The 55,455-nt window shown below is 70.8% G+C and carries 54 protein-coding genes and 2 pseudogenes (2 of these 56 cut by a window edge); 38 read left to right on the forward strand and 18 right to left on the reverse strand.

The features are described 5' to 3' along the window. From FHX80_RS16750 to FHX80_RS16775, 6 genes are all read left to right on the forward strand, one after another. Positions 1–885, forward strand: the 3' portion of a protein-coding gene (locus FHX80_RS16750; RefSeq protein ID WP_145767341.1) for an acetyl/propionyl/methylcrotonyl-CoA carboxylase subunit alpha. 1,080 nt of this gene lie to the left of the window's left edge; the window shows 885 of its 1,965 coding nt (coding positions 1,081–1,965); its start codon lies off the left edge, out of view; the stop codon is at positions 883–885. Beyond that, positions 882–2,042 carry an acyl-CoA dehydrogenase family protein gene (locus FHX80_RS16755; protein ID WP_145764917.1) on the forward strand — a complete coding sequence of 387 codons (1,161 nt, stop codon included), beginning with the start codon at positions 882–884 and terminating at the stop codon, positions 2,040–2,042. The genes FHX80_RS16750 and FHX80_RS16755 overlap by 4 nt, the downstream gene beginning before the upstream one ends. 161 nt (positions 2,043–2,203) lie before the next feature. Further along, positions 2,204–3,829 carry a 4-coumarate--CoA ligase family protein gene (locus FHX80_RS16760; protein WP_145764918.1) on the forward strand — a complete coding sequence of 542 codons (1,626 nt, stop codon included), beginning with the start codon at positions 2,204–2,206 and terminating at the stop codon, positions 3,827–3,829. Then, positions 3,826–4,560 (forward strand): enoyl-CoA hydratase family protein, encoded by a 735-nt coding sequence (locus tag FHX80_RS16765; protein WP_145764919.1) that lies wholly within the window; start codon positions 3,826–3,828, stop codon positions 4,558–4,560. Before FHX80_RS16760 ends, FHX80_RS16765 begins: the two co-directional genes overlap by 4 nt. Beyond that, positions 4,548–5,141, forward strand: a complete 594-nt coding sequence (locus tag FHX80_RS16770; RefSeq protein WP_145764920.1) for a TetR/AcrR family transcriptional regulator — start codon at positions 4,548–4,550, stop codon at positions 5,139–5,141. The genes FHX80_RS16765 and FHX80_RS16770 overlap by 13 nt, the downstream gene beginning before the upstream one ends. A 190-nt stretch (positions 5,142–5,331) precedes the next feature. Then, entirely contained in the window at positions 5,332–5,874 is a 543-nt protein-coding gene (locus tag FHX80_RS16775) for a GNAT family N-acetyltransferase (RefSeq protein ID WP_145764921.1), read from the forward strand. 208 nt (positions 5,875–6,082) lie between these two features. Here the strand turns inward: FHX80_RS16775 and FHX80_RS16780 are convergent, their stop codons facing one another. Both FHX80_RS16780 and FHX80_RS16785 read right to left on the reverse strand, forming a co-directional pair. After that, the gene (locus FHX80_RS16780) at positions 6,083–6,613 is read right to left on the reverse strand and encodes a hypothetical protein (protein WP_244318305.1); all 531 of its coding nucleotides are present in this window, start codon (positions 6,611–6,613) and stop codon (positions 6,083–6,085) included. Positions 6,614–6,952: 339 nt separating this feature from the next. Next, positions 6,953–7,981: a MarR family transcriptional regulator gene (locus FHX80_RS16785; protein WP_208764673.1), complete on the reverse strand. Its 1,029-nt coding sequence runs from the start codon at positions 7,979–7,981 to the stop codon at positions 6,953–6,955. A 597-nt stretch (positions 7,982–8,578) separates the two neighbouring features. Between FHX80_RS16785 and FHX80_RS16790 the strand changes: the two genes are divergently transcribed. The 8 genes and pseudogenes from FHX80_RS16790 to FHX80_RS16825 all read left to right on the forward strand — a co-directional run bounded on the left by FHX80_RS16790 (position 8,579) and on the right by FHX80_RS16825 (position 16,275). Next, a complete protein-coding gene (locus FHX80_RS16790) occupies positions 8,579–9,634 on the forward strand; it encodes an aldo/keto reductase (protein ID WP_145764922.1) in 1,056 nt (351 codons plus the stop codon). Positions 9,635–10,228: 594 nt separating this feature from the next. Continuing rightward, positions 10,229–10,468: a DUF397 domain-containing protein gene (locus FHX80_RS16795; protein WP_145767344.1), complete on the forward strand. Its 240-nt coding sequence runs from the start codon at positions 10,229–10,231 to the stop codon at positions 10,466–10,468. A gap of 15 nt (positions 10,469–10,483) precedes the next feature. Continuing rightward, a complete protein-coding gene (locus FHX80_RS16800) occupies positions 10,484–11,065 on the forward strand; it encodes a hypothetical protein (RefSeq protein ID WP_145764923.1) in 582 nt (193 codons plus the stop codon). Between the two features lie 103 nt (positions 11,066–11,168). Beyond that, positions 11,169–11,921 (forward strand): TnsA-like heteromeric transposase endonuclease subunit, encoded by a 753-nt coding sequence (locus FHX80_RS16805; RefSeq protein ID WP_244318306.1) that lies wholly within the window; start codon positions 11,169–11,171, stop codon positions 11,919–11,921. Then, positions 11,918–14,010 (forward strand): annotated as a pseudogene (locus FHX80_RS36780) (Mu transposase C-terminal domain-containing protein). The gene FHX80_RS16805 and the pseudogene FHX80_RS36780 overlap by 4 nt, the downstream one beginning before the upstream one ends. A gap of 2 nt (positions 14,011–14,012) precedes the next feature. After that, entirely contained in the window at positions 14,013–15,026 is a 1,014-nt protein-coding gene (locus tag FHX80_RS16815; RefSeq protein ID WP_145767346.1) for a TniB family NTP-binding protein, read from the forward strand. Next, positions 15,023–15,715, forward strand: coding sequence for a TniQ family protein (locus FHX80_RS16820; protein ID WP_145764924.1), 693 nt, complete (start codon positions 15,023–15,025; stop codon positions 15,713–15,715). The genes FHX80_RS16815 and FHX80_RS16820 overlap by 4 nt, the downstream gene beginning before the upstream one ends. Continuing rightward, positions 15,712–16,275, forward strand: a complete 564-nt coding sequence (locus FHX80_RS16825) for a TniQ family protein (RefSeq protein ID WP_145764925.1) — start codon at positions 15,712–15,714, stop codon at positions 16,273–16,275. Before FHX80_RS16820 ends, FHX80_RS16825 begins: the two co-directional genes overlap by 4 nt. Positions 16,276–16,300: 25 nt before the next feature. Here the strand turns inward: FHX80_RS16825 and FHX80_RS16830 are convergent, their stop codons facing one another. Then, a complete protein-coding gene (locus FHX80_RS16830) occupies positions 16,301–16,924 on the reverse strand; it encodes an HAD family hydrolase (RefSeq protein WP_145764926.1) in 624 nt (207 codons plus the stop codon). Positions 16,925–17,350: 426 nt separating this feature from the next. Here FHX80_RS16830 and FHX80_RS16835 point away from each other — a divergent pair, with 426 nt between their 5' ends. The 3 genes from FHX80_RS16835 to FHX80_RS16845 all read left to right on the forward strand — a co-directional run bounded on the left by FHX80_RS16835 (position 17,351) and on the right by FHX80_RS16845 (position 18,996). Then, positions 17,351–17,551 carry a hypothetical protein gene (locus FHX80_RS16835; RefSeq protein WP_145764927.1) on the forward strand — a complete coding sequence of 67 codons (201 nt, stop codon included), beginning with the start codon at positions 17,351–17,353 and terminating at the stop codon, positions 17,549–17,551. A gap of 255 nt (positions 17,552–17,806) precedes the next feature. After that, entirely contained in the window at positions 17,807–18,217 is a 411-nt protein-coding gene (locus FHX80_RS16840) for a VOC family protein (RefSeq protein ID WP_145764928.1), read from the forward strand. 425 nt (positions 18,218–18,642) lie between these two features. Then, entirely contained in the window at positions 18,643–18,996 is a 354-nt protein-coding gene (locus tag FHX80_RS16845; protein WP_145764929.1) for a beta/gamma crystallin domain-containing protein, read from the forward strand. Between the two features lie 210 nt (positions 18,997–19,206). On the opposite strand, the gene FHX80_RS16850 is transcribed toward FHX80_RS16845, so the two are convergent. From FHX80_RS16850 to FHX80_RS16865, 4 genes are all read right to left on the reverse strand, one after another. Beyond that, positions 19,207–19,866: an MSMEG_1061 family FMN-dependent PPOX-type flavoprotein gene (locus FHX80_RS16850; RefSeq protein WP_145764930.1), complete on the reverse strand. Its 660-nt coding sequence runs from the start codon at positions 19,864–19,866 to the stop codon at positions 19,207–19,209. Beyond that, complete coding sequence (locus tag FHX80_RS16855; protein WP_145764931.1) at positions 19,863–20,117, reverse strand: hypothetical protein; 255 nt, start codon at positions 20,115–20,117, stop codon at positions 19,863–19,865. Before FHX80_RS16855 ends, FHX80_RS16850 begins: the two co-directional genes overlap by 4 nt. Positions 20,118–20,206: 89 nt before the next feature. Then, positions 20,207–20,668: a GNAT family N-acetyltransferase gene (locus FHX80_RS16860; protein ID WP_145764932.1), complete on the reverse strand. Its 462-nt coding sequence runs from the start codon at positions 20,666–20,668 to the stop codon at positions 20,207–20,209. Between the two features lie 135 nt (positions 20,669–20,803). Then, positions 20,804–21,913 (reverse strand): citrate synthase 2, encoded by a 1,110-nt coding sequence (locus FHX80_RS16865; RefSeq protein WP_145764933.1) that lies wholly within the window; start codon positions 21,911–21,913, stop codon positions 20,804–20,806. A 225-nt stretch (positions 21,914–22,138) separates the two neighbouring features. Between FHX80_RS16865 and pdxH the strand changes: the two genes are divergently transcribed. Continuing rightward, positions 22,139–22,789, forward strand: a complete 651-nt coding sequence (gene pdxH, locus FHX80_RS16870) for a pyridoxamine 5'-phosphate oxidase (protein ID WP_145767347.1) — start codon at positions 22,139–22,141, stop codon at positions 22,787–22,789. 446 nt (positions 22,790–23,235) lie between these two features. Next, on the forward strand, positions 23,236–24,690 hold the full coding sequence (locus FHX80_RS16875) for a PAS domain-containing protein (protein ID WP_145764934.1): 1,455 nt from the start codon (positions 23,236–23,238) through the stop codon (positions 24,688–24,690). Between the two features lie 127 nt (positions 24,691–24,817). On the opposite strand, the gene FHX80_RS16880 is transcribed toward FHX80_RS16875, so the two are convergent. After that, positions 24,818–25,573: an SIS domain-containing protein gene (locus FHX80_RS16880; RefSeq protein ID WP_145764935.1), complete on the reverse strand. Its 756-nt coding sequence runs from the start codon at positions 25,571–25,573 to the stop codon at positions 24,818–24,820. Between the two features lie 208 nt (positions 25,574–25,781). On the opposite strand from FHX80_RS16880, the gene FHX80_RS16885 reads away from it, so the two are divergent. Continuing rightward, positions 25,782–26,474 carry an iron-dependent transcriptional repressor DtxR gene (locus tag FHX80_RS16885; protein WP_145764936.1) on the forward strand — a complete coding sequence of 231 codons (693 nt, stop codon included), beginning with the start codon at positions 25,782–25,784 and terminating at the stop codon, positions 26,472–26,474. Between the two features lie 698 nt (positions 26,475–27,172). After that, positions 27,173–28,066 carry an alpha/beta fold hydrolase gene (locus FHX80_RS16890; protein WP_145764937.1) on the forward strand — a complete coding sequence of 298 codons (894 nt, stop codon included), beginning with the start codon at positions 27,173–27,175 and terminating at the stop codon, positions 28,064–28,066. Positions 28,067–28,120: 54 nt separating this feature from the next. On the opposite strand, the gene FHX80_RS16895 is transcribed toward FHX80_RS16890, so the two are convergent. The 3 genes from FHX80_RS16895 to FHX80_RS16905 are packed head-to-tail and all read right to left on the reverse strand — an operon-like array spanning position 28,121 to position 31,293. After that, positions 28,121–29,770 carry a transporter gene (locus FHX80_RS16895; protein WP_145764938.1) on the reverse strand — a complete coding sequence of 550 codons (1,650 nt, stop codon included), beginning with the start codon at positions 29,768–29,770 and terminating at the stop codon, positions 28,121–28,123. Further along, complete coding sequence (locus tag FHX80_RS16900) at positions 29,767–30,597, reverse strand: ABC transporter ATP-binding protein (RefSeq protein WP_425281687.1); 831 nt, start codon at positions 30,595–30,597, stop codon at positions 29,767–29,769. The genes FHX80_RS16895 and FHX80_RS16900 overlap by 4 nt, the downstream gene beginning before the upstream one ends. Positions 30,598–30,636: 39 nt before the next feature. After that, complete coding sequence (locus FHX80_RS16905) at positions 30,637–31,293, reverse strand: bifunctional DNA primase/polymerase (RefSeq protein WP_145764939.1); 657 nt, start codon at positions 31,291–31,293, stop codon at positions 30,637–30,639. Between the two features lie 321 nt (positions 31,294–31,614). Here FHX80_RS16905 and FHX80_RS16910 point away from each other — a divergent pair, with 321 nt between their 5' ends. Next, complete coding sequence (locus FHX80_RS16910) at positions 31,615–32,997, forward strand: NsdA family TPR-like regulatory protein (RefSeq protein ID WP_145764940.1); 1,383 nt, start codon at positions 31,615–31,617, stop codon at positions 32,995–32,997. Between the two features lie 199 nt (positions 32,998–33,196). After that, positions 33,197–34,747, forward strand: coding sequence for a mediator complex subunit 15 domain-containing protein (locus FHX80_RS16915; protein ID WP_208764674.1), 1,551 nt, complete (start codon positions 33,197–33,199; stop codon positions 34,745–34,747). A 66-nt stretch (positions 34,748–34,813) separates the two neighbouring features. Here the strand turns inward: FHX80_RS16915 and FHX80_RS16920 are convergent, their stop codons facing one another. Beyond that, positions 34,814–36,094, reverse strand: a complete 1,281-nt coding sequence (locus tag FHX80_RS16920) for an ABC transporter substrate-binding protein (RefSeq protein ID WP_145764941.1) — start codon at positions 36,092–36,094, stop codon at positions 34,814–34,816. 174 nt (positions 36,095–36,268) lie between these two features. Between FHX80_RS16920 and FHX80_RS16925 the strand changes: the two genes are divergently transcribed. Together FHX80_RS16925 and purU are read left to right on the forward strand one after the other, a co-directional pair. After that, positions 36,269–36,715 carry an SCO4402 family protein gene (locus FHX80_RS16925; RefSeq protein ID WP_145764942.1) on the forward strand — a complete coding sequence of 149 codons (447 nt, stop codon included), beginning with the start codon at positions 36,269–36,271 and terminating at the stop codon, positions 36,713–36,715. A 28-nt stretch (positions 36,716–36,743) separates the two neighbouring features. After that, positions 36,744–37,646: a formyltetrahydrofolate deformylase gene (gene purU, locus FHX80_RS16930; protein WP_145764943.1), complete on the forward strand. Its 903-nt coding sequence runs from the start codon at positions 36,744–36,746 to the stop codon at positions 37,644–37,646. 22 nt (positions 37,647–37,668) lie between these two features. Here the strand turns inward: purU and FHX80_RS16935 are convergent, their stop codons facing one another. Together FHX80_RS16935 and FHX80_RS16940 are read right to left on the reverse strand one after the other, a co-directional pair. Beyond that, on the reverse strand, positions 37,669–38,973 hold the full coding sequence (locus FHX80_RS16935) for a zf-HC2 domain-containing protein (protein ID WP_145767350.1): 1,305 nt from the start codon (positions 38,971–38,973) through the stop codon (positions 37,669–37,671). Between the two features lie 59 nt (positions 38,974–39,032). Then, positions 39,033–39,641 (reverse strand): RNA polymerase sigma factor, encoded by a 609-nt coding sequence (locus tag FHX80_RS16940; RefSeq protein WP_145764944.1) that lies wholly within the window; start codon positions 39,639–39,641, stop codon positions 39,033–39,035. Between the two features lie 299 nt (positions 39,642–39,940). Between FHX80_RS16940 and FHX80_RS16945 the strand changes: the two genes are divergently transcribed. Continuing rightward, positions 39,941–40,315, forward strand: a complete 375-nt coding sequence (locus FHX80_RS16945; RefSeq protein WP_145764945.1) for an STAS domain-containing protein — start codon at positions 39,941–39,943, stop codon at positions 40,313–40,315. A 114-nt stretch (positions 40,316–40,429) separates the two neighbouring features. Then, complete coding sequence (locus tag FHX80_RS16950) at positions 40,430–40,951, forward strand: EF-hand domain-containing protein (protein WP_145764946.1); 522 nt, start codon at positions 40,430–40,432, stop codon at positions 40,949–40,951. 519 nt (positions 40,952–41,470) lie between these two features. Here the strand turns inward: FHX80_RS16950 and FHX80_RS16955 are convergent. After that, positions 41,471–43,021, reverse strand: coding sequence for a class I adenylate-forming enzyme family protein (locus FHX80_RS16955; protein ID WP_145764947.1), 1,551 nt, complete (start codon positions 43,019–43,021; stop codon positions 41,471–41,473). A 142-nt stretch (positions 43,022–43,163) separates the two neighbouring features. On the opposite strand from FHX80_RS16955, the gene FHX80_RS16960 reads away from it, so the two are divergent. From FHX80_RS16960 to FHX80_RS36785, 4 genes and pseudogenes are all read left to right on the forward strand, one after another. Further along, on the forward strand, positions 43,164–44,357 hold the full coding sequence (locus FHX80_RS16960) for an amidohydrolase family protein (RefSeq protein ID WP_145764948.1): 1,194 nt from the start codon (positions 43,164–43,166) through the stop codon (positions 44,355–44,357). Between the two features lie 7 nt (positions 44,358–44,364). Further along, entirely contained in the window at positions 44,365–45,522 is a 1,158-nt protein-coding gene (locus FHX80_RS16965) for an acyl-CoA dehydrogenase (RefSeq protein ID WP_145764949.1), read from the forward strand. 7 nt (positions 45,523–45,529) lie between these two features. Further along, positions 45,530–46,477: an acyl-CoA dehydrogenase family protein gene (locus FHX80_RS16970; RefSeq protein WP_145764950.1), complete on the forward strand. Its 948-nt coding sequence runs from the start codon at positions 45,530–45,532 to the stop codon at positions 46,475–46,477. 486 nt (positions 46,478–46,963) lie between these two features. Continuing rightward, positions 46,964–47,380 (forward strand): annotated as a pseudogene (locus FHX80_RS36785) (ATP-binding protein); the annotation flags it as partial. A gap of 310 nt (positions 47,381–47,690) precedes the next feature. Here the strand turns inward: FHX80_RS36785 and FHX80_RS16980 are convergent. Then, positions 47,691–48,617, reverse strand: a complete 927-nt coding sequence (locus FHX80_RS16980) for a cyclase family protein (protein WP_145764951.1) — start codon at positions 48,615–48,617, stop codon at positions 47,691–47,693. Positions 48,618–48,700: 83 nt separating this feature from the next. Here FHX80_RS16980 and FHX80_RS16985 point away from each other — a divergent pair, with 83 nt between their 5' ends. From FHX80_RS16985 to FHX80_RS16995, 3 genes are all read left to right on the forward strand, one after another. Next, the gene (locus FHX80_RS16985) at positions 48,701–49,618 is read left to right on the forward strand and encodes an SDR family oxidoreductase (protein WP_145764952.1); all 918 of its coding nucleotides are present in this window, start codon (positions 48,701–48,703) and stop codon (positions 49,616–49,618) included. A 353-nt stretch (positions 49,619–49,971) separates the two neighbouring features. Further along, the gene (locus tag FHX80_RS16990; RefSeq protein ID WP_145764953.1) at positions 49,972–51,204 is read left to right on the forward strand and encodes an acyl-CoA dehydrogenase family protein; all 1,233 of its coding nucleotides are present in this window, start codon (positions 49,972–49,974) and stop codon (positions 51,202–51,204) included. Continuing rightward, positions 51,201–52,250 carry a Zn-dependent alcohol dehydrogenase gene (locus tag FHX80_RS16995; protein ID WP_145764954.1) on the forward strand — a complete coding sequence of 350 codons (1,050 nt, stop codon included), beginning with the start codon at positions 51,201–51,203 and terminating at the stop codon, positions 52,248–52,250. Before FHX80_RS16990 ends, FHX80_RS16995 begins: the two co-directional genes overlap by 4 nt. Positions 52,251–52,398: 148 nt before the next feature. Here FHX80_RS16995 and FHX80_RS17000 read toward each other — a convergent pair whose 3' ends face one another. Further along, entirely contained in the window at positions 52,399–52,752 is a 354-nt protein-coding gene (locus FHX80_RS17000; RefSeq protein ID WP_145764955.1) for a PRC-barrel domain-containing protein, read from the reverse strand. A 346-nt stretch (positions 52,753–53,098) separates the two neighbouring features. After that, positions 53,099–53,269, reverse strand: coding sequence for a hydrophobic protein (locus FHX80_RS17005; RefSeq protein ID WP_145764956.1), 171 nt, complete (start codon positions 53,267–53,269; stop codon positions 53,099–53,101). Positions 53,270–53,456: 187 nt separating this feature from the next. On the opposite strand from FHX80_RS17005, the gene FHX80_RS17010 reads away from it, so the two are divergent. The 4 genes from FHX80_RS17010 to FHX80_RS17025 all read left to right on the forward strand — a co-directional run. Next, positions 53,457–53,624, forward strand: a complete 168-nt coding sequence (locus tag FHX80_RS17010) for a CsbD family protein (protein ID WP_145764957.1) — start codon at positions 53,457–53,459, stop codon at positions 53,622–53,624. Between the two features lie 308 nt (positions 53,625–53,932). Further along, positions 53,933–54,253: a gas vesicle protein GvpO gene (locus FHX80_RS17015; protein WP_145764958.1), complete on the forward strand. Its 321-nt coding sequence runs from the start codon at positions 53,933–53,935 to the stop codon at positions 54,251–54,253. 33 nt (positions 54,254–54,286) lie between these two features. Continuing rightward, positions 54,287–54,748: a gas vesicle structural protein GvpA gene (locus tag FHX80_RS17020; RefSeq protein ID WP_145764959.1), complete on the forward strand. Its 462-nt coding sequence runs from the start codon at positions 54,287–54,289 to the stop codon at positions 54,746–54,748. A gap of 2 nt (positions 54,749–54,750) precedes the next feature. Next, positions 54,751–55,455, forward strand: partial view of a GvpL/GvpF family gas vesicle protein gene (locus tag FHX80_RS17025; protein WP_145764960.1) — the 5' portion only. Its footprint extends 45 nt past the window's final position; the window shows 705 of its 750 coding nt (coding positions 1–705); its start codon is at positions 54,751–54,753; the stop codon falls past the right edge of the window.

Raw genomic sequence — 55,455 nt, forward strand, 5'->3', positions numbered from 1 at the left:
GGGTACACCGGCGGCGACACCGTCGGCGTGCACTACGACCCGATGCTCGCCAAGGTCATCGCGCACGCCCCCACCCGCACCGAAGCCGCACGCCTCCTCGCCCGCACCCTGGAACGCGCCCGCATCCACGGCCCGGTCACCAACCGCGACCTGCTCGTACGCTCCCTGCGCCACCCGGACTTCATGGCGGCCCGCCTGGACACCGGCTTCTACGAACGCCACCTTCAGGCGCTGACCCCCGCACCCGACGAGGCGGGCGGGCAACTGGCCGCCACCGCCACCGCTCTCGCCGACGCGGCCCACACCACCACCACCGCGGGCGTCACCCGCTTCGGGGCCTGGCGCAACCTCCCCTCGCAGCCCCAGCTCAGGCGCTACCGCGGCGAACCCGACGGCCGCGAGTACGAGATCACCTACCGCACCACCCGCGACGGCCCGGCCGTCGACACGCAGGGCGTCCGCGTCGTCGTCGCCCGCCCCGACCGCGTCACCCTCGAATCCGCTGGCGTCATACGGCACTTCACCGTGTCGCGACATGGCGACCGGGTGTACGTGGACACCGCCACCGGCTCGTACACCTTCACCGCCCTGCCCCGCTTCACCGACCCCGCCGAACGGACCGAACCCGGTTCCCTGCTCGCCCCGATGCCCGGCACGGTCGTCCGCCTCGCCGAGGGTCTGGCGGCCGGGGCAGCCGTCGAGGCCGGGCAGCCGCTGATCTGGCTGGAGGCGATGAAGATGGAGCACCGCATCCTCGCCCCCGCCACCGGCACCCTCACCGCGCTGCACGCCGCACCCGGCCTCCAGGTGGAGGTCGGCGCACTGCTCGCCGTCGTCACCGAGCCGACGGACCACGACCCCGAAGCCTCTGAGGAGACCGCATGAGCACCGTTCTCGAAACCGAAGAGCACCAGGCCCTGCGCGCAGCCGTCGCCGCCCTCGGCAAGCGGTACGGGCGCGACTACATGACCTCCGTCGTCCGGGACGGCGCCCACCCCGGCGAGCTGTGGGCCGAGGCCGCCAAGCTCGGCTACCTCGGCGTGAACCTCCCCGAGGAGTACGGCGGCGGAGGCAGCGGAATGGCCGAACTCTCCATAGTTCTGGAAGAGTTGGGGGCCGCCGGCTCACCCCTCCTCATGATGGTCGTCTCGCCCGCCATCTGCGGCACCGTCATCGCCCGCTTCGGCACCGACGCCCAGAAACGGCAGTGGCTGCCCGGCCTCGCGGACGGCAGCCTCATCATGGCCTTCGGCATCACCGAGCCGGACGCCGGTTCCAACTCGCACCGGATCAGCACCACCGCCCGCCGCGAGGGCGAGGAGTGGGTGCTCACCGGCCGCAAGGTCTTCGTCTCCGGCGTCGACATCGCCGACGCCACGCTCATCGTCGGCCGCACCGAGGACGCCAGGTCCGGCAAGCTCAAGCCCTGCCTGTTCATCGTCCCGCGCGAGGCCCCCGGCTTCCAGCGGTCGCAGATCGACATGGAACTCCAGGCCCCGGAGAAGCAGTTCGAGCTGGTCCTCGACGAGGTGCGACTGCCCGCCGACGCACTCGTCGGCGACCAGGACGCCGGTCTCCTCCAGCTCTTCGCCGGGCTCAACCCGGAACGCGTCATGACCGCGGCCTTCGGCATCGGGATGGGCCGCTACGCGCTCGGCCGCGCGGTCGAGTACGCGAAGACCCGGCAGGTGTGGAAGGAGCCCATCGGCGCCCACCAGGCCATCGCGCACCCCCTGGCCCAGGCCCACATCGAACTCGAACTGGCCCGGCTGATGATGCAGAAGGCCGCCCGGCTCTACGACGACGGCGAAGACATCGCCGCGGGCGAGGCGGCCAACATGGCCAAGTACGCGGCCGGGGAGGCGTGCGTGAAGGCCGTCGACCAGGCGGTGCACACCCTCGGCGGCAACGGCCTCACCCGCGAGTACGGCCTCGGCTCCCTGATCACCGCGTCCCGCGTCGCCCGGATCGCACCGGTCAGCCGGGAAATGATCCTGAACTACGTGTCCCATCAGTCCCTGGGTCTCCCCAAGTCGTACTGACAGCCGCCATTCTGTCCCTCCACGCCGTACGGGACCCGCCAGGGTCCGCGGGTCCCGGCCACGGCGACGCACCCCACCTCTCCACGCGCGTTTGCACGGAGCGGCCCATCCCCGCCCCGTCCTCGCCGCCCCGCCTTTCCGCATCGAAGGGACTACCCGCCATGGCGCACGTGTTCCGGAGCGACTACCCCGACGTCCAGCCACTCGACACGGCCATCCACGACGCGGTGCTGGGCCAGGCCGCCGCGGAGTACGGCGACGCGGTCGCCCTGATCGACGGTACGAACGACAGCAGCCGGCTCACCTACCGGCAGCTCGACACCTTCCACCGGAAGATCGCCGCGGGGCTGGCCGCCGCCGGACTCGCCAAGGGCGACGTACTCGCCCTGCACAGCCCCAACACCATCGCCTATCCGGCCGTCTTCTTCGCCGCCACCAGAGCCGGGGCCACCGTCACCACCGTCCACCCGCTCGCCACGGCCGACGAGTTCGCCAAACAGCTCCGCGACTCCTCCGCCCGCTGGATCGTCACCGTCTCCCCGCTCCTGGACACGGCCCGCCGCGCGGCCGAACTCGTCGGCGGCATCGAGGAGATCTTCGTCTGCGACCAGGCCGCGGGACACACCTCCGTCCTCGACATGCTCGCCACCACCGCCCCCGAACCGATGATCACCATCGACCCGGCGCAGGACATCGCCGCGCTGCCGTACTCCTCCGGCACCACGGGCATCCCCAAGGGCGTCATGCTCACCCACCGCTCCATGGCCACCAACCTGGAGCAGCTGCGCCCCTTCATCCCCATGGGCCCCGGGTCCCGCATCCTGGCCGTGCTCCCCTTCTTTCACATCTATGGGCTCACCGCCCTGATGAACGCACCGCTGAGGACCGGCGCCACCGTCGTCGTACTGCCGCGCTTCGACCTCACCCAGTTCCTGGCCGCGATCGAGACGCACCGCATCACCGGCCTGTACGTGGCCCCGCCGATCGTCCTCGCGCTCGCCAAGCACCCGGCCGTCGACCGGTACGACCTGTCCTCGCTGGAGTACGTCGTCAGCGCCGCCGCCCCGCTCGACGCCGAACTCGCCGCCGCCTGCTCGCGCCGGCTCGGCCTGCCGCCCGTGCGCCAGGCGTACGGGATGACGGAACTCTCGCCCGGCACCCATGTCGTCCCGCTGGCCGCCGAGAACCCGCCGCCCGGGGCCGTCGGCACCCTGCTGCCCAACACCGAGATGCGCATCGTCTCCCTGGACGCCCCCGACGAGGACGCCGGAACCGACACCGAGGGCGAGATCCTGATCCGGGGCCCGCAGGTCATGAAGGGCTACCTCGGCCGCCCCGAAGCCACCGCCGACATGATCGACGGCGACGGCTGGGTGCACACCGGCGACCTCGGACGTGTCGACGAGGACGGCTGGCTGTTCGTCGTCGACCGGGTCAAGGAACTCATCAAGTACAAGGGCTACCAGGTCGCCCCCGCCGAACTCGAAGCGCTCCTCCTCACCCACGAGTCCATCGCCGACGCCGCCGTCATCGGCGTGTACGACGCCGACGGCAACGAGGTCCCCAAGGCCTGCCTGGTCCGTCAGCCGTCCGTCGCGCCGGTGGACCTCACGGCGGACGACGTCATGGCGTACGTCGCCGAGCGCGTCGCCCCGTACAAGAAGGTCCGGCAGGTCGAGTTCATCGACGCCGTACCGCGCGCCACGTCCGGCAAGATCCTGCGCCGCGAACTGCGCGACCGCGAGAACTCCCGCACCGCACCCGACACCCCGGAGACGACCCCATGACGCTCGCCGCCCCCACGCACGAGCGCGGCATCACCACCCTCACCCTGGACTCGCCGGCCAACCGCAACGCGCTCTCCGCGCGACTGGTCGGCGAGCTCTCCGCAGCCCTTGCCGGGTGCGGGGCCGACGACTCCGTACGAGCCGTCGTCCTCACCCACACCGGCAACACCTTCTGCGCGGGCGCCGACCTGACCGCACCCGCCGACCCGGCGGCCTTCGTCGCGCTGATGCGGCAGATCGTCGCGCTGCCCAAACCGGTGGTGGCCCGGGTCACCGGCCACGTCCGGGCGGGCGGGCTCGGACTGCTCGGCGCCTGCGACATCTCCGCGGCCGGACCGGCCGCCACGTTCGCCCTCACCGAGTCCCGCCTGGGCCTGGCCCCCGCCGTCATCTCCCTCCCGCTGCTGCCCCGCACCGACCCGCGCGCCGCCGCCCGCTACTACCTCACCGGCGAACGCTTCGACGCCGCCGAAGCCGCCCGGATCTCACTGATCACGCTGGCCGCCGACGACGTGGACGACGCCCTCGCCCCCGTGCTCGACGGACTGCGCAGGGCCTCCCCGCAGGGCCTGCGGGCGTCGAAAGAACTGGTCACGGCTAGTGTGCTCGAGACTTTCGAACAGCACGCAGAAGACCTCATCGCCCGGTCCGCGGCACTCTTCGCCTCCGCGGAGGCCCGCGAGGGAATGACGGCCTTCCTCGAACGACGGGACCCCGCATGGGTGTGGTGACGCAGGGCCGAGGCCCAGGACCCAAACAGGACCGCAGCCGCGCCACCCGCAAACGGCTCCTGGAAGCCGCGGTCTCCTGCCTCGCCGAACACGGCTGGGCGGGCTCCACCGTCTCCGTGGTCGCCGAACGCGCCGGAGTCTCGCGCGGCGCCGCCCAGCACCACTTCCCGACCCGCGAGGACCTGTTCACCGCGGCCGTCGAGTACGTCGCCGAGGAACGCTCCGCCGCCCTGCGCGCCCTCCCCGACCAGGACCGCGCCGCGGTCGTCGCCGCCCTCGTCGACCTCTACACCGGCCCCCTCTTCCGCGCCGCCCTCCAACTGTGGGTCGCCGCCTCCAACGAGGAACAGCTCCGCCCCCGCGTCACCGAACTCGAAGCCCGCGTCGGCCGCGAGACCCACCGCATCGCCGTCGGCCTCCTGCACGCGGACGAGAACCGCCCCGGCGTACGCGAAACGGTCCAGGGCCTCCTGGACATGGCCCGCGGCCTGGGCCTGGCCAACGTCCTCACCGACGACACGGCCCGCCGCCGCAGGGTCGTGGCGCAGTGGGCGGCGATGGTGGAGGACGCGCTGGGCTGAGCGGTCCAGGCACCGGTACGGACCCGCCGCCGGCGGCCGTCCGGCCCGCATCCGGCCCGCATCCGGCCCGCATCCGGCCCGCATCCGGCCCATCCGGCTCGTCGGATGCCAGCACATGAGGCGGGTTCGCCGAGCACGGATGCCCCTGGATATCCTGCCTTGTCCTGAACAGGCCAGGGAGGCCCCCGTCATGAGCAGCACCACCCCACCCTTTCCCGCCCGGATCGAGCTCACGGAGGAAGGCCTCGTCCTGCGCGACTGGACGGAATCGGATCTGGCCGCGATGCCGGATCTGTTCGACCACCCCGACGTCGCGCACTGGACCCCGTTCGCCTCGCCCTTCGACGAGGAGGCCGCCCGGTCCTGCCTGGACAGGGCCCGGAGCCAGCGGGCGGCGGGCGTGACCATCCGCCTCGCCATCACCGTCGACGGCGGCGCACCGCTCGGCGAGGTGATGCTGCGACGCGCCCCTGAGGGCACGGAGATCGGTTACGCGGTCGGCCCGGCGCACCGAGGCCAGGGACTGGCCGCTCGGGCGGTGCGGATGATGGCCGCGTACGCCTTCGAGGAGCTGGGTGCGGAGCAGGTGATCCTGGAGCTGGAGGCCGAGAACGCGGCCAGCGTCGGGGTGGCCACCAGGACGGGCTTCAGCCTGCTCGACGTGCCCCTGATCGAGGGCGAGGAGAAGGGGCGGCCGTATGTCCTGCAGACGTGGGGCCTGAATCGGCCGTGACCCCGATCGGCCCCACGGCCGAGGGGCCGGCCCTCGCATGAGAGCGGGGACTCACGGAACGGATGCGTGCGCCCTCTCCGGCTCTGGTTGCCGCGCCATGGTCAGTACTCCGGTTGTGGACCGTGATCTCGTGTCTTGCGGTGGCGAAGGTTGAGCGCGTGCCTCCCGACAAGGGAAGTGGCTCGGCTGGGCCGGAGGCGCCGCGGCGTTACGTGTTCTGGCAGGCTCTGGCTTCGAAGTCCGCCAGGGGGACGGTGATTTCGGACTTGTCGCCTTCACCCGAGATGTTGTCGTAGCGGACATTTCCGGGGGTGAGCCGGTCCCGGTCGGCCAGGGTGAAGGAGACGTTGCCCGATGACCACGAGTTGTCGGTGGTCCAGCCGTAGAGGGCATAGGCGGTCTTGGCGGTGAGCGGAGTGAGAGGTCTGGTCGCGGTCCAGCCGGCAGCAGGAGATTCGAGGGACCAGATGGCGAGACCGGCCGTGAGGGGACGGTCGGCGGTCCATGAACCGACCGTCACCGTCTTGTTGACTTCGGCGCTGTGCACGTAGAGGGTCGCACCGTCGATGTGATGTCCGCAGACCATCATGACGCCGAGCAGATGGCCGTCGGCGGTCACGGAGATACCGGCGACGGCGTCGATGGGAACCGTGCACCCTGAGGTTGTGGCCAGGGCCATGACGGCCGCGACGGCACCGACGGCATGCCGGAACACCGGCCGTGAAGTGGTCGACCACATGATGAGCCCCCTGCCCGGGGTCGCGCGTGCGGCCCCGCCTCCCGGAGGGTAGGGGCCGAGCGGCGTCGGGCCGCAGCGTCGCCACCCACCTGTTGCGCGCTCGTTATTGCCTTGTGGCCGCAGGTCACAGCATGGATCCCGCCCGATGACAGGACATGTTCGAGTACGTCCTCGCGGTTGCCCGCGACCACCGGATCGCACCCGGGCGGGCAAGGTGCGGGCCGATGAACTGAGCCTCTTCCAACCTCACGTTGACGCGTGATAGAGGACGAGCACGGCCTGGCCGATCGCAGGGATGCGGTTGGTGCTGAGGCTAATGAACTTGGCAGGGAGTTCGGTTCAGGGAGCTTTGAGGAGGTCGCGGAGTCCGGCGACGAGTTTGGTGATGTCACGTTCGGCGGGCGGCTCCGCCGGGGCGCCGGTGCTGGTGCCGGTGGCGGTGGTGGTCTTCGGCTGTCGGCAGGGGTGGCAGAGGCCGTCGGGAAGTGCTTCGGGGCGGCCGGGGGTGCCGCATTCGGTGCACTCCATCATCACGCGCCGGACGGGGGTCCCTGCGGGCGGCGGTGTGGGGGCGGTGGGCAGGGCGGGCGGGAGTTTGTCGTTGAGGCGGCGGCGGACGAAGCCGACGGGTGAGTCGACGCGGAGGGGCAGTCCGGCGGTGAGGGCGTGGGTGAGGTAGTCGGTGTCCACGCCGCGGTCGAACCACCGGGTGGCCAGGGCCTCCAGGACCGTGCAGTCGGCGGCGGACAGCGCGAGCCGCGCATCGACGCGCCCGAGTCCGGCCAGTGCCAGGTACGCGGGCGAGGGAGACGGCGAGGGGGAGGGCGACGGCGCGGGCGCGGCAGCGGGCCGGTCCGGCTCGGCCGGCCGCTGTGCAGGCGCCACAGGAGGAGCCACCGGCTCGACCTCCGGCACGGGCGTGGGCACCGCCACAGGTACCGGCACCGGTTCGGGCGGGCATTCCTGGTGCTCCGGCACCAGGTGCGCGGCCCACCACTCGTTGTCCCGGGAGGTTCGCGACCAGTAGGTGCGGAACACCCACCGCACCTGGTCGCGTTCGCCGACAGCGCACCGGACGCGTCGCAGATGCCCGGCGGCCGACAACGCGGTCAGGGCGGAACCGACGGCCTGCTGCCCGTAGAGCGGGAGTTGCTTCGCGAGGCACTTCACGCTCATCGTGGCGCCCTCGGGCAGCCGCTCGATGAACCCGGCGACATACCGCTCCCGCAACGGCAGCAGCGCGAAGTCGTCAGCGCGGGCCGGGAGTTCGTCCGGCGCGGTTCGCTTGCCGTAACCGGGATGGGCCATCGGGTACGGGGCCGACACTGCGGACACGGACAGGGCGGGACTAAAGTTCTGAACAGCCACGAGATCGGGTCTCTTTCGATCTTGGGGTGAGACCCCGGCCGGTGCGATTACACCGCGTCGGGGTCGTTTCGTTCTCGCACCGTAGACAGTCGCCACGCACCGTCGCAAGCTGTCACCATTAGTCATACTTGCTGGCCGTGACGGGTCAGGGAGGTTGGGGAGGTTTTACCAACCACCCTTCTTTCCCTACCGGTTAAAGAAGGCGCTCGAATCTCGGAGCTCGTGGCTCGACGCTCGGATCTCGAAGCTCGGATCCCAAGTCCCGAGCCCCGGACCGCCCCGCGCCTCATGCGCTCGAACGAGTGAACACCCCCTCCCGAAGCCCGAGCCCCGAGCCCCGAGCCCCGAGCTTCGAGACCCGAGCTTCGAGCCGACCGTCCGGTGCCGCTGAACCTTGACTGATTCCCACCGGGACTTCACTGAGCGGCAGTTACTCACACCGGGCCTTGAGCGACCAGGTCTGCGGGGCACGTATCCGGCTTGCCATCGAGCGCACTCCAACTCCTACGATGCGCTGCACCACGCTCTTCCCCAGTGCACGGCCCCACAGCCCAACAGCCCAACAGCTTCTACAGCCAGACAGCGAGGGAGCACACCATGCGTTACCGCACACTCGGCCGCACCGGCATCGAAGTGAGCACGTACTGCCTGGGCACGATGATGTTCGGCTCGGTCGGCAACCCCGACCACGAGGACAGCATCCGGATCATCCATGCCGCAATGGAAGCGGGCGTCAACTTCGTTGACACGGCGGACATGTACTCGGCCGGTGAGTCCGAGGTCATCGTCGGAAAGGCGCTGCGGGCGTCCGGCCGGCGGGACGAGGTCGTACTCGCGACGAAGGTCCACTTCCAGATGGGCGAGGGCAGGAACCGGAGCGGAAACTCCCGCCGCTGGATCACCCAGGCCGTGGAGGCGAGTCTGCGGCGGCTCGACACCGACTGGATCGACCTCTACCAGGTGCACCGCCCGGATCACACCACGGACATCGAGGAGACGCTCGGGGTCCTCGGCGACCTCGTGCAGGCGGGCAAGATCCGGGCGTTCGGGTCGTCGACGTTCCCCGCCGAGGACATCGCGGAGGCGCAGCACGTGGCGGAGCGACGCGGCCTCCAGCGGTTCCGGACCGAGCAGCCCCCGTACTCGCTCCTCGCGCGCGGGGTGGAAACGTCGGTGCTGCCGACGGCTCAGCGCTACGGCATGGGGGTCCTGACCTGGAGCCCGCTCGCCTCCGGTTTTCTGAGCGGCCGCTACCGGGCGGGGCAGACCATCGATCTCACCTCCGGGCGGGCGCAGTTGAACCCCGGGCGCTTCGACCAGTCCATCCCGGAGAACGTCACCAAGCTGGAGGTCGCCGGCCGGCTCGCCGAGCTGGCCGCGGACATCGGCTGCACTCTCCCGGAGCTGGCCGTCGCCTTCCCGCTCGCTCATCCGGCCGTCACCTCGGTCATCGTCGGCCCACGTACGGTGGAACAGTGGGAGGCCCTGCTGAAGGGGGCGCCGGTGGTCCTGGACGACTCGGCCATCGACCGCATCGACGAGATCGTCCCGCCCGGCACGAACCTCTATCACCCGGACGGCGCATGGCAGCCGCCCTCCCTGACGGACGTCGGCCGCCGTCGCCGCCCGACGGACGAGCGGGCCGCATCGTGACCTGCCCGTACTGCTGACGATCTCCTCACCGGGCCTCTGACCTCGCCCGTCTCGACTTCCACACCCGCTGGCCCAGTCGGAGATTTACGGTGCGGCGGGGGCCGTCCCGCATCCGACCAGCCAGGAGCCCAAGCCGTGAACGTCGAGATCCAGCCGCATGTACGCGACGCCGCCTCGCAGTTCGGGGCGGGCGTTCCGTACGCCTTGAAGGTCCTGGCCGGTCGGCTGGCCGACGATCCGGACATGGGCCGGCCCTCGGATCTGCCCGGGATTCTCACGGTGGAGGTCGACGGAGACCTGTTCGAGGACTGCCCCGCCCTGGCCATCGGCTACATCCGAGAGCCGGACCGTCTAGAGATCCGGTACGTGACCCCGATCTCCGCCGCGGAGCCCTCAACGACCGCCCAGCACCAGGACCGGGAGGAGGATCGCGAGCAACCTGCCGGTCCTGCCGTTGCGGCGGTCACCGTACGGGAGGTCGCCGACTCCTGGCGACGCATCACCGGTCGGCTCCAGCACCGCGCCCCGACTCCTACTCAGCCCCCAGGACACCATGGGCCTCTTGGACCGTCTGCTGCGAGAGCTGGGAGAGCAATGAGCACTGAACGCGCGTGGTTCAAGTCCAGCCATAGCGGCGACGAGGGCGGCGCCTGCCTTGCAGTCGCCTACGCATGGCGGAAGTCCAGCCACAGCGGTGGTGAAGGCGGCCAGTGCGTCGAAGCCGCCGCGCACCCCGCCGCCGTACACGTCCGCGACTCCAAGCACCCCGAGGGCCCGGCCCTCGCGCTCCCGCCCGCCGCCTGGGCCGCGTTCACCGCCCACGTGGGCCGCTGAGGCACTGGACGAGCCATGGGGGACTACTTCCAGACGATCGTCGACCTCGACGCCACCGAGCGGGACGCGCAGGAGCTCGGGGCCCGGGTCCTGGACTGGCTGATCGCGGAAGGCATCGTGAACGCCGAGCGCACCGACTGCGTCCTGGACGGCGACGGATACGGCCATGAACCCGGCCCGCACTTCGCCAAGGCCGTCGACGACCCGGAGCCCGTCGACCTCTGGTCCAACGGGCTCCACGTCCAGACCGGCCGTACCGTCTTCGACAGTGGCCAGGGAGACGCCGGTGCGGCCACCTGCCCGCTCTGCCTGACCGAGATCCGGCTGGTCGACGAGACGTGGCAGCCCATCGAGTCCGCCTGGGCCCCCTTCCAGGGGCGGTTTCACGACTGGGCGGAGCAGGGCGGCGAAGGGATCGTGCACTGCCCGTCCTGCGCCCGCCCCTCCGGCATCGACCGGTGGAGCTGGGAGGACGACTACTACGCGTGCGGGCAGCTCGGGTTCACGTTCTGGGGCTGGGCGGAGCTCTCCTCCGGCTTCACCCGGGAGGTCGGCCGCAAGCTGGGCGGCCACCGCACCGCAGTCCTCAGGGGGTGACCTGTGACAGCGATGGTTGATGCATTGCCACCGAAGTTTGACCACCGGTAGGTTCCTGCCAGCGAAGTTTGACTGGTGGGGCTGCTGACGGTCTGGGGGAACGGTGGGGGCACCGGCGCTTGCGTGCGGCGATGCCGCGTTATCGGCCTTTGAGCTGGACTTTTTCGACGCGGGTGAGCGTCGGCGAGAGCCGCTGGGACGGGCCTGGAGCACGCGGTTCGAGGCGGGCGATCCGGTCCGTACGTTCAACTGGGCCAAGGACACCGAGGGGTTCGCCGGCTGGTACTACTCGGTGACCGCAAGCGGCCATGTGGGCTACGAGTCGTGGCTGGAGCGGGACCGGCTGATCCTGATGGACCGGGATCCGGGGATCATCGGGATCGCGTCGCAGCCGTTCTGGCTGCACTGGCAGGAGGGCAAGCGCCTGCGCCGCCACGCTCCGGACTACTTCGTACGGCTCGCGGACGGCCGGGGCCGTGTGGTCGATGTGCGTGCCGGTGACCGGATGGACGAGGCGACCAGGGAGCTGTTCGCCGGGACTCGGATGGCCTGCCGGGCGGTGGGCTGGGAGTTCTCCCACGTCGGCGTCCCTGATCCGGTGCTCATGGCGAATGTCCGGTGGCTGTCGCGCTATCGCAGGCGCCGGTGCGGCCGTCGCACCGATGTCGCCGAGCGGCTGCTGGACATCTTCGCGGAGCCGACCGAGCTGCTGGCAGGGGCGGTTCAGGCCGGTGACCGCTTGCTGGTGCTGCCTGTGCTGTTCCACCTGATGTGGTCGGGGACCCTGGCCGCGGATCTGGAGGGCGGACTGCTCCAGGCCGAGAGCCCGGTCTGGGCGGAAGGACGGCGGGGATGAGTACGTTGCGGCGGCCGGCGGGGATCGCGGTCGGCTCCTGGGTCCGCTTCCGGGGCCAGGTCCGTGGGGTGGTCTCCGTTGGCACGAGGACCGTGACCCTGGCCGACTCCGGCGGTGACCCGCAGGTGGTGACCGTGGCCGAGCTGGTCGCGGCGGCCGACTTTGCGGTGGTCGACAGCCCGGTGCGGATGCCGCTGCCGGCAGCGTCGCTGCTGGAGACCTTCCCCGACCGGGTCGTGGAAAAGGCCCTGTGGTGGGAGGGGCACATCCTCGAAGTCCTGCACGGCCTGCCCCCGGATGCCGGTGAGGACGCGGTGCCGCGGCCTGAGTACGCAGCGGGCCGCTCGTTGACCGCTCGGCAGCAGGCCAAGGCCGCCGAGCTGACCTTGCTGGGCCACAAGGTGTCGGCGAGTACGGTCGCTCACCGACGCCGCCGCTACCAGGCCGAGGGAGTGCTGGGGCTGGCCGACCATCGGCCGGTCCGCAAGCAGAGCGAGTTCGGCTCGGTCGACGAGCGGATCGTGACGGCGATGCGGCAGGCGATCGCCCAGGGCGTCGACTCTTCGACCCGCAACGGGGCCTTCATCCTCTGGAAGACCGGCGAGATCCTTAGACAATCCGCTGAAGGGCAGAATGTCGAGCTGCCCTCCGAGCGCACGCTCTACCGGCTCCTGGCCAAGCTGACGAAGGGGACTCACACCTTCGGCACGGCCACCAACCGCCGCTCCAAGGCCCACGGGGCGACGGCGCCGTTCGGTGAACTACCCGCCTTTGCGCCGGGCGAGGTCATGCAGATCGACTCCACGCCGCTGGATGTGCTGGTCCTCCTCGACAACGGGGTGACCGGGCGAGTCGAACTCACCGCCATGATCGATGTCGCGACGAGGACGCTGACCGCGGCCGTGCTGCGGCCGAGCACGAAGGCCGTCGACGCCAGTGTGCTGCTGGCCCGCACCGTCACCCCCGAGCTCATGCGGCCGGGTTGGGTGGACGCCTTGAAGATGTCCCGCTCGGTGCTGCCGCACCGCAGGCTGCTGGACCTGGACGAGCGCCTGGTGCATGCCGCCGCCCGCCCGGTGATCGTTCCCGAGATAATTGTCTGCGATCACGGGAAAGCGTTCATCTCCCGCAACTTCCAGTCGTCCTGTCGGTTCCTGGAGATCGATGTGCAGCCGGCTCACAAGGCGGCGGGTTTCGAGAAGGGGCACATCGAGTCGACGCTGGGCTCGGTGGCCACGCTCTTCGCCCAGTTCCTGCCTGGCTACACCGGCCGGTCCGCCGACCACCGCGGACGGCATCTGGAACGTGAACGCCTTTGGTCCTTGCTGGAGTTGCAGGAGTACCTGATGAGTGGATTGTCGCGAAGTGGCAAAATCGCAGACACGATGGGCTGCGTGACCCGTCCCATCCGGGGCGGATGTTCACCCCGAATGAGAAGTACGCCACGCTCGTCGAGATCTGTGGTTACGTCCCGGTCGCGCTGACCGGCGACGACTACGTCGAACTGCTGCCCGCGGACTGGCGGGTGGTCAACGACTACGGCATCCGGATCAAGAACCGGACCTACGACAGCCCCGAGCTCGGCCCGATGCGCCGCCGGCACTCCGGTGTCCAGGCCAAACGGGGCCTTTGGGAGGTCCATCGGGACCCCTACGACGTCTCCCGGATCTGGGTACGCGACCACCGCGGCGATGGCTCGTGGGTCCAGGCCATCTGGAAGCACCTGCAGCGGGCCCCGATGCCCTTCGGTGACCTGGCCTGGAACCACGTCAGCCACCAGCTGCCGGGCGCCACCGAGACCGAGATCGCCGACGCGGTCGCCCACCTGCTCACCCGCGCCCATGCCGGGCCCGAAGAGGCGGACCGGCCGGCGAAGCGGGCCAAGGCCAGCAAGCGGGACCGGCGGGTGGCCGCCCGCACCAAGGCCGCGGGGCCCTCCACCCCGGCACCCCGCCCCGAGCCCGCTCCGCAGACGGCGGCCGAAGCCCCGGACACACCGGTCGAGGATGCCGAGGCGGAGGAGACATTGGCCGAGGTGATCCCGCTGGGCCTGTTCGATCCGCGCGAAGACCCCTGGAGACGCACGTGATGATGCCGGACACCGCAGCCGAGGGCACCGGGCGGCACCTGACGACACTGACCGGATGGCGTCAGTTCGCCGTTGACCCGCCCGCGCCTCCCACGCTGCTGACCGCCGCCGAGTACGCCGCGTTGCCCGCGCCGGACAAGTACCTCTACGACGAGGCCCGCCTCGACCACCACGCGCGTCTGCTGGTGGTGGCCACCTCCACCGTCCGCCACACCGTCGCCACCGGCCGGCGTCTGGTCGTGCTGAATCGGCACGCCATCAGCGCCCGCCGCGGGCTGATCGTCTCCGGGCCCGCCGGCACGGGGAAGACCATCGCGATCACCCAGCTCGGCCTGGCGCACGAACTCCTCGACCGCTCCCGCCATCCTCATTCCCAGGACCGGATCCCGGTCCTCTACGTCACCCTCCCGCCGGCCGCGACAGCCCGCATGATCGCCGCCGAGTTCGCCCGCTTCCTGGGCCTGCCCGTGAGGGCCCGGTTCAACATCACCGACATCATTGAGGCCGTCGTCGGCGTCTGCACGGATGCCCGCACGGGTCTGGTGCTGGTGGACGAACTCCACAACATCTCGCTGACCAGCCGCAATGGCGCCGAAGTCGCCGACACCCTGAAGTACTTCTCGGAGCGAATACCGGCGACCTTCATCTACGCCGGCATCGACATCGAGGGCAGCACCCTGCTGTCCGGCACCCGCGGTGCCCAGATCGCCGGACGCTTCACCCTCATCCCCACCCATCCCTTCCCCTACAACCGGGAATGGAAGGGCCTGGTCGCGCAGATCGAGAACACTCTGCTGCTGCACCAGCATGAGCCGGGCAGCCTGGCCGCGCTCGACCGCTACCTCCACGACCGCACCGGCGGCATGATCGGCGCGCTGTCCCACGTCATCCGCGGGGCCGCGATCGACGCGATGCTGACCGGCACCGAGAAGATCACCGAGCGCGGGCTGAAGGCCATCCCGCTCGACTTCGCCGCCCAGGAGGCCACGACCGCCAAGCCCCGGGCGGCACGGTGAGCGTGAACCTCGTCCCCGATCCCTCGGTGACCCAGCTTCCCGTTCAGGTCCGGCCGCTTCCGCGCGAGGGCACCGATGCATTCATCGTCCGCCTCGCCCACGCCAACCACCTCAAGGTCGGCTACCTGCGGGACTACCTCTGCGAACCGCCCCACCACAAAGGCGCCCCGAGCTTCAGCCGCCTCGGCGCCGCGACCGGCAGGGACCCCGCCGCGCTCCGGGACACCCTGGAAGGCACGTCCGGCACCTGCAAAGAGTGCGACGCGCCGCTTCCGGCGACCAAGTCCGGCGCCCGGAGCCCCCGCCAGCACTGCTCCGCCCGCTGCCGTCAGCGAGCCCACCGAAGACGCCACCGCCCGGACCAGTCCACTCAACCACGGCAGCTGGCCTGCGAGTTCTGCGCGAAACCCATCGCCGAGACGGCCGAGGGAGAAGCCCGGCGCTGGTGTTCATCGCGCTGCCGCCACCGGGCACGCCTCCAACCGGCCGGACCGACCGTCCTCGAGCGGCAGACCGACCTCTCCGAGCAAAGGCCCACGGCCGGCTGCAGTCACTGCGGCACCCCCATCGACCCAGGCCGGACCGACGCCCGTCGATACTGCTCCGCCGCCTGCCGTCAGAGAGCGTTTAGGCGGCGGAAGGAAGTACGGGACAACGTCCCCGCGCACGACGGCCTGATCAGCCTGTGACCACTCCACGAGCGGACAGCCAGTCGCAGCCCCCTCGGCTCACCCGCCTGCCAATCCAGGTCCGGCCCCGCCTCGGCGAGGGCACCGAGTCCTTCATCCGCCGTCTCGCCCGCGCCAACCACCTGCCCCACAAATACCTGCTCAGGGTTCTTTGCCGACGCGGCAGTTACGGGACCCCGGACCTCGACCTGCTGGCCCAGGTCACCGGCCGGACCGTCACCAACCTGCGACGAACACTCCCCGATGCCCCGGGACGCGTTGACTCCGACCCGGCTCGGACCTGCATCTTCTCCACGGCTCTCGACCGCCGGGTTACAGATTCCCCGACCAGGCTCAACCTCGTCATGCTCCTGTTCGACGCCTACCAGGACGGCACACACCGGCATCAGCTCAGCGCCCGCTACAAACTTGATCGGCGCATCGTCCGCATCGCACTCCAGCATCAGCAACCACGCGGCCCCCTGCGCCACACCCACAACCTCATCACGCTCCTGGCCGCGATCGACCCTGCCGACCTACACGACATGCTCACCCCAGTGATGCCGGCACCGCCCCCGTGATCACAGCCTTGTTGGGCAAGCGGCGTCAGCCGGAGAACGAAACTTCCCCGTTCAGATGGTCCGCGATGCGCGCGATGGTCCCCGCGTTCTCCTCGAACAAATGCGCCTGCATGCCGACTGCCCGGGCGGCCTCGACGTTGATCGCGACGTCATCGACGAACAGACAGTCTTCCGGGCGCACTCCCAGCCGGGCACAGGTCACCTCGAAGGCGCGCGGGTCGGGCTTGCAAACGCCGATCTCGTGGGAGTAGACGATGTGCTCGACCAGTTCGTCAAAGCGGTACGCGGCTACCTCCCGCTCCCGGGCACCGACAAAGCTGTTGCTCAGGATGCCCAGCCTGCACCGCAACCGCAGACCCCGCACATACGTGATCAGCTCATTGTTCGGCGATCCCAGATACTCGGCCCACAGATCCGCCATGAAGGCTTCCACGTCAACAGCGTCGAGACCGAGACAATCAGCCACCTGATCTTGCACCTCAGGCTCGCTGACCGCTCCGATACTGCCCGCCTGCCAGACCTCTCCCAGCCGCTCGTGCACAGCACCCGTCGGCAGCCCGAGCCTCTGTTCCCAGCGTCCAACCCACCCCGTCTCGGGAGTGAGCTCCAGCACTCCACCGATATCGAGAATGACGCAGCGCGAGTCCAACGGATTCCCCCTCGTTCATCGCGTGGTCGAGCCACCGGCGCGCACGCGGTTCGTTCATGTGATCCACGCACACTCTCGGCCTTCACCCCAGGGCAAGGTCAAGGAACAGGCAGCCTCTGTGACAGTCCTGTTGAAAGCCGCCCCCGTTGCCGCTGAACCTGCAGGGCGCTGCCTCAACCCCTCCCGAGAAACGCAAGGCGGATCTGCGCATATCGGCCTCCCGACAGGCCGACGCACTCTGCATCGGTCAAACTTCTGTGGCAAACCGTCAAACTTCGCTGTCACAGGTCAGGGGGAAGCTGTAGGACCGGGCGGGGCGGGCGCGACGGGCGCGGCGGGCGGTGTGGGGCGGGCGGTGCGGACTCGGCCCCTGCCGATCCGTCCGGATCACCCCCGCTGGTTGAGGTGGGCATTTATGATGTTCGCGTGATCAACCGCATCGACGCTGTGATCTCGGCCTTCGGTGTCCTCGCCGGCACCGTGCTGCTTGTCGCAGCCGTTCGTGAGTACCACTCCGGAGCGTCTGCTCTCTGGGTCGTGGCCGGAGCTCTGCTCCTCCTCATTACCCTCCACACGCTTGTGCGTGATGTACGACGCCTTCGGACAGGGCAAGGTCAGAAGATCTGACGTCGCAGCCGACCAGCGGCAGGGTCACCGCCATCACGAGCAGCCCCGCGGCACGCCTTACCCGAGCAGTCACGTCCCAGCCCCTCGCTGTTCGGAGGAGGAAAGCATAGGGGGCGAAGGCCGTTGACCTTGGAGGTCCTCAGCGAAACGGCCTGGGTCGAACGACCGATGGGCACGTGATCGCCGCCTCGTTAGGCTCCGTCGGCATGGACCGGCCGACGCACGGCCGGTCCGCACCCGTCAGGAGGTTGCCCCATGCCGTTCAACGCCGCAGCTCACGTACGCATGGCCCGTCCGTCACGCGATCTCCAGGCGGCGGAACGCTTCTGGGTCTCGGGGCTCGGCCTCGACATCCTGTACCGGCACGAGGCCGACGGCACGCCCGGCAGGCACTCGCTGCTGATGGTCGGACGGCCCGACGCGGCCTGGCACCTGGAGCTCGTACACGACCCCGCCGCCCCCACCGACCCGCGGCCGACCCCCGAGGACCTGCTGGTCGTCTACCTCGGAGAACCGGTGCCGGACTCCCTCGTGGAGCAGCTCGAACTGCACGGCGGCAAGCGGGTACCCGCGCACAATCCGTACTGGGACACCTGGGGCGTGACGGTCCAGGACCCGGACGGGTACCTGCTGGTGCTCTCCACCAGGACCTGGTCCAACTCCTAGCCGGCACGGCCACCACGAGTCCGGCGTCGCGCAGGCTGCGCACCGCGCACCGCGCGCCGACCACCGAGCCGGAGGCAGAGAACGGCACCCGAGCGGCGCCCTCGCACGGCTGCGGCGCGCCCAAGTCCCGGAAAACGCACCGTGAACTCCTCCCACGCCTTTCCGAGAGGGGGAGAAAAGCGCAAACTGCTCCCACGTCTCGATCTGGACATTTAGGGGTTCATTTCCGGACCTGGAGCCGTGGATGATTGCTATACGCGGCCGCCTTACGGGATCTTCGTAGAGCAAGAGAAATGCAAGAGCGAGAGCAATGTGCGGGCTGACGGAAGGGCCGTACAGAGGTGGGCGAATATGTTTTCGACATCTCTTTGTTCGTTCGGCCGTGACGTGGTCTTCCTGCTCGAGTGCCGAATGAAGGAGAACTTGTGATCTCAAAGACGAAGAGGTTTGCCCGTTCGGTGGGCGTGGCAATTGCCGCCACCGCGGCGGTCACCATGGTCATGCCCACGAGCAACGCTTTCGCCATCGACCACGTCGAGTGCCGTGGCGGGGAGAACTTCCTGAAGATCTGGTCCCACCTGGACGGTCGCACCAGCGTGGACTGCTATGCCAACAAGGGCCGGACCGGCTTCGGCAGCTGGTGGGTCGACCGCATTTCGACGGGTAACAACGATCTCATCTACTACGACGCGAACGGCGACTCGGTGCGCATCAACCGGTGGACCGACATCACGTTCCCGAACCATCCGCCGCGGGTCAAGGACATCGAAATCCTCTAGCGGATGGCGGACAGCTGTATGTCCTGTCGCCGCTGATGTGACCGGGCCGGGTCCGGTTCCCCGCCAAGAGTGAGGGGAGTCGGACCCGGTCAAGGAATTCGGTCATCTGCGGGGCATTTCCCACTGGTATTACGGGCCGACCCACGATTGGTCTCGCGGCGTGCTGGCCTGGGGATTCGGCCGGCTGGTGTTCACTCGCGGATCGGCCCGTTACTCGTACCGGTATTTCAGCGAGTCCGCCTCCGCCTGCTCGATGTCGGCGATCGTCAGCTCTGGCATCCGCAGCTGGGCCAGCGTCACCTCGGCCGAGGTCGGCTGGGCGTCCGCCGGCAACCACTGTTCCGGCTTCCAGGCCCCGCTGCGCAGCAGCGACTTGGGGCAGTGCGGGTAGACCTCCTCGATTCCCAGCACCAGCGCACTGGCCGGCGCCTTGCCCACGGCGGTCAGCTGTGACAGCAAATCCGGGCGGGTGGAGACGACAGCCCGGCCGTTCACCCGCAGGGTGGTGGTCCGCCCGGGGATGACGAACAGCAGCCCGGCCCGTCCGGTGGCGATGACGTTCTGCAGGGTGTCCAGCCGCTTGTTGCCGGTCGCGTCCGGTATTGCCACCGTCCGTGCGTCCAGGACGGCGACGAACCCGGCGGGGCCGCCGCGCGGCGAGACGTCGCAGTTGCCCTCGGCGTCCGCGCTGGCGACCAGGACCAGCGATGAGCAGCCGATCAACCGCCGAGCCTGCTCGGTGAGTTCGGTCATCTGCTTGCGCACGGCCGCGTCGCCGGGGAGTTCGTAGGCCCGGCGCAGCGCGCCCTGGTCGGGTACGGCGTCGAGGCGGAGCGAGTCGAAGGCACTGCCGGCAAGGGGTGTCGTCATGCCTCCGACCCTAACGAGCCGACCTGCGATCGATTTTGCGTGTTCGTCTGCGCAGCCGCCTCGCCGAGCGCACCGAGGCCGGTGTGCGGTGCCGGCGCCATCAAGCCCTTCTCGGCAAGCTCCGCAGCGCGAACGCGCTCGGTTTCTTCCGCGCGGCCGTCGCTGGACCGGGCGCCCAACGCCGTTACTTGAAGGGCGCGTTCGCCCATCCGCGTCGGCTCCGCCGCCTGCGGATCCGTCGGCGGATCCACAGGCGGCATCCGCGAAGCCCTCCGCGCCCCGGACGCGCACTCATCCGCCGGAGACGGCTCGCGTCATCGCGTGGGACATCCAGGATTCGTCAGCGGTCCTCGTCGAGCACCAGCATGATGTGCTCGTTCTCGCCGTACCAGACCGTCTCGGTGCGCCGGAAGCCGTGCTTCTCCAGCAGCCGCACCGAGCCGATGTTCCCGAGGAAGGGATCGGCGTGCAGAGGGCGGGCCTTCTCTCGCTCCAGGAATAGCCCGAGCGCCCGCGTGCCGACGCCCTTTCCCCAGTGCTGTCGACCGAACCAGTAGCCGATGAAGCGCCGGTCCTCGTCCCACCACGCCACAAGGTTGCCCGCCGGCACTCCGTCGACGGTGACAGCCTGTACGAAGACAGTCGGATCCCCGAGGACTTCGGTCGTCCAGTGGGCCATGAAGGCATCCCGTTCCCGGGGCGGGAAATTCGACCGCCGCGCGGACTCCGGGTCCTGCTCCTGCGCGAAGAACACCTCCAGATCGGCCGGTTCGACATCTCTCAAACGCACTTGGTCACTCACGCCGCGGAGTCTGCCACCGGCCACTGACAATCCCGGGGCGGCTGCTCGCCGCCCACGCCCATGGCTGAAGGGCGGGCGTCCGGCAGCGAGGACGTCCCACTCGACGGACTTTGCTCGCCATTCCGTGAGGGGCTCTCAGTTCCCCAGGGCCGCCATCTGATCGAACCCCGGGATCTCCTGCGGGCTGCGCGTCCCCGGGCCGATGTACTTCGCCGACGGGCGTACCAGGCGGCCCGTCCGCTTCTGCTCCAGGATGTGCGCCGACCAGCCCGCCGTACGGGCACACGTGAACATCGACGTGAACATGTGCGCCGGTACCTCCGCGAAGTCCAGCATGATCGCCGCCCAGAACTCCACGTTCGTCGCCAGCACCCGGTCCGGGCGGCGCGCGTGCAGCTCCTCCAGTGCGGCCTTCTCCAGGGCCTGCGCCACCTCGAAGCGCGGCGCGCCCAGCTCCTCGGCCGTGCGCCGCAGCACCCGCGCACGGGGGTCCTCGGCGCGGTAGACGCGGTGGCCGAAGCCCATCAGCCGCTCACCCTTGTCCAGGGCCTTCTTCACGTACGCGGTGGCGTCCCCGGTCCGCTCGATCTCCTCGATCATGCCGAGCACCCGGGACGGCGCACCCCCGTGCAGCGGGCCCGACATGGCCCCCACCGCACCGGACAGCGCCGCGGCCACGTCGGCGCCGGTCGAGGCGATGACGCGGGCGGTGAACGTCGAGGCGTTCATGCCGTGCTCCGCGGCCGATGTCCAGTAGGCGTCGACGGCCTTCACATGGCGGGGGTCGGGCTCGCCGCGCCAGCGGATCATGAACCGTTCCACGACGGACTGCGCCTTGTCGATCTCGTTCTGCGGGACCATCGGCAGGCCTTGCCCGCGCGCCGACTGGGCGACGTACGAGAGCGCCATGACGGCCGCCCGCGCCAGGTCGTCGCGCGCGGTCTCCTCGTCGATGTCCAGCAGCGGCTTCAGCCCCCACACGGGTGCGAGCATCGCCAGCGCGGACTGCACGTCGACCCGGATGTCACCCGAGTGCACCGGGATCGGGAACGGCTCGGCCGGCGGCAGACCGGGGTTGAACGCCCCGTCGACCAGCAGCCCCCAGACATTGCCGAACGACACATGGCCGACGAGGTCCTCGATGTCGACCCCGCGGTAACGGAGCGAACCGCCTTCCTTGTCGGGTTCGGCGATCTCCGTTTCGAACGCGACGACTCCTTCGAGTCCGGGTACGAAGTCGGACATCAGGCGGCTCCCTCGGATCGGCGGCTGCGGGCGGGCCTCGAAGGTCCCGCCCCTCGATATTGGCGGGTTCCGACGTGACCGGGAAGCGTGACATCCGGCACAGCTCCCCGTTCTCCCGTGGAACGGTTGACGACCCTCCTCGCCGGGCAGACTCGGCCGCTGCGGCAGGATGAGCGTGTGCCCACCGCAGATTCCTCCTTCGATTCCACCACCGATCCGGCCGCGATGCGCGAGCAGTACCGTTCCGAGAGCTTCGCCGAGGACAGCCTGGCCGCCGATCCCATGCAGCAGTTCGCCCGCTGGTTCCGGCAGATCGCCGCAGGTGGGGTGCTGCACGAGCCGAACGCCATGGTGGTGTCCACGGCGACACCCGAGGGCGTGCCGTCCTCCCGCACGGTGCTGCTGAAGATGTACGACGAGCGCGGCTTCGTCTTCTTCACCAACTACGAGTCCCGCAAGGGCCGCGAACTGGCAGCCAACCCGCATGTGTCGCTGCTCTTCCCCTGGCACCCGATGGCCCGCCAGGTCATCGTCACCGGCACCGCGGCCCGCGTCGGCCGCGAGGAGACGGCCGCCTACTTCCGCACCCGTCCCCACGGCTCCCAGCTCGGCGCCTGGGCGAGCGCCCAGTCCACGGTGATCGGCTCCCGCGACGAGCTGGTCCGGCGCTACGAGGAGCTGGCGGCCCGCTACCCGGAGGGCGAGCAGGTTCCGGCGCCCCCGCACTGGGGCGGCTTCCGGGTCGTTCCGCGCACGATCGAGTTCTGGCAGGGCCACGAGAACCGGCTCCACGACCGGCTGCGCTACGTACGGGAGGCCGGGGCCGGGGGCACCGATGAGGGCGGGGGCTGGCGCGTCGAGCGGCTGTGTCCGTAGGCCGCGGACGACTCCGGCACACGCGGAAAGCGTCTGCGGCACAAGCGGAAGACGTCTCCGGCACATACGGAAAACGCCTGCGGACGCGCGGAAAACGTCTCAGGACACGCAGAAACCCGCAGGCTCTGGTTCCTCCTCGCGGAGGAGCCGGCCGGACTTGCCGACGAGCCTGCGGGTCGGTGACTGCTTGGGATTGGCCGGCGACCGGCCTGCACTGCAAAGAGCGCGACGACGGGCGTCAGCCCGCAGTCACCTCACGAGTCCGAAAAGAAATCACTTCCGGAGCACCTCCCTTCATGTGTAGCAGCAGCCTAGAAACGTCCTGCGGGCCGCACAACCGAATTATCGCGGCATCGATTTCGGCGAAGTCGCTGTTTGCCGGGTCACGTTCGAGTTCAATGGTCTGACGTGCAGCAATGCCGGACACGTCCTGCAGGAGGTACGGGATGAGTGCTTCCAGGAGCAGTGGAACCACCGACGCTCTCGGGCCCGACGAAGGCCCGGAGGGCAAGCCCGGGGGAGCGCCGGGGTCCGGCCCCGGGGCGATTCCCGGGGCGATCCCCGGGTCGGAGCTGCTGGCGGCCCTGCTCGACGGGATGGACGCCGCGCTCTGCGCCTTCGACGCGGACGGCACCGTCACCCACTGGAACCGCGAGGCCGAGCGGATTCTCGGCTGGTCCGCCGAGGAGGCCGTCGGACGGCCCGGGTTCGCCGGATGGGCCGTGCGCCGGGCGGACGCGGGCGAGGTGCAGGAGCGGCTGATGGCCGTCATGGGCGGGCCGGGGCGGCAGGTGCACGAGTTCGCGCTGCTGCGCAAGGACGGCGGGCGGGTGCTGGTGCGGACCCAGTCGGCCGGGGTGCGGGGCGCGGACGGGAAGCCCGCCGGGGTGTACTGCGCGTTCAGCGAGGTCCATGCCCAGATCGACCTGGAGCGGGCCATCGCGTTGAGCGAGGCGCTGTTCGAGGACGCGTCGTGGGGTGTGGTCCTCGTCGACGTGGACCTGCGGCCGACCGTCGTCAACGCACACGCCGCCCGCGCGCTCGGCGGCGGCCGTACGGCGCTGCTGGGGCGGCCGCTGGGCGAACTGGTCGTGCAGGGCGTGGAGGACCTGGAGGGCGCGCTCCAGCACGTGCTGGTCGCGGGCGCTCCGCCCGCCCCCGTCGAGCTGTGGGTGACGCTGCGGACGGCCGAGGGCGACCGGCGGCGCTGCTGGCGCAGCGGCTTCCTGCGGCTGGCCTCGCCGCTCGCGGAGGAGCCCGTGCCGCTGGGCGTCGGCTGGCTGTTCCAGGACGTCACGGAGGCGAAACTGGCCGCCCAGGACGCGGACCGGGTGCGCTTCCGGTCGAACCAGCTGCACCGGGCCTCGCGGTCGGCGGCCGAGTGCGAGGACCCGATGGAGGCGGCGACCACCTCGCTCGACTACGCGCTCGCGGGCTTCGCCGACCATGCGCTGATCGACCTGGTCGCGGGGGAGCGGCTGGTCCGCGCGGCGGCGACACCGTCCGATGCGCCGGGCCCGTGCCTGCCGGTGGCCGGCGGCGGCATCCCGCTGCGGTACGCGCAGGGCCACCCGGCCAGCCAGGCGGTGGACCGTACGGGCTCGGTACGGGCCACGGCGGGGACCGGGACGACGCGGGCCGCCGGGGAGTGGGCGACCGAGCGCCAGTGGCCGGCCGACTCGGTGCACGCCCTGTGCGTGGTGCTCCGGAGCCGGGGCCGGACGCTGGGCGTGGTGACGTTCCTGCGCTCGGCCCACCGCGTCGCCTTCGAACGCCCGGACGCGGTGTACGCGGAAAGCGTGGCGGACCGCGTCGCGGCCTCGGTGGACCTGCACCAGTCCCTGCGCGACAGCCCCGGCACCACCGGACCCACCGGCAACACCCGCCCGTCCGGCACCTGAGGCGCCCCTCGGGCGTACGGTGCCGGGCGGACGGACGAGTGGACGGACGAGTGGACGGACGGACAGCCAGGTAGGCGGGCCCCTCAGTGCCGGTACGGGCAGGTACGGGCAGGTACAGGCAGGTCCCTCAGTGCCGGTAGAAGATCCGGTCCGCGTACTGGGCCATCACGCGCCCGTTCCACTCGTGGCCCCCGTCGACGTTCCCCGACCGCAGCAGCGGCGGCTCCACCCCCCGCTCCAGCAGCCGCTCCGCCGCCGCCGCCATCATCGCCTGCATCACCGCGCTGGTGACCACCGTCGACGCGGGCGCGAACGGTGCCTCGATGCCGTCGACGTCCAGCTCCGCGTCACCGATCGCGATCTTGCTGTCGAGGACGATGTCGCAGTGGTCGCGCAGGAAACCGCCCGAGCTGTGCCGGGACCGGGTGCCGTCCGCGTACGCGACGGAGGTGACGCCGATGACCTTCAGGCCCAGCGCGTGCGCGTTCATCGCCATCTCCACCGGCAGCGCGTTGCGCCCCGACAGCGAGATGATCACGAGGAGGTCGCCCGCCCGCGCCGGGCTGGAGTCGAGGACAGCGCCCGCGAGACCGTCGACCCGCTCCAGCGCCGAGCCCAGCGTCGCCGGCATGACGTCGACCCCGAGGGCGCCGGGGACGGCCAGCAGGTTCATCAGGGCGAGCCCGCCCGCGCGGTAGACGACGTCCTGCGCGGCGAGCGAGGAGTGCCCGGCGCCGAAGGCGAAGAGCCGGCCGCCGGCCTCGACGGTGTCGGCGATCGCGGCACCGGCGGCCGCGATGTTGCCGGACTCCTCGTCCCGGACCCGCTCCAGCAGACCGATCGCTGCGTCGAAGAACTGACCGGCCAGCTCGCTTTCGCTCATCTGAGGAGGGCCTTTCCGGCGGAGATGGGGGTGACCAGGGGCGTCCGTGCCGCCGATCACGTTGCGGTCTGGACCAGTGACATGTCAATACCGCATGGGGTGCTCGCGCGCACTCCTGGGCGCCGCATCGGGCCGAGGAGGCACGGTTGTCGGTGGTATGCGTCAGAATTGGGTCAGGGCCAGCGCACGATTGCATCGAGGGGCACGAATGTCCGGACTGATCGACACAACGGAGATGTATCTCCGCACCATCCTCGAACTTGAAGAGGAAGGCGTGGTCCCCATGCGAGCCCGGATCGCGGAACGGCTGGACCAGAGTGGTCCGACCGTCAGCCAGACGGTGGCGCGCATGGAGCGCGACGGCCTGGTTCAGGTCGCGGGCGACCGGCATCTGGAGCTGACGGAGGAGGGGCGCCGGCTGGCGACCCGCGTGATGCGCAAGCACCGGCTCGCCGAGTGCCTGCTCGTCGACGTGATCGGCCTGGAGTGGGAGCAGGTCCACGCCGAGGCATGTCGCTGGGAACACGTGATGAGCGAGGCCGTGGAGCGGCGGGTGCTGGAGCTGCTGCGCCACCCGACGGAGTCCCCGTACGGGAACCCGATCCCGGGCCTGGAGGAACTGGGCGAGAAGGCCGAGGCCGATCCGTTCCTCGACGAGGGCATGGTGAGCCTGTCGGAGCTCGACCCGGGCGCCGAGGGCAAGACCGTGGTGGTCCGCCGGATCGGTGAGCCGATCCAGACGGACGCCCAGCTGATGTACACGCTGCGGCGGGCGGGCGTGCAGCCCGGTTCCGTGGTCAGCGTGACGGAGTCGCCCGGCGGGGTGCTGGTCGGCAGCAGCGGGGAGGCGGCGGAGCTGGACGCCGAGGTGGCGTCGCACGTCTTCGTCGCCAAGCGCTGATCGGCCGCCGGGCGGAGTTGACGGCCCGGTGGCGGTCGGCCGCCCGGCGGAGTTGATCGCCCAGCGGCGGTCGGTCGCCCGGCGGCGGTCGGTTGCCGGGCGTTGTCTCGCCGCCCGGTGTTGAACGGTTGACGGCCGGTGCTCGACGTACGCCTCGCAGGCGGGGTCGAGCACCGGCCGACTGCGTTCGCTCCCCTTTTTTTCCGTCCGGAACTGCAGCGCCCGGACGGATCGCGTGCCAGGCTGTGGCTGAGGGATACCTGAGAGTGTCGGCCACCTGGCCGTGCGGTCGGGGAGGGGAGCAGGGGTATGCGCCCGTCGTACTGGCATGTCCGGGCTGCGCACCGGACATGGCACGCCCCCACGCCCGCGCCCACGTCCTGCGCCGATTTCGGTGCCCAGGAACGGCGGATGGCCCCGGCGCCTCACGGCACCGGGGCCTGTCCTCCCCCGTTCCGACCTGGAGCCCCGAGCTCTTCAGGTCGGTCCCTGCGGGCCCTCATCCCCGAGTGGCCCGCCCCCCGGAGAAGATCTCCCCTCTGCTGCCGACGTCAATCCTTGGAAGCGGTCACTCGATCGAGCGATGTTGTGCACCGGAACCCGGTTTTCGAATAAGAGTTCGATACTCTGGCGGGACGCGACCACATGGTGATCGAGGGACCAGAAGACCGAGGGACCAGAAGGGGGTGCCAGGACATATGGTGCGGCGCATCGATGTGACCGGAACCGACGGCGTACGCCTCGCGGCCTGGGAGTTCGCCGATCCGCCCAAGGGGCGCGCGGAAAGCGAACGCGCCCCCGGCGTCTTGATGCTTCACGGCCTGATGGGCCGGGCCTCGCACTGGGCCTCCACCACCCGCTGGCTCGCCGAGCGGCACCGCGCGGTCGGCCTCGACCAGCGCGGCCACGGCCGCAGCGAGAAGCCGGCCGAGGGCCCGTACACCCGTGACGCGTACGTCGCCGACGCGGAGGCCGCGATCGAACAGCTCGACCTGGCCCCCGTCACCCTCGTCGGGCATGCGATGGGAGCGCTCACCGCCTGGCAGCTCGCCGCCAAGCGCCCCGACCTCGTCCGGGCGCTGGTCATCTGCGACATGCGGGCCTCCGCGCGCGGTGCGGCCTCGCAACGGGAGTGGGAGGACTGGTTCAAGTCCTGGCCGGTGCCGTTCGCGACGCTGTCCGACGTGCGGAAGTGGTTCGGCGAGGACGATCCCTGGGTGGAGCGGCCCAACCCGTCGCGCGGCGAGTTCTTCGCCGAGGTGATGGCCGAGCGCGCCGACGGCTGGCGGCCCGTCTTCTCCCGTGGCCACATGCTCCAGTCCCGCGCCACCTGGGTCTTCGACGCGCACTGGGAGGAGCTGGCCCAGGTCGGCTGCCCGACCCTGGTGCTCCGGGGCCTCGACGGCGAGCTGGGCCGGGCGGAGGCCCAGGAGATGGTCCGGGTGCTGCCGCGCGGGCAGTACGCGGAGGTGGCCGACGCCGGCCACCTCGTCCACTACGACCAGCCGGAGGGCTGGCGCGCCGCGGTCGAACCCTTCCTGGAGCAGTTCGCCGAGGACACCCACGACGACCGGGAGCCGGTGTCTCCGTGACCGCGGCGCCCGGCCGCCCCGTCATGCCCTGATTCCCGCCCCCGCAGCCCCCCGTCAGCCCTTGCTGACCGCCGCCAGGATCTCCGGCAGCCGGTCCGCCGTCCGGGGCGCCGCCATCCGCAGCCCGGCCCAGGCGATCAGCGCCCCGTACGCGCCACCCACCGGCAGCAGCAGCCACAGCCACCCCTCCGCATCGGCGAGATGCAGCCAGATCGTCGCGGCGATCACCGGCGCGCACAGCAACGCCGCCGAGACCATGCCGCCGAAGATCGAGATCCAGGCGAGCCCGGCCTGACCGGGCGCCACGTTCTTGAACGCGCCGTCCTGCGGGATCGAGTACGGGAAGCTCGCCGAGGCCATCGCGCCCGTCGCCAGCATCGCGCCCAGCAGCGCGAACGACAGCCCCATGACCCCCGGCAGCGTCCCCCAGTCGCCGAGCACCGCGCACGTCACCACCGTCACCACGATCGTGTACGGAAGGGTGATCAGCAGCAACGCCAGTGCGCGCCCCCGCAGTTCCAGGTACGCGTCCCGGGTCGAGGAGATCGACAGGGCCACCATCCAGAACGCCGAGGTGTCCTGCCCGAACTGGTTGTACATCTGGATGCCGAGCATCCCGGCGGCGAAGCAGGCGAAATAGACCGAGCCGGTGCCCTGCACCGCGTTGAGCAGCGGCACGATCAGCCCGATCGCCAGCGCCGTCACCCACGCAGCCTTGGTCTTCGGGTCCCGTACGACGTACCGCAGGCTGCGCTGCATCACGATGCCGGTCCGCCCCTCCGGGAGCAACGCCCAGAGGCCGGAGCCGCGCGAACCGGACTGCGCACGGCTGGGTTCGGCGGCGGCGAGCGTCGAGCCGTCCGGTGCCGTCATCAGCTTCACCAGGCTGCGCTGCCACAGCCACATCAACAGCACCAACGCGGCGACGGAGAGCAGCAGCTGAACGGCGGCCCGCCCGTACGAGCCGTGCGACGCGGAGTCCACCGAGCCGATCGCCGAAGCGGGCGGCACCCAGCGCAGCACATCCGCGGCCGGGTCCAGCGCGGAGAGGCCGCCGGACCGGCCGAGCCGCTGCGCCCCGAAGTTGACGACCTGGATCCCCACGGCGATCACCAGCCCGCTGAGCACCGCCAGATCGCGGCCCTTGCGGGACGTCAGCAGCCGGCTGTTCGCCGTGGCGACGGCACGCGCCAGCGCCACGCAGACCAGCAGGGTGAGCGGCGCGGCCAGGACCGCGAACACCGCGGCCCCCGCCCCATGGGCCAGTGCGATGACCGAACCGGTCACCAGGCAGAGCGTGAACAGCGGGCCGATCCCGACCAGCGAGGCCATCAGCAGCGCGGCGATCAGGGGCCGCGGCCGCAGCGGCAGCATCACCAGCCGGCTCGGGTCGAGCGTCTCGTCCCCGGCGGCGAAGAACAGCGGCATCACGGCCCAGCCGAGCGCCAGCACCGCGGCCAGCAGCACGACGAGCGATTCCGCGTGGGCGTTGCCGCGCAGCGCGACCAGCCCGATCAGCTGGCCCGCGGCGATCAGCAGGGTGACGACGACGGACGCGATGTACGCGGCCCGCCGGCCGGCCGACTGCCGCAGCCCGTTGCGCAGCAGCGCCAGCTTGAGCCGTACGAAGACGGGGATCAGGGCCGCGCCGTCCGGGCCGCCCGTCCGGGGCCCGGCTCCCGCCGGGGCGTCGAGCACGCTCATCGGGCGCCGCCCAGCCAGTCCAGGGCGTCGCCGTTGTCGCGGCCGCCCGCGCCGACGAGCTCCAGGAAGGCGTCCTGGAGCGAGGGCGCGTCACCGCGCACCTGGGCGAGGGTGCCCTGGGCCCGGATGGTGCCGGCCGCCATGACGGCCACCCAGTCGCAGAGCGACTCGACGAGCTCCATCACATGGCTGGAGAAGATGACGGTCGCCCCGGAGCCGGTGTAGCGCTCCAGCACGCCGCGGATGGTCTGCGCCGACACCGGGTCGACGCCCTCGAAAGGCTCGTCCAGGAAGAGCACTTCGGGATTGTGCAGCAGCGCCGCCGCGAGCCCGATCTTCTTCCGCATGCCGGTCGAGTAGTCGACGACCAGCTTGTGCTGGGCGCCCGCCAGATCCAGGACGTCCAGGAGCTGGGTGGCCCGGCCGTCCGTCTCGGGCCCCGGCAGCCCGCGCAACCGGCCGGTGTAGCCGAGGAGTTCACGTCCGGAGAGGCGTTCGAAGAGGCGCAGGCCCTCGGGCAGGACACCGATCCGGGACTTCACCTCGACCGGATCGCGCCAGACGTCCCGACCGCCGATCTCGATGCGGCCCAGGTCGGGGCGGAGCAGGCCGGTGACCATGGACAGGGTGGTGGTCTTGCCCGCACCGTTGGGTCCCACCAGGCCGATGAACTTGCCCGCGGGCAGCTCCAGATCGATTCCGGCCACCGCGATCTGCTCGCCGAACCGCTTCCACAGCCCCTCCACACGGACCGCGGGCGGCATCACCCGCGGCGCTTCCGCCTCGACGGCCTGGTCTGCTCTGTCAGTGTCCTGCCGGTCCGGCATGGTGCGCGCCCTTCGAAGTCCCCGTGTGTCGGGGCCAGCCTACGAAAGGCGGGTCCGCGCGTCGGCCGCTTCCCTGCCGCAGGCGTAGGCCAGCGGACTGATGAGCTCCTCCACCCCGGGCAGCCAGCGGTTGGCGGTGGTGGGGCGGCGAACCCACTGCACCGTGCCGCTCCCGCCGACCCGGGTGGGCGGTGCCGTCACGTAGTGGCCCTCGCCGCGGCCGCGCAGGCCGATCGCCGCGGCGCTCCAGCCCAGCCGCCGCACGAGCCCTTCCGCCTTGGCGGCGGCACCCGGCAGGACGAAGAACTGCATCCGGCGGTCGGGGGTGCGGGTGACCGGCCCGAGCGGCAGGCTCAGCCGCTCCATCCGGGCCAGTGCCAGGAAGCCGGCCGACTCCGGGACGTCGATCGCGTCGAAGCCCCGTCCGGTCGGCAGCAGGATCGCCGACCGGGGCTGTTGGGACCACATCCGGCGGGCCGCCGCGCCGCTGCCGGTGGCCAGGTTCGCCCAGTCGGTCCGGGTGGGATGGGCGCCGGGAGCGGCGCAGCGGATCTCGCCGCACGAGCATCGTTCCGTCCCGTCGGCCGGCTCCAGCCAGGTGCCGGGGCACACGTCCCAGTGCCGCTCCTCCGCGTACCGCACGGCGGCGTCGAGCAGCTGCTCGACACGCTGCGGGGGGACCTGCGCGGCTTCCATGACTCCGATGGGCTCTTCCACGCACAGCACAACTTCCGCCACCACCTCGGGTTACGGGGGTGGTGATCACGGTTACGGCTCATCGTTCCCACATATGGGGCGCATCGATGCACCGGCGGGGGCGCGCGGTAGGAGATACGGCGATGTGCGGGTAGCCAGGTACGGGATATCCGGCACAGTTCGCTCGGCATCATAGGGCGCTTGCCGTGACGAAAGTTGCAAGATGCTGTGAAAGTGACCAACACGATGAATCGGTGCATTTCTCAGACACACGCCGGGCAGTGATCCCGCAACGATCACTGCGGCCTCAGGGGGAGAAACATGGCAGCCAGGCCTCTCGTCGCACGCCAGCCGAACGAACGGCTCCAGGCGCTCATTCAGGAAGCCGGATGCTCCAACGCGGGTCTCGCCCGCCGCGTCAACATGGTCGGGGTCGAGCGCGGACTCGACCTCCGGTACGACAAGACCTCGGTCGCCCGCTGGCTGCGTGGACAGCAACCACGCGGCAGGGCGGCGGGAATCATCGCCGAGGCGCTCGGCCGCAAGCTCGGCCGTACGGTCACGATCGACGAGATCGGGATGGCCAACGGCAAGAACCTGGCCTCCGGCGTGGGCCTGCAGTTCGCCCCGACGGTGATCGGGGCGATCGAGCAGGTCTGTGAGCTGTGGCGCAGCGATGTCGGCCGCCGCGACTTCCTCTCCGGTTCGACGGTGGCGTCCTCGGCCCTGGTCGAGCCCAGCCGGGACTGGCTGATCAGCGGCGCCGACCCACAGGTCGCGCGGTCGGCCGGGGCCCGGGTCGGGATGCCGGACGTGGAGGCGGTGCGGGCGATGACGGACGCGCTGGTCGACCTCGACCACCGGTTCGGCAGCGGTCATGTGCGGCCGGTCCTGGTGCACTACCTGAACAGCGTGGTCTCCGGACTGCTTTCGGGGGCGTACCGCGAATCGACCGGGCGGCAGCTGTTCGCGGCCGTCGCCCGACTCACCGAGCTCGCCGGATACATGGCGATCGACACGGGCCAGCCGGGTCTGGCCCAGCGCTACTACATCCAGGCGCTGCGGCTGGCGCAGGCGGCGGGCGACCGCGCCTACGGCGGCTATGTGCTGGCCGCGTCGATGAGCCATCTCGCGGCCCAGCTCGGCAATCCGCGCGAGATCGCCCAGTTGGCCAGGGCCGCGCAGGAGGGTGCGCGCGGACGGGTCACACCGAGGGCGGAGGCGATGTTCTACGCGGCGGAGGCGCGCGGGCACGCCCTCCTGGGCGACGCCCGCACGTGCCAGTCGGTGGCGGCCCTGGCGCAGGCGGCGCTGGAGCGCGCCGACCCGGACAGCGGTGACGACCCCGACTGGATCGCCCACTTCGACCACGCCTATCTGGCCGACGAGCTGGCGCACTGTCACCGCGACCTCGGTCAGGCGGAGGCGGCTGCCCGCCGGGCGAAGGAGTCCCTGGACGGCCACCCGGAGACCCGCGCCCGCCGCCGCGGCATCGGCCTGGCCCTGCTGGCCACGGCGCAGGTGCAGTTGCGCGACGTGGAGCAGGCCTGCCACACCGGGACACGGGCGATGGAACTGCTGGGCTCGGTGCGCTCCAGCCGGGGCGCGGAGTATCTGGAGGATCTGCAACAGCGACTGGTGCCGTACGGGGACGAGCCCGCGGTACGGGAATTCGGGGCCCGGCTGGAACTCCAGGCGGCCTGACCGGGAGGGTGCGGCCGGGGCCCGTACCGGCCGCCCGAGCAGCGGGTCGTGTTCGCTCACCCGTTAACTGCGTTTTAAGGCGCCTGGGTGTTACAGCCCGCGTGAAGGGGTGGTGAGTGACCTCACGCGCTTGGCGAACGGCGGCAACCACCCGATAGCGTGAGCCGACGATTCCATAGGCTCACACGTAGGAGTCCCGGTGACACAGAGCGGACAGGGCGACGAGCAGCAGCCCCCTGCTGTACGACCCGCGCACGAGGGCGTCGTGCTGCCCGCGGGTGGCGGCGAGCCCTGGACACCGGGGAGGCCCGCGGACCGGGCGGCCCCGGCGGAAGGACAGCCGTGGGGTCAGCCCTGGGGGCCGCAGGCGTCGCACCAGGACGCCGCGTCGCAGGGGCAGGACCCGTACGGACAGCAACAGCAGGCCCCGTACGGGCAGGAACAGCAGGCCCCGTACGGGCAGGAACAGCACGCCTCGTACGGACAGGGGCAGCAGTCCCCGGCCGTGTACGGGCAGCAGCACGGCCAGTACGGCGGGCAAGGGCAGTACGACCAGGGGCAGCAGGCACCGGCGTACGGCCAGGACCAGCAGCAGGGCCATCAGGAACCGGCTTACGGCCAGGCTCCGCAGGGGCTGCCGTTGCCGCCCGCCCAGCCGCAGGGCCCGTACGCCCAGCCGCTGCCGCCCGAAGCGGTTCCCGGCATGGGCATGGGCGGGGACGCGGACGCCACGCAGTACATCGCGCCGGTGCCCGCGGGCCCCGCGCCGGGCGGGCTGCCGCCGGCGTACCAGCAGCCGCCCGCCGCCGGACACGCCGCACCGCCCGCGCAGGGCGGCCAGGACGCCGACGCGACCCAGTTCATACCGCCGGTGCCCGGTGGCACCCCGTACGGCATCAGGCCCGGGACGCCCGGTGAGCGGCCGCCGCCCGCCGAGTTCGACAACCTCTTCCGCAGCGACGAGCACGCGGGCGCCACGCAGCAGATGCCCCAGATCGCCCCCGCGCAGCAGCGGCCCCCGCAGCACCAGGGACCCGGGCAGCCACCACAGGCGTACCAGCAGGCGCCCGCGTACGGCGGACCCCAGGACGGGCCGCCGCAGGAGGGGCGCGACGAGCGGCGCAAGAGGCCCGCGCACGTCCCGCTGATCGCGGCGGTCGTCGTCGGGTGTGCCGTGATCGGGCTCGGCGCCGGTGCGCTGCTGAGCGGTGGCGACGACGGCAAGGACAACAAGCAGCCGGTGGCCGAGGCGAGTTCGCCCGCCGCCGAGCGGCCCACCGAGGCCGCTGCCGACCCGGCGAAGTCGCAGGCCGAGGCCTTGGACAAGCTCCTCGCGGACAGCAACAACAGCCGGGCGGCGGTCATCGGCGCGGTGGAGAAGACCAAGACCTGCACCGATCTGGACCAGGCCGTCGCGGATCTGAAGGGCGCCGCCCAGCAGCGCCGCGACCTGGTCACCCGGCTCAAGGAACTGTCGGTCGACAAGCTGCCGGACAACGGTCAGCTGACCGCCTCGCTCACCAGGGCCTGGCAGGCGTCCGCGTCCGCCGACGACCACTACGCCGCGTGGGCCTCTCAGGCCAAGAGCCGGAAGGTCTGCAAGCACGGCAACGCCCGTTCGACGCCGCAGAGGCAGCAGGCCGACACGCAGAGCGGCGAGGCGAGCAAGGCCAAGAACGAGGCGTCCAAGCTGTGGAACACCATCGCGAAGAAGTACGGCCTGACCGAGCGTGAGGCCACCGCGCTCTGAGCACGGCAGCGGGGGTGGGCGGGCCGGGTCCGTCCACCCCCGCTGCGGCCGTCGGCCCGGCCGGGTTCAGCCGGTCGCGCTCGCGTCCGACAGGGTCTTCGTCACGTCCACGAAGCCCTTCTTGTCGGCGACCAGCTTCCCGTCGCGCACGACCTGGAACGTCACCTTGCTGTTCACGATGCGCGGATACGAGTCCGAGCCGAGCATGTCCTCGTAGCGCCAGCGCAGTTCGGGGGTGAGGCCGCCGGTGTCGACCCGGATGCCCCGGTTGAGGGCCTGGGTGACCTTCCAGGCGGTGATCACCGGCTCGTTCAGCGACTCGACGATCGACCTCAGGGCGGTGTAGGCGATCCAGGTGGTCTGCACACCCGTGTCGTCCGGGGCGATCCGGTTGTCACCGAAGGCGTGCTTGCGGATCACCTGCCGCATCCGGTTCCAGCGGGCGTCACCCGTGTCCGGGTACCAGCCGGTGACGTACGCGCCCTCGAACGGACTGTCGCGGCCGCCGGTGCGGTCGATGAGCGGCTGCCCGACGCTGCCGAGGACCGAGGAGATCCTGACCGTCGTGGCCGTCGGCTCCAGCCGCCGGAAGGAGTCGAAGAAGGTCTCCGTGCGTTCGCCGAGCACGGCCGTCACACACCCGCCGGACGCGCCCGCTCCGGTCAGCGCCCGGCCGGCCGCGTCGTCGTACGACGTGGCCGTCTCCGCCGCCCGGATGTCGACCGGGGCGGGCCGACGGGCCTCGGCGAGCCCGGTGTGCAGGAGCCACGACTGCCCGTCGCCGCTCAGTGTGTCCGGCCGCACCAGGGAGACCCGGTCGCAACCGCGCGCCAGTTGCTTGGCGTTGCCCGCCAGCAGCGCGGACTGGCCGCCCGTCGTCGGGTACGAGACATAGCTCCGGAACTCCTCGTCGGAGGCGCCGTATCCGCCGAGGTACGGAATCCCGGCCACCTCCAGCGGCGCCATGAACGCCCGCCCGTGCCGGCTGTAGGAGCCGACGACCGCGACGGCCTTCTCCTTGACCGCCAGCCGGGCGCAGTTCCCCGCACCGACCGAGGTGTCCTCCTCGTCACAGGTGACCACCCGCAGCTTGTGCCCGTCGAGCCCGCCGTCGCCGTTGGCCCAGCGGGCGTACGTCCGCGCCATCGCGGTCATCCCCGCCATGTTGGCCGCGTCCGGGCCCGAGGTGCCGCTGGGGGCCCAGGTGACGACGGTGACGGGCTTCCTGGAGTCCCCCGAGGCCCCGGGGAGCACACCGCAGCCGGTCATCAGCAGGGCCCCCGCCACCACCGCACCGGTGAGCTGCCTCGAAGCGCGGGAAGGGATGGGGCGTTGCCGTCCGGTCATGGGCACAGACGATTCACGCCCCCGGGTAACGCCGCAGTGTGCTGAGCTCAACGCTCAGTGACATACGGGTGAATTGCAGGGGGCCGTAAGGAGGGGAGGAAAGGGAACGTACGATCGACAGCTGTGCAGCAAGGTTCCGAGAACTCTTCCCGTCGCGGCCGCCACTCCTCCACCATGGGCGGCATGCCGCTCAACGACATTCCGTGGTGGCGCTGGCGCAGCAACGTGCGCTCGGCGCTGCACATGCTCTCCGACCCCGTCTTCCACCACGAGTGCTGGCTCCCCGGCCGGGAGGGATACGGCGACGTCACCGACGCCGTGTACCGCCTGGTCGAGGACACCTGGCTCGACAACTGGTCCGCCGAGAAGTACGTCGGCACGGTCTTCCGGGACTCCGGCGAGGCCGCCCTCGTCGACGTCGCGGTGCTGCGGGTGCTGCGCATCATGCACCAGGTCGGCGCCGACGCCGCCGTGTCCGCCTATCTGGAGCACCACGGCTGGCCGGAGGCCGTACGGGCCGCCCGTGACGCCCATGTGCTGCTCGCCACGAACGACGGCGAGGACCCGGACGTGCCGCCGCGCTCCCTGGACGTGCTCCGCATCATGACCAGAACGGCCTGAGTTCCGGACGGTGTGGCACGCTACGGGGATGACCGCGCCGCAGCCCGCCGATACCGTTGCCTCCGCTGCCCCGGACGCCGCGTCCGAGCAGTACGTCCTCACGCTCTCGTGCCCCGACAAACAGGGCATCGTGCACGCCGTGTCGAGCTATCTCTTCATGACCGGCTGCAATATCGAGGACAGTCAGCAGTTCGGGGACCACGACACCGGTCTGTTCTTCATGCGCGTCCACTTCTCGGCGGGCAGCCCGGTGACCGCCGAGAAGCTGCGGGCGAGCTTCACCGCGATCGGTGACTCCTTCCGGATGGACTGGCAGATCCACCGGTCCTCGGAGCGGATGCGGATCGTGCTGATGGTCAGCAAGTTCGGCCACTGCCTGAACGACCTGCTGTTCCGTTCCCGGATCGGGGCGCTGCCGGTCGAGATCGCCGCGGTCGTCTCCAACCACACGGACTTCGCCGAACTCGTCGCCTCGTACGACGTCCCCTTCCGGCACATCCCGGTGACCAGGGACAACAAGGCCGAGGCGGAGGCCCGGCTGCTGGAGCTGGTCCGCGAGGAGGAGGTGGAACTGGTCGTGCTGGCCCGCTACATGCAGGTCCTCTCGGACGATCTGTGCAAGCAGCTGAGCGGCCGGATCATCAACATCCACCACTCGTTCCTGCCGAGCTTCAAGGGCGCCAAGCCGTACCACCAGGCGCACGCCCGCGGCGTGAAGCTGATCGGTGCGACGGCGCACTACGTGACGGCCGACCTCGACGAGGGGCCGATCATCGAGCAGGAGGTCGAGCGGGTGGGCCACGGCGTGACGCCGGACCAACTGGTCGCCGTCGGGCGCGATGTGGAGTGCCAGGCGCTGGCGCGCGCGGTGAAGTGGCACGCGGAGCGGCGCATCCTGCTGAACGGCCGCCGCACGGTGATCTTCGCGTAGGACGTTCGGGCGGCGGCCGGTCTCACAGTCTGCTGAGCGAGGCCGCCGCGAAGAGCACGTCCTGAATGGCCTCGCGGTCCCCGCGCTGCCCGGCCGCCGCCTCCACCGGTGGCACATGACCCGCCACCAGCTGGCAGAACTCGACGCCGTCCAGAGCGACCTGCGCCACCGCGTGGTCGGGGGAGCCGATCGCGGCCGGTGAGTCCAGCGCGATGTACCAGTCGCCGCCGCCCATGCCCTCGACCTCCAGATGGAGCGAGCGGCCCGGCGAACCGGCCGTCACCAGATGGCGGGCCGGACCGGCGAGCCCCGCCCGTCGCCGCTCGGCCAGGGCGGCCGGCAGCATCCGGGCCGCCAGGTCGATCATCCGGTTGAGATGGGCCGCGGAGGGCGCCTCGTACGGGTAGTCCACCGCGTCCGCGATGTCGCCGCCGTGCACCCAGCACTCGAAGGCACGGTCCAGCAGGGCGTCCTGCAGGGGCAGCGCGAAGTTGCCGTAGGAGACGGAGAGGTCCGCGACACCGCGGCCCGCGAAGGACACCGTCCGGATGAGGGTGTGGTTCTGGGTGCGCCACGGCTCGCGGACGGCGCGGGTGGGTGGCCGGCTCGCGGACGACCAGTACGTCTCGGTGCGCGTGGTGGGCGCGAGCGCCGGCCCGGAGCCCCGGCGCGGGACGCCCGGGACACTGTCGGCGAGCGGGTCGTCGAGGCCGAGCGCGGCGCTGACCAGCCCGTCCACGGTCATGAGGTGGCCGATGACCCCGGCCACCGTCGTCTTGCGGTTGACCGCGCGCTCGCCCTCGAACCACTTCAGCCGCAACGGGGTGTGCCACTCGGAGGCACCGATGTCACGCAGCAGCGCATCGAGCCGGGCGGTCTCCGCGTCGTACGGGGACGCCCAGTCGGGTACCGGGATCCTGGCCGGGCGGCGGCTCAGGCAACTCTCCAGCACCCGCGACCGGAGCAGCGGATCGAGGTCCAGGCTGCCGTCGGTGTGCAGCAGGCCGACGGCGTCGCGCAGCCGTAGCGCCTCGTCCGCGCAGGGTGCGCACTCCGTGAGGTGCGTCTCGACGGCCTCGGTCTCCTCGGCCGAGCAGGCGGCCAGCGCCCACGCGCCGAGCAGCGCCTTCAGGACACGGTGCGGGAGGACCAGGGACGACTGGCCTGGCGGGCCGGGCGGACCCGGTGGGCCGGCCAGGCCGTCGGCCGGTTCCGGATGCGGCGGCTCGGGTTCCGGCCGGGGCGCGGGTGGCGGCGGCGTCGCGCGGCTCACGCCGAAGTCGTCCGCGGCGGCCCGCGGACCCGGTATGCGACCGGCGTCCCGCATCTCGTCGTCCTGCCCGTTCTGCTCGCGGCCGTCGCCTTCGAGCCGTCCCGAATCGTCGGTCACGGTCGCCGTCCGTATCCGGGAGGCGAGGAGCCCTCCAGCGGCCGGGTGTGGGCGGTGGACAGTAACTGGAGCCCGAGCCGCAGCCGGCGCCGGGCCTCGTCCTCGGTGACCCCGAGATCGGCCGCGGTCTGCCGGTAGTCCCGGCGCTGGATGTACGCGAGCTCCAGCGCGGCCCGCAGTGGTGCGGGCATCGACGCGACGATGTAGTCGGCGCGGGCCGCCGCGGTGGCCCGGCGCACCCGATCCTCCAGAGCGGCCGGGTCCGCGCGGACCTCGCCGTCCTCCGCGTCCTCGTACGTACTCGTGGTGGCGGTGGCGGTGGCGGTGCTGCGCAGCCGCTGCACGGACTGGCGGTGGGTGAGACGGGCCACCCAGGACCGCATCGAGCCCTGCTTGGGGTCGTAGGCGTCGGGGTTCTCCCACACGTACCCGAACACCTCGCGGGTCACCAGGTCCGCGGCGTTCTCGTCGTCGAGCATCCGGTGCGCCTGGCTGTGCACGAGCGAGGCGAACCGGTCGTAGAGCTCCCCGAGGGCGGCCGCTTCTCCGCGCGCCAGCCGCTGCTGCATCTTGCGGTCCCAGCGGGGTGGTGCGTTATTAGCCATGAGACCCCCAGCCCTGTGCCGTCGCCCTGTACCCCTCGTCACATCGAAATGTAGTCGGCTGTACCGGCCATTCATGCTCTTTGCGGCAAGTACGTCCGCGCGAACGCCCTGGATGATAGGGAATGCGTCCCCTGTGACACCGGAACCGGACTCGAAGTGATCATTTCTGCCCGAAACCCTTCTGGGTCTTCCAGGGGGAGGCGGTGTTTCATGGGGGGTGCCTCGGGGCAGCCGCGAGGAGGAACGCAAACTTCCGGATCGCGAATCCTCCGGAACCCTCGGAACGAGAGGCCAGTCGCGTGACACTGAAAGTGGCCGAGACCGAGCAGGGCGGGTGGACCGTGCTGCACATTCGCGGTGAACTGGATCTGGTGACCTCACCCGCCGTTCGCCAGTCCGTGCATGACGCGGTCGCCGTCGGCCGCCACGATGTCGTGCTCGATCTCTCCGAGGTCTTCTTCTGCGACTCCAGCGGCGTCGGTGTGCTGATCGCCTCCCGCCGTCTGATGCGCTCCTGCGGGGGCCGGCTGCGGCTGATCCTGCCCGCCCGGGGCGCGGAGGACGGCTCCCACGTCAACCGGGTGCTGGCCGCGCTCGGGGTACGCCGGCTGTTCGAGGTCTACCCCGACTGGGACGCGGCCGTCGACGACGAGGCCCAGCCGCTCTCGGCCTGAAAAGCCCGCGGCGGTTGTCCGGCAGCCGTACTGCGCCGCCCTTTTTTACTGGGTCGTCACACCGCGACACAGGTGAATGACACGTGAACGCCGAAGGCGTCGTACGCTCCCCGCATGGACAGCGCAGAGTATGAGCGCAAGATCGCCTTCCGCTTCGCCGCCTTCGATCAGGACGGCAACGGATACATCGATCGCGCGGATTTCAACGCCGCCGCGGCCCGTCTGCTCACCGAGTTCGGTACGGCGGCCCGCTGCGACAAGGGCCAGGCGCTCTACAGCGGGGCCGAAGCGTTCTGGCAGGGCATGGCGGGCATCGCCGACGTGGACGGGGACCAGCGCGTCAACCGTGCGGAGTTCGTGGGCGGCGCGGTGAAACGGCTCCGCGACAGCCCCGAGCGGTTCGCGGAGATCGCCCGCCCCTTCCTGCGCGCGGCGATCGCGGTGGCCGACCAGGAGAACGACGGGGCCGCCGCGGTGCCCGCCGTGGAGCGGGCGCTACGGGTCCTGGGCGCGAGCCCGGACGCGGCGGCGTTCGCCGCGCAGAGCCTGGACGCGGACCGGGACGGGCGGGTCGCGGAGGCGGATGCGGTGGCGGCGTTCTCCGCGTATTTCACGGTGATCGAGCCCGACGCGTAGCCCTTGGGCGGGCGGCGGGGCGGGGCTTGGGCCCGGCCCCGTTTCGCTTCGCCCGGTCCGGGGCTCGGGGTTCCGTCCTCAATCGCCGGACGGGCTTGGGTGCGGGTGCCCCGCGTGGCGCGATGCCCGGTGGGTGGGGGGCGGTGCCCCTCCGGGGCGTCTCCTCAAAAATGGCGTGTTCACCCGGGTCCGTGAGGGACCCGGGTCGTACGCCATTTCCTGTGGGGACTCCCCTGCACGGCCCCACCCCTGCATCAGTCGCGTCCGCACCCCGGCGGTACGACTGCCGCAGACGCGGGACGGCCGGGTCCGGGGCCGTGCAGGGGAGTCCCCGCAGGACGACGAACAGGTACCCGGGTCCCTCGCGTACCCGCCGAACGTTCGTCGTCCGAGGAGACGCCCCGGAGGGGCACCGGACCCCCACCCACCGGACATCACGCACCCCGCGGAGCGACCCGCACACCAAGCCCGTCCGGCGATTGAGGACGGAACCCCGAACCAAGGAACCCCGCACCCCGGTCAGATGGTCGTGAAGCGGTCGCGCAGTCGGTACTTCAGTACCTTCCGCAGGGTCTCGTTGCGGGGGAGGGCGTCCATCAGCTCCAGTTGTTCCGGGAGCTTGTGGACGGACAGGCCCTCCGCGCGCAGGTAGGACGTGAGATCCGGCAGGGTGAGCGGGGCGGCGCCCGGTGGTTGTTCGATCACCGCGCAGACGCGTTCGCCGCGCTCCTCGTCCGGGAGGCCGATCACTGCCGCGTCGCCCACGCCGGGGTGGCGGGCGAGGAGGTCCTCTATCTCCTTCGCCGAGATGTTCTCGCCCTTGCGGATGATGATGTCCTTCAGCCGCCCCGTGAGCACCAGGTGCCCGCTCGCCCCGACGTGCCCGACATCGCCCGTGAGCAGGAACCCCTCCGCGTCGAAGGCCGCCGCGGACGCCGCCGGGTTCAGATAGCCCTTGCAGACCGCCTCGCCCCGCAGCCGTACCTCGCCGTCCGTGTCGTACGGCAACGGCTTGCCGTCCTCGTCGGTGATCCGGATCTCCATGCCCTCGGGCGGCCGCCCCTCCGTCGTGGCGAGGTGGTCCACCGTGTCGTCCGGGGCGCCCATCGTGATCATGGGGACCTCCGTCATGCCGTAGCCGTGGGTGAGCTGGACGCCCATCTCGCGGACCACCGCGTGGTAGATCTCGGGGGGTTTCGGGGCGCCGCCGCCCGCGAGGAGGCGGAGGGTGGGGATCAGCTTCCGGCCCGGGTCCTTGCGCTGCTCGGCCAGGAACATCGAGTAGAACGCGGTGGAGCCGCCCGCGACCGTCACCCCGTGACGCCGGTAGCCCGCCAGCGCGTCCGGCATCGCGAAGTGCTCGAACAGCACCGCGGGGAAGCCGTACAGCAGCAGCATCACCGAATAGTCCGGCCCGGCGACATGGGCGAACGGGAAGGCCATCGAGCCGATGTCGGCCGCCGACAGGCGCAGTGCGTGGGCCAGGCAGGAGCCGGCCGCGATCAGGCTGCGGTCGGTGTGCAGGACGCCCTTCGGGTCGGATGTGGTGCCCGAGGTCCAGTAGATCCAGCGCACCGACGTACCGTCCGAGGGCGGTGCGGGCAGGATCGCCGGATCGCCGTCCGGAAGGGTCTCGTACGCCTCGAAGACGCGTGGCGGGCGGTCGAGTTCCGCCGCCAGGCGACCGGCCATCGCCGCGTGGTCGAAGCCGCGCCAGGTGCCGGGCACGGCGAAGAACTCGGCCTTCGACTCGCGCAGCGCGAAGCCGATCTCGCGGTCGCGGTAGAAGGGGATGAGGGGCGTCTGCACCGCCCCGATCCGGGCCAGCGCGAAGGACAGCAGCGCCGTCTCCAGTCGGGTCGGCAGCTGCCAGGCGACCACGCTTCCCGGCCGCACCCCCATCCCGTACAGACCGGCCGCCACCCGCTCGCCGCGGGCCCTGAGCTGGCCGAAGGTGAGCGCGCGGTCGTCCTGGATCAGGAAGGGCCGGTCCGGTGTCAGGGCGGCCCGGCGTTCGATGAGCTCCCAGAAGGTGCCCGATGTTCCCAGGGCATGTGCGGTCTCGTTCACGGCGAACCCCTCACAGCTGACGGGTAGTCAGATCGTGCGGAGAGCGTAGAGCGCTGCGCCTTGTCGGTCCAGTGGTGCGGGGCTAGCCTGAGGGCGACGTCAATCTGACGGGTCATCAGAAAAGCGCGCCGAAGGGGACACCATGACGGAACTGCCTCGGATCGTCAGCGTCGACGACCATGTGATCGAACCGCCGCACCTCTTCTCCACCTGGCTCCCGGCCAAGTACCGGGAGCGCGGCCCGCAGCCGCTGACGGCGGGCATCGGCGAGCTGGCGTACACCGGCGGCAAGTACGTCATCACGATGGATCCCGACGGCCCGCCCACCGACTGGTGGATCTACGAGGACCTCAAGTTCCCGTACAAGCGGAACATCGCCGCCGTGGGCTTCGACCGCGACCACATGACGCTGGAGGGGATCACCCGCGCGGAGATGCGGCCCGGCTGCTGGGACCCCGCGGAGCGGCTGAAGGACATGGACATCAACCATGTCGAGGCGAGCCTCTGCTTCCCCACCTTCCCGCGGTTCTGCGGGCAGACGTTCGCGGAGGCGCACGACAAGGAGGTCGCGCTCGCGTGCGTCCGCGCCTACAACGACTGGATGGTGGAGGAGTGGTGCGGTGACAGCGGCGGCCGGCTGATCCCGCTCTGCATCATCCCGCTCTGGGACATCGACCTGGCGGTCGCGGAGATCAGGCGGAACGCGGCCCGCGGGGTGCGGGCGGTGACCTTCTCCGAGATCCCCACCCACCTCGGTCTGCCGTCGATCCACACCGGCTACTGGGACCCGTTCTTCGCCGTCTGCCAGGAGACCGGCACGGTCGTGAACATGCACATCGGGTCCAGTTCGCAGATGCCCGCCGCATCCCCCGACGCCCCGCCCGCCGTACAGGCCTCGCTCTCCTTCAACAACGCGATGGCCTCGATGATGGACTTCCTCTTCAGCGGCGTCCTGGTGAAGTTCCCGCAGCTCAAGCTCGCCTACAGCGAGGGCCAGATGGGCTGGATCCCCTACGCCCTGGAGCGCGCCGACGACGTCTGGGAGGAGCACCGGGCCTGGGGCGGCGTCCGCGATCTGATCCCCGAGCCGCCGTCGACGTACTACTACCGGCAGATGTTCTGCTGCTTCTTCCGCGACAAGCACGGCGTCGCCTCGCTCGACGTCGTCGGCCGGGACAACGCCACCTTCGAGACCGACTACCCGCACGTCGACTCGACCTTCCCGAACACCAAGGAGGTCGCCCTCGACCACGTCAAGGGACTGGACGACGAGACCGTCTACAAACTGATGCGCGGAAACGCGATCAGGATGCTCGGCCTGGACCTCGACAAGTAGGCCCACGATGGACCTCGCGTACACGGATGAGGAGGAGGAGTTCCGGGCCCGGCTGCGGGAGTGGCTGACCTCGGTGCTCCCCGGGCTGCCCGAAAAGCCGGACCCCGGCGACTGGCCGGGACGGCGGGCCTACGACACCGGCTGGCAGCGCCTGCTGCACGACGCCGGCTACGCGGGCCTGAACTGGCCCGCCGACGCGGGCGGCCGGGGCGCCACCCCGACCCAGCACCTGATCTTCCTGGAGGAGACGGAGCGGGCCGGTGCGCCCTACGTCGGGGCGAACTTCGTCGGGCTGCTGCACGCCGGGCCCACCATCGCCGCCGAGGGCACCGCCGCGCAGCGGGCCCGCTGGCTGCCGCCGGTGCTGCGCGGCGACGAGATCTGGTGCCAGGGGTTCAGCGAGCCGGACGCGGGCTCGGACCTGGCCTCGCTGCGGACCCGGGCGGTGCGCGACGGCGACGACTACGTGGTGAGCGGCCAGAAGATCTGGACCTCGCACGCGGAGGTCGCCGACTGGTGCGAGCTGCTGGTGCGCACGGACCCGGCCGCGCCCAAGCACCGCGGGATCAGCTGGCTGGCGATGCGGATGGACGCCCCCGGCGTCACCGTCCGGCCGCTGCGCACGCTCGCCGGGTCCACCGAGTTCGCCGAGATGTTCCTGGACGAGGTCCGGGTGCCCGTCTCGCACCGCGTCGGGGCGGAGAACGACGGCTGGCGGGTCACCATGGTCACGCTCTCCTTCGAACGCGGCACGGCCTTCGTCGGCGAGGTCGTCGCCTGCCGCCGCACCCTGGACGCCCTGGCGGCCGAGGCCCGGCACAACGGGCGGTGGGACGATACGGTCCTGCGCCGCAGGCTGGGCAGGCTCAACGCCGAGTTCCGGGCGCTGTGGCGGCTCACCCAGTGGAACGTCAGCGAGGCACAGAGCACCGGCGGCGTCCCCGGCACCGGCGGCTCGGTCTTCAAGCTGCGCTACTCGCACGCCCGCCAGGAGCTCTACGAGGCGGCGGCCGAGGTGCTCGGCGCGGGCGACGCCCTCGACCTGGACCGGGAATGGGTGCTGGACCGGCTCTCCTCCCTCTCGTACACGATCGCGGCCGGCACCTCGCAGATCCAGCGCAACATCGTCGCCGAGCGGATCCTCGGCCTGCCGAAGGGGCGGTGAGCGGACAGTGGACTTCCGGCTTACGGAGGACCAGCGGGCCCTGCGGGCGGGAATCCGGGAGCTGCTCGCCGGCCGGTTCGACAGGGACCGGATGCGGGCCGCGCTCGACGGCGGCGGGGACATCGGCCGTGAGCTGTGGCGGGAGCTCGGCACGGCCGGGCTCTTCGCGCTGCGGCTCCCCGAGACGGCGGGCGGGGTCGGACTCGGCCTGCCCGAATCCGTACTCGCGTTCGATGAGATCGGGCGGGCCCTCCTGCCCGGCCCGCTGGCCGCCACCCAGCTGGCCGCCGGCGTCGTGAAAGGGGCGGCGGAGGGCGAGGCCGTGGTGGCGCTGGCGGAGGCCGGACGGCCCGTGGGGCACCTGGCGCAGGCCGACGCGCTGCTCGTCCTGGACGGGGACCGGGCGCGGCTGCTGACCGGCGGGGTGCTGCGGCAGGTCGCGGGGGAGGCCCGGCCCGTACGGTCGCTCGATCCCGGCACACCCCTGTGGCGGGTGCCGGACCTGGCCGCGTACGACGGCGAACCGCTGCCGAACGGGGCGAGGGTGCGCCGCGAGGGCGCGCTGCTGACCGCCGCCGAACAGCTCGGCAGCGCCGCCCGCAGCCTGGAGTCGGCGGTTCAACACGCCGGTCAGCGCGAACAGTTCGGAACGCCGATCGGGGCCTTCCAGGCGGTCAAGCATCTGTGCGCCGGAATGCTGGTACGCGCCGAGACGGCCCGTACCGCCGTCTACGCGGCCGCCGTGACGGCGGACCCGGTGGAGATCGCCGGGGCCAAGCTGCTCGCCGACGACGCGGCCGTCGGCAACGCCCGCGACTGTCTCCAGGTGCACGGCGGCATGGGCTTCACCTGGGAGGCAGATGTCCATCTGCACCTGAAGCGGGCCTGGCTGCGGGCCGGGCAGTGGCTGACGGCGGCGGACGCGCAGGAGGCGCTGGCCGCCGATCTGGCCTGAGCGGGGGCGGCCGGGTGCCCGGTGCACGCACGTGACGGGACCGACCCCTGAGGTTCACGCTACGGAGTGACGCAGTGCAGTCGGTAAGTGCTGATACCGGCTTGTGTCCTTTGCGTGATTGGTCACGGCGTGGAGTCGGCGCCGGGCTCGGGTACGCTCCGTTGGATGCGAGTGGTTCTGGAACCTGGCGATCCGGATGTGGCCTGTGTGGCTGCTCCGGCCCGCGAGAGGCGCCCTGCCCGTGATCCACACAGAGGGGCCGGGCCTGCCGGGGAAACGATTCCCGGGGTCTCCGGGCGCCTCTGTTCGACTCTCCGCAACGTGCGTCGCACAGTATGCACTACGCGTACTCCTTCGCGCTGGAATATGCCCGAAGCGCTTGTTGCGGTGACTGTACGTCAACCATGCTGTCTCGTAAGGGAATCACGTTCCGTGACCCTGAGGAGGCGCGAGGCGATGTGTCCGCCGGTTCGGATGGTGTGAGCGGTGCAGGGGCTTCAGGTTCAGCTGGAGGTCGGGGCCGACCCCGCGGAGGTCGGGCGGGCGCGCAGATGGGCGCGTTCGAGGCTGGTCGGGTCCGGGATACGAGACGACGAGCCGTTGGCCGAGACGCTCATCCTGCTGATCTCGGAGCTGGTCACCAACGCGGTCGTGCACACCGGCTGTCCGGCCGTGCTGCGCATGCTGTTCGGCTTGCCGGGGGCGCAGGGGGACGCCGGGACCGTACGGGTCGAGGTGGCCGACACCAGCTGCCGCCCGCCGCAGCAGCGGCACGCGGAGGGCGAGGACACCGGCGGCCGGGGCCTGGAGCTGGTCGACGGCCTGGCCGACCGCTGGGGCTGGCAGCCGGAAGGCGCCGGCAAGCGCATCTGGTGCGAGGTGGACCGGGGCATCCCGCTGATCCAGGTACAGATGCAGCCCTGCGCCCGCGGGACGGGCGTGCAGAGTCCGTTGCCGGGTCCCATGCAGACCGCCGCGCCGGGTTCCGTTCAGAACACAGCGCCGGGTTCCGTCCAGAGTGCCGTGCCGGGTTCCGTCCAGGGCGCCGCGCAGTACGGCACCGGCACCGGCTGCGTTGACGCCGGCAGGCCCGAGCCGGGCGCCGCGTACGAGCCGTCGCACGCGGTCACCCGTCGCGCGTAGGCCCGTCAGGGGCACTGTTCTCGTCGGTGCGGGGCACGACCCTGCGCCGATTCGGCTGCGCGGTGGCCGCTCAGAAGACCGCGACCGGGGCGACCGGTGTGCCGGTGGCGCCCACGAATGGCTCCGGCATGGCCGAGAGCAGGAAGCCGTAGCGGCTCGACTCCGCACAGAGGGTGGACAGCCCTTCCAGATTCCAGTTCTGGCCCTGCAGCATGCCCATCTCGACCAGATCCAGCGCATGCACCCCCAGCCACAGGTCCTCGATCTCCGGCGGGAAGATCTCGAAGGTCAGCGTGTCATTGGCGACCGCGGCCACGTCCCGGGCCCGGAACCACTCGGGCGTCCGGATCGACAGACCCGGTGACGGATAGCCGTACGCGTTCTTGTCCCCGGCCAGATAGACCTGCACCTGCCCGGTCCGTACGAGCACGATGTCACCGGCCCGCACCCGGACCCCGGCCAGCTCCTCGGCCGCGTCCAGGTCCTCGGGGGTGACCGCGTGGCCGCCGGGCAGCCGGTCCAGCCCGTGGGCGCGGGCCACGTCGAGCAGCACCCCGCGCGAGACGAGGTGCGGGGCCTTGTCGATTCCGCTGAACCGTGCGCCGTCGTGCGCGGTGATGGTGGCGGCCGGGCGGCCGTTGTAGATCTTCCCCGAGTGCGAGGCGTGCGTGAGCGCGTCCCAGTGGGTGGCGGTCTGCAGGCTCAGGACCGCGGTGTCGTCGCTGGTGGCGACGGTGCCGGGGCCGAACAGCTCCTGATTGATCTGGACCATGGTGTGCAGCGGATTGATCCGTCCCGGGATCAGCCCGCTCTGTACGCCGTCCTGCTGGAGCGGCAGCGCGAGCGGCACCCGCTGCCCGGTGCGGACGGTGGCCGCCGCCTCCCGGACGACCTCGTCGGTGATCAGGTTGAGCGTCCCGATCTCGTCGTCCGCGCCCCAGCGGCCCCAGTTGTTCACGCGCTTGGCGATGTCGTGGAACTCGTCCGGCAGTGACATGGAGCCTCCTGGGGCTTGTGCCGGTGGACCTGATGACCCATAGAATCTAACGGTCCGTCAGAAACCGCGGGAAGGGGCCGGGCATGGGGAACTTCTTGGCAGGCAAGGTGGTGGCCGTCACGGGCGCCGGGCGCGGGATCGGCCGGGCCGTCGCGCTCGCCGCCGCGGCCGAGGGGGCGAGGGTCGTCGTCAACGACTACGGCGTCTCCATCGAGGGCGGCGAACCCGCCAGCGAGATAGCCGAGTCCGTCGTCAAGGAGATCGTGGCGGCGGGCGGCGAGGCGGTCGCGGTGGCGGACGACATCTCCACCATGGCGGGCGGGCAACGGGTCGTGGACACCGCGCTGGAGCACTTCGGGCGCATCGACGGGGTGGTCTGCGTGGCCGGCATCCTGCGCGAACGGATGCTGTTCAACATGTCCGAGGAGGAGTGGGACCCGGTGGTCGCCACCCACCTCAAGGGCACGTTCACCGTCTTCCGGGCCGCGTCGGCGGTGATGCGCAAGCAGGAGGGCGCCGGCACGCTGATCGGCTTCACCAGCGGCAACCACCAGGGGAGCGTGGCCCAGGCGAACTACAGTGCGGCGAAGGGCGGCATCATCTCGCTGGTCCGCAGCGCGGCGCTGGGCATGCACAAGTACGGCGTCACGGCCAACGCGGTCGCGCCGGTGGCGCGTACCCGGATGTCCGCCAATGTCCCCATGGAGCTCATGGAGATCGGCGAGCCGGAGGACGTGGCGCCGCTCGTCGTCTACCTGCTCAGCGAGCGGGCCCGCGCGGAGAAGATCACCGGTCAGGTGTACACGATCGCGGGCCCGAAGATCGCGGTCTGGGCCCAGCCGAGGGAGCTGCGCGCGGGGTACGCGGAGGGGGCGGCGTGGACACCGGAACGCATCGCGGACTTCCTGCCGGGGACGGTGGGGACGGACCCGATGCCGATGCTGGCGCAGCTGGAGGCGATGGCGGAGGCGGCGAGGGCCGCGAAGCGGCCGAACGCGTGAGCGGTGCGGTGTGCTGTGGTGCGGTGTGGTGCGGTGTGCTGCGGTGCGGGGCGGTGCGCGTGTTCGGTCCCGTCGGCGTTTTGGGGTGTGCGGGGTCGGGGCGGGGCCACCCGGTTGCCGGGCGCGCGGGTTCGTCGCCGGGGCGCTGCCCCGGACCCCGGTCCTCAATCGCCGGGCGCGCGGGTTCGTCGCCGGGGCGCTGCCCCGGACCCCGGTCCTCAATCGCCGGACGGGCTTGAAGTGGGCGCTGGTTCTGGATGGGCGCTCGGGCTTGAAGTGGGCCCCGGTCCCGGAAGGGTGCACGGGCTTGAAGTGGGCGGCCCCATGCGCGCCCCGTATCGAAAGGACGCAGCGTGGACTTCACCTTCGGCCCCGACGACGCCACGTTCCGCGAGGAAGCCCGCACCTGGCTGGAGGCCCACCTCGTCGGCGAGTACGCGGCGGCCACCGGCATCGGCGGTCCGGGCAGCGAACACGAGGGTGTCGCGGTCCGGCGTGCCTGGGAGCGTGAACTCGGCCGCGGCGGCTGGATCGGCATCGGCTGGGAGGACGGAGACGAGGCGGACGGCGACGAGGCGGACACCGGCCAGGCGCGCCGCGGCCGCCGGGCCACCCTCACCCAGCAGGTCGTCTGGGCCGAGGAGTACGCCCGCCTCCGGGCCCCCGCCCGCGTCGGCCACATCGGCGAGAACCTGCTCGCCCCCACCCTCATCGCGTACGGAAGCCAGGAGCAGCGGCGCCGCTTCCTGCCGCCCATCGCGCGCGGCGAGGCCCTGTGGTGCCAGGGGTACAGCGAGCCGGGCGCCGGATCGGACCTCGCCGGGGTGCGGACGGCCGCCGTACGTGATCCGGAGCACGGCGGGTATCGCGTAACGGGTCAGAAGATCTGGACCTCGCTCGCCCGGGACGCCGACTGGTGCTTCGTCCTGGCCCGCACCGAGCCCGGTTCGCGGCGCCACCACGGGCTGTCGTTCCTCCTGGTCGCGATGGACCAGCCGGGCCGGATCGAGGTGCGGCCGATCCGCCAGATGTCGGGGACCAGCGAGTTCAACGAGGTCTTCCTCGACGGGGCGCACGCCGAGGAGGTGGTCGGCGGCGAGGGCAACGGCTGGGCCGTCGCCATGGGCCTGCTGGCCCTGGAGCGCGGCGTCTCCACGCTCGTCCAGCAGATCGGGTTCGCCGCGGAGCTGGACCGCGTGGTCCGGGTCGCCGTCGACAGCGGCGCCACCGACGACCCGGTCCTGCGCGAACGGCTCGTCCGCCAGTGGGCCGAACTGAGGACGATGCGCTGGAACGCCCTGCGCACCCTCGGCACCACCACCGGCACCGACAACGGCGCACCCAGCGTCGCGAAACTGCTCTGGGGCGGCTGGCACAAGCGCCTGGGCGAACTGGCCGTGGAGATCAGGGGTGCGGCCGGAGCCATCGGCCCGCACGACTGGTCGCCCGGCTCACCGTACGAACTCGACGAGGCACAGCGCCTGTTCCTGTTCACCCGGTCCGACACCATTTACGGCGGCTCGGACGAGATCCAGCGGAACATCATCGCCGAGCGCGTGCTCGGCCTACCGAGGGAGCCGAGATGAGAGGCGTCGTCTTCGACGGCAAGCGGACCGAGGTCGTCGACGATCTGGAGATACGTGATCCGGGTCCCGGGGAGGTACTGGTCGCGGTGGCCGCCGCCGGCCTCTGCCACAGCGACCTGTCGGTGATCGACGGGACGATTCCGTTCCCGCTGCCGGCGGTGCTGGGGCACGAGGGCGCGGGCGTGGTCGAGGCGGTCGGCGCCGGCGTGAGCCATGTGACGCCCGGTGATCATGTGTCGCTGTCCACGCTGGCGAGCTGCGGGGCGTGCGCCCAGTGCGACCGGGGCCGGCCGACGATGTGCCGCAAGGCGATCGGGATGCCGGGGCAGCCGTTCTCGCGGGGCGGGAAACCGCTGTACCAGTTCGCGTCCAACTCGGCGTTCGCCGAACGGACCCTGGTCAAGGCCGTGCAGGCGGTGAAGATCCCCGCGGACCTGCCCCTGACTTCGGCGGCCCTGATCGGCTGCGGGGTGCTGACGGGAGTCGGAGCCGTACTGAACCGGGCCAAGGTCGACCGCGGTGAGAGTGTCGTCGTGATCGGCACCGGCGGCATCGGGCTCAACGTGATCCAGGGCGCGCGGATCGCCGGTGCGCTGACGATCGTCGCCGTCGACTCCAACCCGGAGAAGGAGGCGGTGGCCCGGCAGTTCGGCGCCACCCACTTCCTGACTACGGCAGATGGCGTCCGGGAGATCCTGCCGCACGGCGCCGACCACGCCTTCGAGTGCGTGGGCCGCACCGAACTGATCCGCACCGCGATCGACCTGCTCGACCGGCACGGCCAGGCGATCCTGCTGGGCGTGCCGGCCGCGAGGGCCGAGGCGTCGTTCCTCGTCTCGTCGATGTACCTGGACAAGTCGATCCTGGGCTGCCGCTACGGCTCCTCGCGCCCGCAGCGGGACATCGCCCTGTACGCGGACCTGTACCGGGAGGGCCGGCTGCTGCTGGACGAACTCGTCACCGAGACCTACCCGGTGGAGGACTTCGCCAAGGCCGCGGACGACGCGCACCACGGACGGGTGGCGCGGGGGGTGCTGGTGTTCTGAGGGGCTGGGCTGCGGTTGGCGGCCTCCGGCCTCGCGAGACGGTGGAGTCTCGCCCGACCGGGCCGGGACGGGCCTGCCCGCGCGCGACGACGTGGGGTCGGCCGGAACGAGTCCGGCCGACCCCACGTCGTGAAGTGGTGCGGTGCGATCAGGGGCGGCGGTGGCTCCGGTAGTAGCCGCTGACCTGCTCGTGGTACCCCGCGTCCCCGACATGCTTGTCCTTGTCGAACTCGGGCGAGTCCTTGATCTGGTCCTTGGTGAGGTCGACAAAGATCTTCCGCTCGGCCTTGTCAATACTGCGCACGGTGCCGGCCGGCAGCAGGACGTGCTTGCCGAAGATCCAGACACCGGTATCGACCACGAGGTAGGCGGAGTTGACATCGTCCGAGTGCTTGTCGACCTTGCCGATGCTTCCATCGGTGGCTTCCACCTTGTACCCCGTCAGGTCATCGCCCGCGGTGTAACCGGTGGTCGGCTGATAGCCCCAGATGTTGTCACTCATATAACGGCTCCCTCATTGGAATGATGGTTCACTCAAAAGCGTCGGCCTTGAGTCGAGAGGGCGTCTCCCGATGTTCGGTGACGCGCTCTCAGAACATCGCGTGCCCCGTCGCTCTCCTCGTACACATCCTTGGTCCGGATAAAGCGAGACGGTCGGATGGCGCCTTGCTGGAGGCACGATTCCTGATGTGTCACGGCGCCATCCCGCCATACGCGCACCTCCCGGCCCGAATTCCAAGGACGATCGCTTGTCGCCCTTCTCCTCTTCGCGGGAGCGTGAAAGTGGGCGGGGTCCCGACGTCGTAGTCACGTCGGGACCCCGCCCACATCAATCTGCTGAACGCTGTCTACCAGCGATACCAGCGGCCACGCCGCCCGCCGCCCGCCGCAGGGCGGATGATGAAGCCCAGCAGCCATACGACCAGCACGATGGCGGCGATCCACCAAAGGATCTTGAGTGCGAAGCCCGCACCGAAAAGGATCAGGGCGAGCAGAAGAACGAGAAGAATGGGAACCACTGTTATCAACCTCCAAGGCAACGACTGCCCCGGGCCGGCCCGTTCACACCTGCAGATCCTGTGTGTGGTTTACGCCACCCCGCCTCACGATAGTTTCCGTGAGGTGACAGCCGGGGTTTTGAGCGGCAGGTGTTCTGGCCGGACGTGGGATGTCGCGTTCATCGAATACGGAAGGATGTGAGTCGTTGTGACTGCGGACGAGAAGGCTCAGGCCAAGGGCGAGCCGGCCGAGGGCAAGGTCAAGAAGGTCGTCGGACGCGCTGTCGGCAACGAGTCCATGCAGGCCGAGGGGCGCGCCGACGAAAACGTTGATGACCTGCGCCAGGCCAACGCCAAGGACGCCATCAAGGAGTAATGCCGCTTCCACTTCGTACCGATCCCGGCAGTCGCATCTTGGCTGCCGGGATCTGTGCTGTTTACATCGCAAGCGTGTACAGGGAGCTTTCCCCGGGATGCGTCCACCAGGCCCGGATTCCAGGGGACTCACATCGAAACACATTGATTCCTTGGTTGCGAGGCGGGCGGACGGGAGCTGCCCCGCGGAAGAGTGTCGAAGCGCCGCGACGCCTCTCCGGCACCCTGGTGCGGATCATGCGGATCCCCCGCGAGCACTGATGGCATTGCTCAAGATGCGTGACTGGCCGGAGTCGCCAGACTGGCCTTATGGCAGAAGAACGTCGCACACGTGCCGGGAAAGCGAAGCCGGCCACCGCTCGCCGCGCAGCACCCGCGCGAGGCCCCGAACATGCGGCGAAGGCTGCCTGTAAGAGCCTGGAGGGGCTCATCGGTCACCCCGCAGAAGGTGTGTCCGCAGTCAAACATTCCGATGACGGCTGGTGCGTGGTCGTGGACGTCCTGGAAGTACCCAGGATCCCGGACACCACAAGTCTCCTCGCCTCGTACGAGGTGCAACTCGACCGGGTCGGCGAACTCCTGGAATACCGCCGGGTCCGCCGATACCGGCGGGGTTCCGCCGACGAATGATCGTGTTCGTTCCCCCTGCTGGAAGGACATTTCATGAGCGCGACCACATACTCCGACGAAGTAGTGGCCTGCCCGCCGCGCGCCGGCACGTTGTACGACGTACTGGAACTGATTCTTGACCGCGGCATGGTGATCGACGTATTCATTCGGGTGTCGCTCGTCGGCATCGAAATCCTGAAGATCGACGCGCGCATCGTCGTCGCGAGCGTGGACACGTACCTCCGGTTCGCCGAGGCATGCAACAGGCTTGACCTGGAACGCGATTCCGGCAGCACCACCGTCCCCGAGCTGCTGAGTGGCGGTGTGGCCAAGTCCGTCGGCAAGCGCAAGGTTCGTAAAGCCGCCGAGAGCGTGGGTGACAGCGTGCGCAAGGCGGTGGGTGGTGGCGACGACAAGTCCGACGACGAGGACGAGGACGAGCAGTACGAACGTCCCAAGAAGCGGCGAGCCCCTGCCCGCAGCAGCCAGAGCCGGCGTCGGCGCGTGGAGGCATGACCATGGCAGCCGACGGGGTCTACGTCTACGCCGTCATGCGGGCGGGCACGGTGCTCCCGAAGGGCATTGGCGGAGTGGGGTCCCCTCCTGCCGTCCTGCGGAAGATCACCACGGGCGGGCTCGACGCGGTGGTCAGCGATGCGCCGCCCGGGTTGCGCGCGCGACGCCGTGACCTGCTGGCGCACCAGGAACTCCTGATGCGCCTGGCGGACGAGGGGCCGGTGCTGCCCATGCGCTTCGGCATGGTCGCCCCTGATGAAGAAACCGTCCTGCATCAGCTGGCCGGCGCCGAAGCCGACCACGCAGCCACCCTGGAGCAGTTGTCCGGCCGCTTCGAGATCAACGTCAAGGCGTTTCCGGCACAGAACGCGCTGGCCGCTCTCGTTGCCGAGGACGAGACCGTACGGCGGCTGCGCGAGGCGGTGCGAAGGCGCCCCGGCTACGAGGCCAGTCTCCGGCTGGGTGAAGCCGTCTCCGCAGCGCTCACCCGCAGGGCGACAGCGGCCGGCCGGTCCGTTCTCGGGGAACTCACCCCAGGCTCCCGCGCCGTCGCGGCAGGACCTGAGGTTCCGGGCTGCGCGCTCAACGTGTCGTTCCTCGTCGAACGCGGTGACAGTGAAGCCTTCCTGGCGAACGCCCGGCACTTCGCGGACGCCCACCGGGACCACGTGGAACTCCGCCTGGCCGGCCCGCTGCCCTGCTACAGC

This window comes from Streptomyces brevispora (assembly GCF_007829885.1).
Lineage (GTDB): Bacteria > Actinomycetota > Actinomycetes > Streptomycetales > Streptomycetaceae > Streptomyces > Streptomyces brevispora.

Excerpts from the sequence above, each read along its gene's own strand:
- FHX80_RS16760 (WP_145764918.1), top strand. The coding sequence starts at position 2,204 with ATGGCGCACGTGTTCCGGAGCGACTACCCCGACGTCCAGCCACTCGAC.
- FHX80_RS16800 (WP_145764923.1), top strand. The coding sequence starts at position 10,484 with ATGGGGGACTACTTCCAGACGATCGTCGACCTCGACGCCACCGAGCGG.
- FHX80_RS17015 (WP_145764958.1), top strand. The coding sequence starts at position 53,933 with ATGGCAGAAGAACGTCGCACACGTGCCGGGAAAGCGAAGCCGGCCACC.
- FHX80_RS16885 (WP_145764936.1), top strand. The coding sequence starts at position 25,782 with ATGTCCGGACTGATCGACACAACGGAGATGTATCTCCGCACCATCCTC.
- FHX80_RS16910 (WP_145764940.1), top strand. The coding sequence starts at position 31,615 with ATGGCAGCCAGGCCTCTCGTCGCACGCCAGCCGAACGAACGGCTCCAG.
- FHX80_RS16880 (WP_145764935.1), bottom strand. The coding sequence starts at position 25,573 with ATGAGCGAAAGCGAGCTGGCCGGTCAGTTCTTCGACGCAGCGATCGGT.
- FHX80_RS16850 (WP_145764930.1), bottom strand. The coding sequence starts at position 19,866 with ATGACGACACCCCTTGCCGGCAGTGCCTTCGACTCGCTCCGCCTCGAC.
- FHX80_RS16905 (WP_145764939.1), bottom strand. The coding sequence starts at position 31,293 with ATGGAAGCCGCGCAGGTCCCCCCGCAGCGTGTCGAGCAGCTGCTCGAC.
- FHX80_RS16900 (WP_425281687.1), bottom strand. The coding sequence starts at position 30,597 with ATGCCGGACCGGCAGGACACTGACAGAGCAGACCAGGCCGTCGAGGCG.
- FHX80_RS16770 (WP_145764920.1), top strand. The coding sequence starts at position 4,548 with ATGGGTGTGGTGACGCAGGGCCGAGGCCCAGGACCCAAACAGGACCGC.
- FHX80_RS17020 (WP_145764959.1), top strand. The coding sequence starts at position 54,287 with ATGAGCGCGACCACATACTCCGACGAAGTAGTGGCCTGCCCGCCGCGC.
- FHX80_RS16895 (WP_145764938.1), bottom strand. The coding sequence starts at position 29,770 with ATGAGCGTGCTCGACGCCCCGGCGGGAGCCGGGCCCCGGACGGGCGGC.
- FHX80_RS16925 (WP_145764942.1), top strand. The coding sequence starts at position 36,269 with ATGGGCGGCATGCCGCTCAACGACATTCCGTGGTGGCGCTGGCGCAGC.
- FHX80_RS16995 (WP_145764954.1), top strand. The coding sequence starts at position 51,201 with ATGAGAGGCGTCGTCTTCGACGGCAAGCGGACCGAGGTCGTCGACGAT.
- FHX80_RS16960 (WP_145764948.1), top strand. The coding sequence starts at position 43,164 with ATGACGGAACTGCCTCGGATCGTCAGCGTCGACGACCATGTGATCGAA.
- FHX80_RS16985 (WP_145764952.1), top strand. The coding sequence starts at position 48,701 with ATGGGGAACTTCTTGGCAGGCAAGGTGGTGGCCGTCACGGGCGCCGGG.
- FHX80_RS16755 (WP_145764917.1), top strand. The coding sequence starts at position 882 with ATGAGCACCGTTCTCGAAACCGAAGAGCACCAGGCCCTGCGCGCAGCC.
- FHX80_RS16890 (WP_145764937.1), top strand. The coding sequence starts at position 27,173 with ATGGTGCGGCGCATCGATGTGACCGGAACCGACGGCGTACGCCTCGCG.
- FHX80_RS17000 (WP_145764955.1), bottom strand. The coding sequence starts at position 52,752 with ATGAGTGACAACATCTGGGGCTATCAGCCGACCACCGGTTACACCGCG.
- FHX80_RS16815 (WP_145767346.1), top strand. The coding sequence starts at position 14,013 with ATGCCGGACACCGCAGCCGAGGGCACCGGGCGGCACCTGACGACACTG.
- FHX80_RS16765 (WP_145764919.1), top strand. The coding sequence starts at position 3,826 with ATGACGCTCGCCGCCCCCACGCACGAGCGCGGCATCACCACCCTCACC.
- pdxH (WP_145767347.1), top strand. The coding sequence starts at position 22,139 with ATGCGCGAGCAGTACCGTTCCGAGAGCTTCGCCGAGGACAGCCTGGCC.
- FHX80_RS16940 (WP_145764944.1), bottom strand. The coding sequence starts at position 39,641 with ATGGCTAATAACGCACCACCCCGCTGGGACCGCAAGATGCAGCAGCGG.
- FHX80_RS16865 (WP_145764933.1), bottom strand. The coding sequence starts at position 21,913 with ATGTCCGACTTCGTACCCGGACTCGAAGGAGTCGTCGCGTTCGAAACG.
- FHX80_RS16790 (WP_145764922.1), top strand. The coding sequence starts at position 8,579 with ATGCGTTACCGCACACTCGGCCGCACCGGCATCGAAGTGAGCACGTAC.
- FHX80_RS16935 (WP_145767350.1), bottom strand. The coding sequence starts at position 38,973 with ATGCGGGACGCCGGTCGCATACCGGGTCCGCGGGCCGCCGCGGACGAC.
- FHX80_RS16875 (WP_145764934.1), top strand. The coding sequence starts at position 23,236 with ATGAGTGCTTCCAGGAGCAGTGGAACCACCGACGCTCTCGGGCCCGAC.
- FHX80_RS16965 (WP_145764949.1), top strand. The coding sequence starts at position 44,365 with ATGGACCTCGCGTACACGGATGAGGAGGAGGAGTTCCGGGCCCGGCTG.
- FHX80_RS16795 (WP_145767344.1), top strand. The coding sequence starts at position 10,229 with ATGAGCACTGAACGCGCGTGGTTCAAGTCCAGCCATAGCGGCGACGAG.
- FHX80_RS16840 (WP_145764928.1), top strand. The coding sequence starts at position 17,807 with ATGCCGTTCAACGCCGCAGCTCACGTACGCATGGCCCGTCCGTCACGC.
- FHX80_RS16980 (WP_145764951.1), bottom strand. The coding sequence starts at position 48,617 with ATGTCACTGCCGGACGAGTTCCACGACATCGCCAAGCGCGTGAACAAC.
- FHX80_RS16780 (WP_244318305.1), bottom strand. The coding sequence starts at position 6,613 with ATGTGGTCGACCACTTCACGGCCGGTGTTCCGGCATGCCGTCGGTGCC.
- FHX80_RS16920 (WP_145764941.1), bottom strand. The coding sequence starts at position 36,094 with ATGACCGGACGGCAACGCCCCATCCCTTCCCGCGCTTCGAGGCAGCTC.
- purU (WP_145764943.1), top strand. The coding sequence starts at position 36,744 with ATGACCGCGCCGCAGCCCGCCGATACCGTTGCCTCCGCTGCCCCGGAC.
- FHX80_RS16950 (WP_145764946.1), top strand. The coding sequence starts at position 40,430 with ATGGACAGCGCAGAGTATGAGCGCAAGATCGCCTTCCGCTTCGCCGCC.
- FHX80_RS16775 (WP_145764921.1), top strand. The coding sequence starts at position 5,332 with ATGAGCAGCACCACCCCACCCTTTCCCGCCCGGATCGAGCTCACGGAG.